Annotated in this window: 55 protein-coding genes (2 of these 55 running past the window's edge); 33 read left to right on the top strand and 22 right to left on the bottom strand. The window is 52.1% G+C overall.

The features are described from left to right. The 3 genes in view from addB to trxA are tightly spaced (at most 59 nt apart) and all read left to right on the top strand, a layout consistent with a single transcriptional unit that may run on beyond the window. Positions 1 to 2217: the 3' portion of a double-strand break repair protein AddB gene (gene addB, locus CYQ09_RS17445; RefSeq protein WP_106746665.1), read on the top strand. The gene continues 711 nt to the left of window position 1, outside the view; the window shows 2217 of its 2928 coding nt (coding positions 712–2928); the start codon falls outside the window, past its left edge; it ends in the stop codon at positions 2215 to 2217. After that, a complete protein-coding gene (gene addA, locus CYQ09_RS17440; protein ID WP_106746664.1) occupies positions 2214 to 5561 on the top strand; it encodes a double-strand break repair helicase AddA in 3348 nt (1115 codons plus the stop codon). Before addB ends, addA begins: the two co-directional genes overlap by 4 nt. Before the next feature lie 59 nt (positions 5562 to 5620). Then, positions 5621 to 5941, top strand: a complete 321-nt coding sequence (gene trxA / locus CYQ09_RS17435) for a thioredoxin (RefSeq protein ID WP_106358729.1) — start codon at positions 5621 to 5623, stop codon at positions 5939 to 5941. A gap of 51 nt (positions 5942 to 5992) precedes the next feature. Here trxA and CYQ09_RS17430 read toward each other — a convergent pair whose 3' ends face one another. Further along, entirely contained in the window at positions 5993 to 6901 is a 909-nt protein-coding gene (locus CYQ09_RS17430; protein WP_106746663.1) for a hypothetical protein, read from the bottom strand. A 99-nt stretch (positions 6902 to 7000) separates the two neighbouring features. Between CYQ09_RS17430 and hslV the strand changes: the two genes are divergently transcribed. Next, positions 7001 to 7555: an ATP-dependent protease subunit HslV gene (gene hslV / locus CYQ09_RS17425; RefSeq protein WP_106358728.1), complete on the top strand. Its 555-nt coding sequence runs from the start codon at positions 7001 to 7003 to the stop codon at positions 7553 to 7555. Here the strand turns inward: hslV and CYQ09_RS17420 are convergent. Then, positions 7552 to 7917: a DM13 domain-containing protein gene (locus CYQ09_RS17420; RefSeq protein WP_162617713.1), complete on the bottom strand. Its 366-nt coding sequence runs from the start codon at positions 7915 to 7917 to the stop codon at positions 7552 to 7554. The two genes, hslV and CYQ09_RS17420, sit on opposite strands and share 4 nt — an antisense overlap. Positions 7918 to 8080: 163 nt before the next feature. Here CYQ09_RS17420 and CYQ09_RS17415 point away from each other — a divergent pair, with 163 nt between their 5' ends. Genes CYQ09_RS17415 through CYQ09_RS17405 form a run of 3 tightly spaced genes read left to right on the top strand, consistent with a single transcriptional unit; the run spans position 8081 to position 11760 of the window. Further along, positions 8081 to 9148 (top strand): hypothetical protein, encoded by a 1068-nt coding sequence (locus CYQ09_RS17415; protein ID WP_106746706.1) that lies wholly within the window; start codon positions 8081 to 8083, stop codon positions 9146 to 9148. 8 nt (positions 9149 to 9156) lie between these two features. Next, the gene (gene hslU, locus CYQ09_RS17410; RefSeq protein ID WP_106746661.1) at positions 9157 to 10464 is read left to right on the top strand and encodes an ATP-dependent protease ATPase subunit HslU; all 1308 of its coding nucleotides are present in this window, start codon (positions 9157 to 9159) and stop codon (positions 10462 to 10464) included. Positions 10465 to 10524: 60 nt separating this feature from the next. Continuing rightward, positions 10525 to 11760, top strand: a complete 1236-nt coding sequence (locus CYQ09_RS17405; protein WP_106746660.1) for an MFS transporter — start codon at positions 10525 to 10527, stop codon at positions 11758 to 11760. Here CYQ09_RS17405 and CYQ09_RS17400 read toward each other — a convergent pair. From CYQ09_RS17400 to CYQ09_RS17390, 3 genes are read right to left on the bottom strand one after another with little or no spacing between them, the layout of a single operon-like run. Continuing rightward, positions 11743 to 12330: a Smr/MutS family protein gene (locus CYQ09_RS17400; RefSeq protein WP_106746659.1), complete on the bottom strand. Its 588-nt coding sequence runs from the start codon at positions 12328 to 12330 to the stop codon at positions 11743 to 11745. The two genes, CYQ09_RS17405 and CYQ09_RS17400, sit on opposite strands and share 18 nt — an antisense overlap. Then, a complete protein-coding gene (gene mltA / locus CYQ09_RS17395) occupies positions 12330 to 13274 on the bottom strand; it encodes a murein transglycosylase A (RefSeq protein ID WP_106746658.1) in 945 nt (314 codons plus the stop codon). Before mltA ends, CYQ09_RS17400 begins: the two co-directional genes overlap by 1 nt. A 15-nt stretch (positions 13275 to 13289) precedes the next feature. Further along, entirely contained in the window at positions 13290 to 13949 is a 660-nt protein-coding gene (locus CYQ09_RS17390; protein ID WP_106746657.1) for a Tim44/TimA family putative adaptor protein, read from the bottom strand. A 110-nt stretch (positions 13950 to 14059) separates the two neighbouring features. On the opposite strand from CYQ09_RS17390, the gene CYQ09_RS17385 reads away from it, so the two are divergent. Both CYQ09_RS17385 and secB read left to right on the top strand, forming a co-directional pair. Next, positions 14060 to 14539: an FxsA family protein gene (locus CYQ09_RS17385; RefSeq protein WP_106746656.1), complete on the top strand. Its 480-nt coding sequence runs from the start codon at positions 14060 to 14062 to the stop codon at positions 14537 to 14539. A gap of 58 nt (positions 14540 to 14597) precedes the next feature. Beyond that, positions 14598 to 15092, top strand: coding sequence for a protein-export chaperone SecB (gene secB / locus CYQ09_RS17380; protein ID WP_106746655.1), 495 nt, complete (start codon positions 14598 to 14600; stop codon positions 15090 to 15092). Here secB and dnaQ read toward each other — a convergent pair. From dnaQ to CYQ09_RS17360, 4 genes are read right to left on the bottom strand one after another with little or no spacing between them, the layout of a single operon-like run. Then, positions 15085 to 15816, bottom strand: coding sequence for a DNA polymerase III subunit epsilon (gene dnaQ, locus CYQ09_RS17375; RefSeq protein WP_106746654.1), 732 nt, complete (start codon positions 15814 to 15816; stop codon positions 15085 to 15087). The two genes, secB and dnaQ, sit on opposite strands and share 8 nt — an antisense overlap. Beyond that, positions 15797 to 16399 (bottom strand): dephospho-CoA kinase, encoded by a 603-nt coding sequence (gene coaE / locus CYQ09_RS17370; protein WP_106746653.1) that lies wholly within the window; start codon positions 16397 to 16399, stop codon positions 15797 to 15799. The genes dnaQ and coaE overlap by 20 nt, the downstream gene beginning before the upstream one ends. Then, positions 16396 to 17223 carry a shikimate dehydrogenase gene (locus tag CYQ09_RS17365; RefSeq protein WP_106746652.1) on the bottom strand — a complete coding sequence of 276 codons (828 nt, stop codon included), beginning with the start codon at positions 17221 to 17223 and terminating at the stop codon, positions 16396 to 16398. The genes coaE and CYQ09_RS17365 overlap by 4 nt, the downstream gene beginning before the upstream one ends. Further along, the gene (locus tag CYQ09_RS17360; protein ID WP_106746651.1) at positions 17220 to 17819 is read right to left on the bottom strand and encodes a Maf family protein; all 600 of its coding nucleotides are present in this window, start codon (positions 17817 to 17819) and stop codon (positions 17220 to 17222) included. Before CYQ09_RS17360 ends, CYQ09_RS17365 begins: the two co-directional genes overlap by 4 nt. 406 nt (positions 17820 to 18225) lie before the next feature. Between CYQ09_RS17360 and hemJ the strand changes: the two genes are divergently transcribed. From hemJ to CYQ09_RS17325, 7 genes are all read left to right on the top strand, one after another. Beyond that, a complete protein-coding gene (hemJ, locus tag CYQ09_RS17355; RefSeq protein WP_106746650.1) occupies positions 18226 to 18675 on the top strand; it encodes a protoporphyrinogen oxidase HemJ in 450 nt (149 codons plus the stop codon). A 119-nt stretch (positions 18676 to 18794) separates the two neighbouring features. After that, positions 18795 to 20066: a transcription termination factor Rho gene (gene rho / locus CYQ09_RS17350; RefSeq protein WP_162617712.1), complete on the top strand. Its 1272-nt coding sequence runs from the start codon at positions 18795 to 18797 to the stop codon at positions 20064 to 20066. A 29-nt stretch (positions 20067 to 20095) separates the two neighbouring features. Next, positions 20096 to 21376 carry a tRNA uridine-5-carboxymethylaminomethyl(34) synthesis GTPase MnmE gene (gene mnmE / locus CYQ09_RS17345; RefSeq protein WP_106746649.1) on the top strand — a complete coding sequence of 427 codons (1281 nt, stop codon included), beginning with the start codon at positions 20096 to 20098 and terminating at the stop codon, positions 21374 to 21376. 11 nt (positions 21377 to 21387) lie between these two features. Then, a complete protein-coding gene (mnmG, locus tag CYQ09_RS17340) occupies positions 21388 to 23259 on the top strand; it encodes a tRNA uridine-5-carboxymethylaminomethyl(34) synthesis enzyme MnmG (RefSeq protein WP_106746705.1) in 1872 nt (623 codons plus the stop codon). A gap of 3 nt (positions 23260 to 23262) precedes the next feature. Continuing rightward, positions 23263 to 23883 (top strand): 16S rRNA (guanine(527)-N(7))-methyltransferase RsmG, encoded by a 621-nt coding sequence (rsmG, locus tag CYQ09_RS17335; protein ID WP_106746648.1) that lies wholly within the window; start codon positions 23263 to 23265, stop codon positions 23881 to 23883. Further along, complete coding sequence (locus tag CYQ09_RS17330; protein WP_106746647.1) at positions 23870 to 24667, top strand: ParA family protein; 798 nt, start codon at positions 23870 to 23872, stop codon at positions 24665 to 24667. The genes rsmG and CYQ09_RS17330 overlap by 14 nt, the downstream gene beginning before the upstream one ends. 3 nt (positions 24668 to 24670) lie before the next feature. Beyond that, the gene (locus tag CYQ09_RS17325) at positions 24671 to 25558 is read left to right on the top strand and encodes a ParB/RepB/Spo0J family partition protein (RefSeq protein WP_106746646.1); all 888 of its coding nucleotides are present in this window, start codon (positions 24671 to 24673) and stop codon (positions 25556 to 25558) included. Here the strand turns inward: CYQ09_RS17325 and hemW are convergent. Genes hemW through rph form a run of 3 tightly spaced genes read right to left on the bottom strand, consistent with a single transcriptional unit; the run spans position 25555 to position 28020 of the window. After that, positions 25555 to 26742: a radical SAM family heme chaperone HemW gene (gene hemW, locus CYQ09_RS17320; RefSeq protein WP_204353985.1), complete on the bottom strand. Its 1188-nt coding sequence runs from the start codon at positions 26740 to 26742 to the stop codon at positions 25555 to 25557. The two genes, CYQ09_RS17325 and hemW, sit on opposite strands and share 4 nt — an antisense overlap. Then, entirely contained in the window at positions 26705 to 27313 is a 609-nt protein-coding gene (gene rdgB / locus CYQ09_RS17315; protein ID WP_106746645.1) for an RdgB/HAM1 family non-canonical purine NTP pyrophosphatase, read from the bottom strand. The genes hemW and rdgB overlap by 38 nt, the downstream gene beginning before the upstream one ends. Next, positions 27313 to 28020 (bottom strand): ribonuclease PH, encoded by a 708-nt coding sequence (rph, locus tag CYQ09_RS17310; protein ID WP_106746644.1) that lies wholly within the window; start codon positions 28018 to 28020, stop codon positions 27313 to 27315. Before rph ends, rdgB begins: the two co-directional genes overlap by 1 nt. 115 nt (positions 28021 to 28135) lie before the next feature. Here rph and hrcA point away from each other — a divergent pair, with 115 nt between their 5' ends. Both hrcA and CYQ09_RS17300 read left to right on the top strand, forming a co-directional pair. Next, on the top strand, positions 28136 to 29200 hold the full coding sequence (gene hrcA, locus CYQ09_RS17305; RefSeq protein ID WP_106358706.1) for a heat-inducible transcriptional repressor HrcA: 1065 nt from the start codon (positions 28136 to 28138) through the stop codon (positions 29198 to 29200). Positions 29201 to 29212: 12 nt separating this feature from the next. Next, entirely contained in the window at positions 29213 to 29764 is a 552-nt protein-coding gene (locus CYQ09_RS17300; protein ID WP_106746643.1) for a nucleotide exchange factor GrpE, read from the top strand. A gap of 169 nt (positions 29765 to 29933) precedes the next feature. Here CYQ09_RS17300 and CYQ09_RS17295 read toward each other — a convergent pair whose 3' ends face one another. Together CYQ09_RS17295 and mutS are read right to left on the bottom strand one after the other, a co-directional pair. Then, the gene (locus CYQ09_RS17295; RefSeq protein ID WP_106746642.1) at positions 29934 to 30818 is read right to left on the bottom strand and encodes a DMT family transporter; all 885 of its coding nucleotides are present in this window, start codon (positions 30816 to 30818) and stop codon (positions 29934 to 29936) included. After that, entirely contained in the window at positions 30815 to 33445 is a 2631-nt protein-coding gene (mutS, locus tag CYQ09_RS17290; RefSeq protein ID WP_106746641.1) for a DNA mismatch repair protein MutS, read from the bottom strand. The genes CYQ09_RS17295 and mutS overlap by 4 nt, the downstream gene beginning before the upstream one ends. Before the next feature lie 124 nt (positions 33446 to 33569). Here mutS and CYQ09_RS17285 point away from each other — a divergent pair, with 124 nt between their 5' ends. Beyond that, a complete protein-coding gene (locus CYQ09_RS17285; RefSeq protein WP_106746703.1) occupies positions 33570 to 35825 on the top strand; it encodes an NADP-dependent malic enzyme in 2256 nt (751 codons plus the stop codon). Beyond that, positions 35825 to 36691, top strand: a complete 867-nt coding sequence (locus tag CYQ09_RS17280) for a ribokinase (RefSeq protein WP_106746640.1) — start codon at positions 35825 to 35827, stop codon at positions 36689 to 36691. Before CYQ09_RS17285 ends, CYQ09_RS17280 begins: the two co-directional genes overlap by 1 nt. On the opposite strand, the gene msrA is transcribed toward CYQ09_RS17280, so the two are convergent. Next, entirely contained in the window at positions 36688 to 37314 is a 627-nt protein-coding gene (gene msrA, locus CYQ09_RS17275) for a peptide-methionine (S)-S-oxide reductase MsrA (protein ID WP_106746639.1), read from the bottom strand. The two genes, CYQ09_RS17280 and msrA, sit on opposite strands and share 4 nt — an antisense overlap. A gap of 132 nt (positions 37315 to 37446) precedes the next feature. Between msrA and CYQ09_RS17270 the strand changes: the two genes are divergently transcribed. Beyond that, positions 37447 to 38346 carry a D-amino acid aminotransferase gene (locus tag CYQ09_RS17270; protein WP_106746702.1) on the top strand — a complete coding sequence of 300 codons (900 nt, stop codon included), beginning with the start codon at positions 37447 to 37449 and terminating at the stop codon, positions 38344 to 38346. 8 nt (positions 38347 to 38354) lie between these two features. Then, positions 38355 to 39041: an HAD family hydrolase gene (locus CYQ09_RS17265; RefSeq protein ID WP_430383361.1), complete on the top strand. Its 687-nt coding sequence runs from the start codon at positions 38355 to 38357 to the stop codon at positions 39039 to 39041. On the opposite strand, the gene CYQ09_RS17260 is transcribed toward CYQ09_RS17265, so the two are convergent. Together CYQ09_RS17260 and CYQ09_RS17255 are read right to left on the bottom strand one after the other, a co-directional pair. Then, positions 39036 to 39323: an SCP2 sterol-binding domain-containing protein gene (locus CYQ09_RS17260; RefSeq protein WP_106746637.1), complete on the bottom strand. Its 288-nt coding sequence runs from the start codon at positions 39321 to 39323 to the stop codon at positions 39036 to 39038. The two genes, CYQ09_RS17265 and CYQ09_RS17260, sit on opposite strands and share 6 nt — an antisense overlap. Next, positions 39320 to 40537, bottom strand: a complete 1218-nt coding sequence (locus CYQ09_RS17255) for an argininosuccinate synthase (protein ID WP_106746636.1) — start codon at positions 40535 to 40537, stop codon at positions 39320 to 39322. The genes CYQ09_RS17260 and CYQ09_RS17255 overlap by 4 nt, the downstream gene beginning before the upstream one ends. Positions 40538 to 40673: 136 nt before the next feature. Here CYQ09_RS17255 and CYQ09_RS17250 point away from each other — a divergent pair, with 136 nt between their 5' ends. After that, positions 40674 to 41450, top strand: a complete 777-nt coding sequence (locus CYQ09_RS17250; RefSeq protein WP_162617711.1) for a hypothetical protein — start codon at positions 40674 to 40676, stop codon at positions 41448 to 41450. Here the strand turns inward: CYQ09_RS17250 and CYQ09_RS17245 are convergent. Then, entirely contained in the window at positions 41439 to 41876 is a 438-nt protein-coding gene (locus CYQ09_RS17245) for an NUDIX hydrolase (RefSeq protein WP_106746634.1), read from the bottom strand. The genes CYQ09_RS17250 and CYQ09_RS17245 overlap by 12 nt on opposite strands. 76 nt (positions 41877 to 41952) lie before the next feature. Between CYQ09_RS17245 and CYQ09_RS17240 the strand changes: the two genes are divergently transcribed. From CYQ09_RS17240 to CYQ09_RS17205, 8 genes are all read left to right on the top strand, one after another. Next, positions 41953 to 42945, top strand: a complete 993-nt coding sequence (locus CYQ09_RS17240; protein ID WP_106746633.1) for an Hsp33 family molecular chaperone HslO — start codon at positions 41953 to 41955, stop codon at positions 42943 to 42945. Then, positions 42938 to 43522, top strand: a complete 585-nt coding sequence (locus CYQ09_RS17235; protein ID WP_106746701.1) for a CoA pyrophosphatase — start codon at positions 42938 to 42940, stop codon at positions 43520 to 43522. The genes CYQ09_RS17240 and CYQ09_RS17235 overlap by 8 nt, the downstream gene beginning before the upstream one ends. Continuing rightward, on the top strand, positions 43519 to 44652 hold the full coding sequence (locus CYQ09_RS17230; RefSeq protein ID WP_106746632.1) for a CCA tRNA nucleotidyltransferase: 1134 nt from the start codon (positions 43519 to 43521) through the stop codon (positions 44650 to 44652). The genes CYQ09_RS17235 and CYQ09_RS17230 overlap by 4 nt, the downstream gene beginning before the upstream one ends. Then, positions 44645 to 45226 (top strand): LysE family translocator, encoded by a 582-nt coding sequence (locus CYQ09_RS17225; protein ID WP_106746631.1) that lies wholly within the window; start codon positions 44645 to 44647, stop codon positions 45224 to 45226. Before CYQ09_RS17230 ends, CYQ09_RS17225 begins: the two co-directional genes overlap by 8 nt. Positions 45227 to 45269: 43 nt before the next feature. Continuing rightward, entirely contained in the window at positions 45270 to 47096 is a 1827-nt protein-coding gene (locus CYQ09_RS17220; RefSeq protein WP_106746630.1) for an ABC transporter ATP-binding protein, read from the top strand. A gap of 17 nt (positions 47097 to 47113) precedes the next feature. Further along, entirely contained in the window at positions 47114 to 48946 is a 1833-nt protein-coding gene (locus CYQ09_RS17215; RefSeq protein WP_106746629.1) for an ABC transporter ATP-binding protein, read from the top strand. Further along, positions 48946 to 50148: a class I SAM-dependent RNA methyltransferase gene (locus CYQ09_RS17210; protein WP_106746628.1), complete on the top strand. Its 1203-nt coding sequence runs from the start codon at positions 48946 to 48948 to the stop codon at positions 50146 to 50148. Before CYQ09_RS17215 ends, CYQ09_RS17210 begins: the two co-directional genes overlap by 1 nt. 89 nt (positions 50149 to 50237) lie before the next feature. Beyond that, positions 50238 to 50726, top strand: coding sequence for a L,D-transpeptidase family protein (locus CYQ09_RS17205; protein WP_106746627.1), 489 nt, complete (start codon positions 50238 to 50240; stop codon positions 50724 to 50726). Here the strand turns inward: CYQ09_RS17205 and CYQ09_RS17200 are convergent. After that, a complete protein-coding gene (locus CYQ09_RS17200; RefSeq protein ID WP_106746626.1) occupies positions 50723 to 51268 on the bottom strand; it encodes a CAP domain-containing protein in 546 nt (181 codons plus the stop codon). The genes CYQ09_RS17205 and CYQ09_RS17200 overlap by 4 nt on opposite strands. A gap of 167 nt (positions 51269 to 51435) precedes the next feature. Here CYQ09_RS17200 and CYQ09_RS17195 point away from each other — a divergent pair, with 167 nt between their 5' ends. Beyond that, positions 51436 to 52017, top strand: a complete 582-nt coding sequence (locus CYQ09_RS17195) for a L,D-transpeptidase (protein ID WP_106746700.1) — start codon at positions 51436 to 51438, stop codon at positions 52015 to 52017. Here CYQ09_RS17195 and CYQ09_RS17190 read toward each other — a convergent pair. The 3 genes from CYQ09_RS17190 to CYQ09_RS17180 form a co-directional block, all read right to left on the bottom strand. Next, positions 52014 to 53276, bottom strand: coding sequence for a serine/threonine protein kinase (locus CYQ09_RS17190; protein WP_106746625.1), 1263 nt, complete (start codon positions 53274 to 53276; stop codon positions 52014 to 52016). The two genes, CYQ09_RS17195 and CYQ09_RS17190, sit on opposite strands and share 4 nt — an antisense overlap. Before the next feature lie 216 nt (positions 53277 to 53492). Beyond that, complete coding sequence (gene hemH, locus CYQ09_RS17185) at positions 53493 to 54557, bottom strand: ferrochelatase (protein WP_106746624.1); 1065 nt, start codon at positions 54555 to 54557, stop codon at positions 53493 to 53495. A gap of 57 nt (positions 54558 to 54614) precedes the next feature. Then, complete coding sequence (locus CYQ09_RS17180; RefSeq protein ID WP_106746623.1) at positions 54615 to 55442, bottom strand: methyltransferase domain-containing protein; 828 nt, start codon at positions 55440 to 55442, stop codon at positions 54615 to 54617. A gap of 22 nt (positions 55443 to 55464) precedes the next feature. Here CYQ09_RS17180 and CYQ09_RS17175 point away from each other — a divergent pair, with 22 nt between their 5' ends. Beyond that, positions 55465 to 56118, top strand: the 5' portion of a protein-coding gene (locus CYQ09_RS17175; RefSeq protein WP_106746622.1) for a double zinc ribbon domain-containing protein. It continues 69 nt past the right edge of the window; the window shows 654 of its 723 coding nt (coding positions 1–654); its start codon is at positions 55465 to 55467; its stop codon lies beyond the right edge, outside the window.

Here is a 56118-nt window from a genome sequence, read left to right as displayed (position 1 = left end):
CCCGATCCCGTTTGGCAGGCGATGGATGATGAAATGACCGCCGAGGATCATCCGCAATTTAGGTTCCGTCGTCTTATGGACCTCATGGAATTTGGCCCCAATGACGTAAAGTCTTGGTGTGATTTGCAGCCCATTCATCCAGCGCGAAACAAATTGGTATCACTGTCGTTGCGCCCTGCACCCGTCACCAGCCAATGGCTGGAAGAAGGGCCCAAGCTGGGCGACCTGTCCGCTGCAACGGAAGGGCTGACATTAGTCGAGGCCGCATCCCCACGCGCCGAGGCCGAAACCATCGCGTTACGCCTGCGCCAAGCTGTCCAAGACGGGATCACTGCCGCGCTTATCTCTCCGGATCGGATGCTAACGCGGCAGGTTACCGCCGCGCTGGACCGTTGGGATATTAAGCCAGACGACAGTGCCGGTGTTCCGTTGCAGTTATCACCTCCGGGCCGGATGCTGCGTCATGTTGCGGACATGCTGGGAAAACCGCTGACCGGGGAAATGTTGCTCGTGTTGCTAAAGCATCCTCTGTGCAATTCCACAGATTCTGAGCGCGGCCCGCATCTACGTCATTCCCGCGAACTTGAGATCTATTTGCGCCGCAACGGGCCGCCATTCCCAACGCCTGATACGTTACGTGACTGGGCGTCCCGTGCCGAAGGGCGCGATGAATGGGCGAATTGGCTTTCCGAAACGGTGTTTGGCTATGCCGATCCGCTTGCCATACCTTTGTCCGACCACTTGCAGACGCATCTCCGACTGGCCGAAAAGCTGTGCGCCGGGCCATCAGGAACAGATGCAGGCGAGCTATGGAAAGAAGCAGCAGGCCGCGAGGCACGCAAAACCTGCGACACGATTGCCGAGAACGCCGACTTTGCCGGCGAAATGGATACCAAGGATTACGCCGCGCTTTTCGGCGCGATCCTGTCCGAAGGCGTCGTGCGAGAACGTGACAAAGGCCACCCACAAATCCTGATCTGGGGTACGCTAGAGGCTCGTGTTCAAGGCGTTGACCTAACAATCCTTGGCGGGATGAACGATGGGGTTTGGCCCGAAGCACCAGCACCAGACCCTTGGCTAAACCGCGTCATGCGGGCCAAGGCCGGATTGCTTTTGCCCGAACGACGCATCGGTCTTTCCGCGCACGATTATCAACAAGCAATCGCCGGCAAAGAGGTCTGGATCACGCGCGCTAAACGGTCCTCTGACGCGGAAACCGTACCGTCGCGCTGGGTAAACCGCCTTACCAATCTACTGCGTGGATTGCCCGATCAAAACGGCGTTATCGCGCTGGACGCGATGCTAGAACGTGGGCGCAACTGGGCTGACATGGCCGCCCAGCTATCTAGCGCCGATCACCGGACTGACCCCACGCCACGTCCTTCACCTTGCCCACCAGTTGATGCGCGTCCCAAGCAATTGTCCGTCACGCAAATCAAGACGCTGATCCGCGATCCATTCGCGATTTACGCACGCAAGGTGCTGCGCCTTGACCCGCTTGATCCGTTGGCACCAACAGCTGATGCACCTTTGCGCGGGACCATCGTGCATGAAGTCTTAGAAAAATTTATCGCAGGCGGCTTTGCACCCGACGATCGCGAAGCACTGATGCAAATCGCCAACGAATGTTTCCTTGAACACTGCCCATGGCCCACCATCCGCGCCCAGTGGATCGCCCGGATGGAAAAATCAGCCGATCCATTCCTAGCAGATGAGGTCAAACGCCAAGCCCTGTCCGATCAGCGCATGATCGAAAAGAAGGGTGAAATCGTGGTTCCAAACGTAGGTGTAAAACTGACCTGCCTTGCCGACCGGATTGACATCACCCCTGACGGTCAGGCGCTGATCTACGATTATAAGACCGGCGTTGTCCCCAGCGAAAAGCAGCAAGAAAACTTTGACAAGCAACTGTTGCTCGAGGCCGCGATGGTCGAACGCGGTGCGTTCAATGACCTTGGACAAAAAACCGTTCAAGCCGCCACATTCATCGGCGTAAACACGACGATGAAAAACAGCAACGCACCACTTGAAAAGAACCCGCCAGATCAGGTTTGGGCCGAGTTAGAGACGCTTTTTGAAAATTGGCAACGTGTTGATCGGGGATATACCGCGCGGATCGCGCTATTCTCAAAGACCGATTATAGCCCCTATGATCACCTGTCGCGTTTCGGGGAATGGGACACGAGCGACGACCCAAAACCAGAGGTGCTGACATGATCCGCGACGCAGCATCCCAACGGCAGGTCGACGCCGCCGATCCACGCACATCCACTTGGCTTTCTGCCAACGCCGGATCTGGCAAAACCCGCGTGCTGACCGACCGCGTAGCGCGGCTATTGTTGGAAAAGGTGTCCCCGCAGAACATTCTTTGCCTGACCTACACCAAAGCCGCCGCAGCCGAGATGCAGAACCGGCTGTTCAAGCGGCTTGGTACTTGGGCGATGATGGCGGACGATGCCTTACGCGCCGATCTTCAGTCGCTTGGCGTGGATCGGGTAATTGATGACCAACAACTGCGCGAAGCGAGGACGCTTTTTGCACGCGCCATCGAAACGCCCGGCGGCTTGAAAATCCAGACCATCCACTCGTTTTGTGCAGGTGTTCTGCGGCGTTTTCCGCTCGAGGCACAAGTCAGCCCGCAGTTCCGCGAAATGGAAGACCGCGCCGCAGAGCTGCTTCGCGCAGAGGTCATGGATGAACTGATCGCTGGTCCAGATTCACCCGCTGTCGAACAGGTCTTGCGATACTTCACAGGCGCGGAGCTATCCAAACTGACGGCCGAGGTCGCGAACAAGCGCGATGCCTTTGCAAACGGCATCCCACGTGAAGCGCTATGTGAAACGCTTAGGATTGATCCGACGCTTTCGGCTGATGCGCTTGTTTCACAGGTCCTAAGCCAATCAAGCCTTGATACGATCCACGCACTGGCCAAGATTTGCGCCAAAGGCAGTTCAACCGAAGCCAAGGCTGCAGCGACACTCGATAAAGTCAGCACAACCGCACCCGGGACGCTGCAAGACCTAGAATTATTGGAAAGCGTGTTTCTTTTCGGGGCATCGGCCAAATCCCCGTTTGGTGCGAAGGTCGGCAGTTTCCCAACCAAAGGCACCCGCGAAGCCCATGCCGAACTGATGGACGACCTCGAACCCATCATGCTGGGCGTTCAAGATGGTCGCGAAAACCGGCTGGCGCTAAATGCGTTGCACCGCACGCTTGCGATCTATCGGTTCGGCGCCGTTTTTGTGCCGGCCTATGAACAACGCAAATTGATGATGGGCGCGTTGGATTTTGACGATCTGATCCGCAAGGCAAAAGCCCTGCTAACTGATCGGGACGTTGCGCAATGGGTGTTGTTCCGTTTGGACGGCGGCATTGACCACGTTCTGGTTGACGAGGCCCAAGACACAAGCCCCACCCAATGGGCTGTGATCGAACAATTGACCCAAGAATTCGCAAGCGGCGAGGGCGCGCATCCCGACCGCGAACGCACTGTGTTTGTTGTGGGCGACAAAAAGCAGTCGATCTATTCATTCCAAGGCGCTGATCCTGCCGCCTTTGACGAAATGAAGGTCCATTTCCGTGATGCCCACCACGCCGTTGAAAAACCGTTCGAGGTCACTTCGCTTGACCATTCGTTCCGGTCTTCGCAAGCGATCCTATCCGTTGTGGATGCCACATTTACGGGTGACCGCGCTGCCGGGATGGACGACACGCTGACCCACATCGCGTTCAAAGAGAACATGCCGGGGCGCGTTGATTTATGGCCTGTCGTCGAAAAATCGGTGATTGATGAACCCCGCAACTGGTTCGACCCCATCGATCTTCCCAGCGAAACGGACCACACCGTCCTGATGGCAAACCGTGTCGCGGAACAGATCAAACGTATGATCACGCACGAAACCCTGCCAGAGGAGATTGGGCATTCCGGTGAATACCATCGCCGTCCGATCACCGAAGGCGACTTTTTGATCCTTGTGCAGCGGCGTTCGGAACTGTTTTCCGAAGTGATCCGCGCATGTAAGGCCGCCGGGCTAAAGATCGCGGGTGCTGACCGTCTGCGCGTTGGGGCGGAATTAGCAGTCAAAGACCTTGCGGCGCTTTTGAACTTTCTTGCCTTGCCAGAGGATGATCTTTCGTTGGCTTGCGCCTTGCGGTCCCCATTGTTTGGCTGGTCAGAACAAGATCTCTTCACGCTAGCGCATCACCGCCCAGAAAAAGGATATCTATGGCCCGCCTTGCGCGATTCCGACCATTCCCAGACTTTGGCTATCTTGCGTGATTTACGCAAAGAAGCTGACTTTCTACGCCCCTATGACCTGATTGAACGCGTTCTGACGCGTCACGATGGGCGCCGCAAACTATTGGCGCGGTTGGGGCCAGAGGCAGAAGATGGCATTGATGCGCTACTATCGCAGGCGCTCGCCTACGAAAGCACAGGGGTCCCTAGTCTGACCGGCTTCCTGACGTGGATGGAAACTGATGATCTAGAGGTTAAACGCCAGATGGATGCCCAAGGCGACCGGATCAGGGTGATGACTGTGCACGGGTCCAAGGGGCTTGAAGCGCCGATTGTTATTTTGCCCGACACTGCCAAACGCCGTGTTGACGTAAAAGACGAATTGCTACCGGTCGGTGATCACGTGATCTGGAAAACTGCGGCGCAGGCTTCGGGTTCTGCAATGCAGGAAATCCGAGATGATTTCGTCGCAAAGCAAACCCGCGAACGGATGCGTCTTCTTTATGTTGCGATGACGCGTGCAGAAAAGTGGTTGATCGTGGGGGCCGCTGGTGATGTGGGGGACGGGGACGATAGTTGGTATAACATCGTTGCTGATGGTATGGCGGCCCGCGGCGATACCGAAATAAAAATCGAAGATATGGAAGCACGGCGCGTGGCGCATCTTGATTGGGACGCAGGCGAACTGGTGCAGCCCGAACCAATCGTCGAAACGAAAGTTGAGGCACCAACCTTTGGCCCAGTGCCAGAGCTAACAATTCGCAAAACGTTGTCACCATCGGAATTCGACGGCGCGAAAATCATGCCCGGCGATCCGGCACGCGCGGACATCGAAGACGCAATGGAACGCGGCACAGCGATCCACAGTCTGTTAGAATACTTGCCGCAAGCAGCCCCGCAAGAACGCAAAGCGCTTGGCCTACGCGTATTGGAACACAACGACCCCGAACTTGTGGATGAAGTTATCAGCCTGTTGGATCAACCTGATTTAGCGCATCTATGGGATCCGACTGCCTTGACCGAAATTGATGTTACCGCCGACATCGATGGTATCGGGCGTATTCATGGCACGATTGACCGGTTGATCATCCGCGAAGACAGCGTTTTGGCGATTGATTATAAATCAAACCAGATCGTCCCCGATCATGCCACCCAAACTCCATTGGGAATTTTGCGGCAGATGGCGGCCTATGACGCTGCCTTGCGCCAGATTTACCCAGACCGCGATGTTTATGTGGGCATTTTGTGGACCGCGAGCCGGACATTGATGCAGCTACCCAAAGAACTGCTTCACGAAACCCTGAACAGCCTTTCGATCCCTTGACCAATCCACGATGGGTACATAGGTTCAGCATCCAATGACATTCGCCAAGGAGTGACCCAATGGCAACCGTAGCAGTAACAGACGCAACCTTTGACGCCGAAGTACGCCAGTCAGATATTCCTGTTGTCGTAGACTTCTGGGCTGAATGGTGTGGCCCATGTAAACAAATCGGCCCAGCTCTTGAGGAGCTATCTGCCGAGTATGATGGCAAGGTTAAAATCGTCAAAGTAAACGTTGATGAAAACCCGAATTCACCTTCACAGCTTGGCGTTCGCGGCATCCCAGCGCTGTTCATGTTCAAAGGCGGCGAAGTCGTTTCGAACAAAACAGGCGCAGCACCAAAAGCAGCTTTGCAGGGCTGGATCGACGAGTCGATCTAAGCGATCTGACATTACGAATTTTGGGCGCCCATTGTGGCGCCCTTTTTGGTTTTAGACAGACCAACCGTGACCTTGCAAAACTTTACGTATGGTTTCTTGAGTTTCTGGCCGCCCTGCGTTGATCGCCTGCTGTTGTAGAAACCAAAATAGATAGGCAGCGTAGTCTGGGTTATGATCTGCCTGTGCTGCAAATGCGTCAACAACACCCATTTCATGCACATTCAGTCCGATATGATGAAAGTCAGTTTTTCCAAATAGGATCACAGGTTTCTCTAAGAAATACCCGTGAAAACCAAGACTGGAATTCTGCGTCACGATGTAATCGCAATGATGAAGGTATTTATCGGCACTACGGTGCTGAATGGATAGCCGACCGTTCGCGTCAACCAGTGATTTCAACGCCGTCAAATCATCATCACTATAGTTTTCTGACGGGTGAAGCGTTGCGATAATTTTTCGGTCAGGGTCATATTGCAGCGTTGCTTTAATCATCTCAATCGGACTGCAAAACTGAAACGAACGACGCACTGTTAAACGCCCCTGCAACGGCATGTATACAAACCCATCTTTTCGGGTTTCACCTGCAAACAGTTTTTCGCGCCACCGGTGATGGAACGTCTTTGCTTTTGTGTGATCAACTGCGCTGGTATCAAATGTTTTTTGCGCGACCGGCCATTCCCAACGCTTGCTTTGCTTTTCGATGTGCCAAAACGGATAGATGTATGTCTTACGAAAGCTAAGACCGCGTTCATCAACAGGGTCATCCATCAAAAACAAACCACGCCCCTGCCGTGCCATCGCGTTTAAGCGACCAAGTTCATCATTCCCATCATAAGCAACCTTTAATCCCGTTCTTTCCAGCACGGCACATACTTGGCTGATGAAGTTGTGGTTACCACGTTCGGCTTGGCGACGTAGTTTCGGGCTTAAATAGAAGGTGACGGTATTTTCATCGATCATACCACGACGCTAGCCCGGTGTCTGACGGGCGGCAAGCCATCGGGGTTGTTTGCCCGCGCGCGCACCGCCATATAGTGTCCAACCCGCAAGGAGCAGATGATGAGTAAAGAAGAATTCCCAGGCTGGCACGGCACAACGATCATCGGTGTGCGCAAGGACGGTAAAGTTGTAATCGCTGGCGATGGGCAGGTTAGCCTTGGCCAAACTGTAATCAAAGGCACCGCACGCAAAGTGCGTCGTCTGTCACCCGGCGGACAAGATGTGATTGCTGGTTTTGCGGGTTCGACCGCCGACGCGTTTACCCTGCTTGAGCGGCTTGAGAAAAAGCTGGAAGCAACCCCCGGTCAGCTGGCGCGCGCAAGTGTTGATCTTGCCAAGGACTGGCGCACAGACAAATACCTGCAAAAGCTAGAAGCGATGCTGATCGTCACCGATGGCAAAGACCTGTTTGTGATTACAGGGGCAGGCGATGTTCTGGAACCTGAACACGATATCGCAGCAATCGGATCCGGCGGAAACTTTGCGCTGGCTGCTGGTCGCGCCATGATGGACAGCGACATGGATGCCGAAGCCGTTGCCCGCAAAGCTATGGCAATTGCCGCTGATATTTGTGTTTATACCAACGGCAAATTGACAGTGGAAAGCATCGGTTAAGTGATTGGTGCGACGGCGAGACCGACGTTGAATTCCTCGCACCAAATCCAGACCTCGTTATAGGCTGACGTATCGATACCCTCTGGGGCCATATATTGGGACGCACCAGTATCACTGGCAAGCGGTCCCATGATGGTGGCGGGGTCATAGACCCCGTCTTTGCCCAGCGCGACTTTGGGGTCCGGCGCGCCATCAAACACAAAGTCATCAAGCAGGTTGATCTCGCTTCCCGCGATTTCGGCGGTGCCTGTCACAGTGTGGCCATTAATGCCACCCCAAGTCCCTAAACGGCCATGGCCACCTGCAAATGCTGGTAATGCCGCTGTACTTAGCAACACCGCGATAAAAGAACGTCTATCCATCGGAAACCTCCTGTTTCTGTTGCTACCAATCGTACAGCGCATCGGTTTTCAAACAATCATCCCCACGCGTTTGTGATGCGCTGCAATTTACGGCAAAAAGGTTGTGCCGCTCTTGGAGTTGCATGCCACAACACTTAGGTGTGACGAACGCAAAGGAATGCCGATGATTGACAAAGATGACCTACGTGCTGCGATCAACAGCGGCCTTTTGTCCGAACGACAAGCCGCTGATCTGGCGCAGCTTGCACAACAGCGGAAAACATCTGGGTCTGATCTGTCGCCCGGCGATGAACCGTTCGAACTGTTTCGTGGTTTCAACGAAGTCTTCATAATCATCGGGTTATTTATTCTTGGTATCGGTTGGTATTCGGTTGCTATGCTCGCCCTGGGCGATGAAATTGTTGACCTTAAACGCTATGCCATCGGCATTACATTGGCTGGCGCTGTCGCGATCTGGCTATTGTCAGAATATTTTATTCGGCGCCGACGCATGATCGGCCCGGCATCAACGCTTGCGATTATGTTCATCGCCAACGCGACCTTTGGCTTTCTAAGCTATTTCGCCGAACCGTTTATGGTTGGTCAGGGCAATTTTGAAAGCATCCCACTTCCGCTTTTTCTGGGTTTGATTTCACTGCTTATCTATTGGTGGCGCTTTCGCGTACCGTTCGCTATGGCAATCCTGGCTATCGGGTTTTTCGTTGTCGCGATGGTGTTCACCGCCAGTAAGGGTGGCGAAATCAACGAATTCAAAGACTTGTTCCTGCTATCAGCTGGCGGACCATTTGCATGGATCACACTTGTTCTTGGGCTTATCGTTTTCGCCGTCGCCATGCTGTTTGATATGAGCGACCCACATCGCGTCACCCGGCGGTCAACGAATGGGTTTTGGCTGCATGTCGTTGCAGCGCCTGCTTTGATTAACACAATCGGCCTGACGCTCTTGAACCAAGGGACATCGGCCACAAACTTTGGACTATTTGTTGTGCTTGGTATCTTCGCTGTTATTGCGATCATCATCGACCGACGGTCATTTTTGATTACGGCAATCGGCTATATCGTGACCGTTGCGATCACAGTTCTGGATGGCGATGGCGTTGCACTGACAGTTCTGCTACTTGGCGCAATCATGCTGTTTTTAGGTGCTTTCTGGGAAAAAATTCGTGCGCGGACCTTGCGTCTGCTGCCGACAGGTTTTCCATTGCACCGCTTGCCTCCATCCCATGTGTAAGGATTGACATGACTGACCTCACCCCACGTGAAATCGTATCGGAACTTGATCGATTTATCATTGGACAGAACGACGCAAAACGCGCCGTGGCTGTTGCCCTGCGTAACCGCTGGCGCCGCAAGCAATTGGGCGATGATCTACGCGACGAAGTCTACCCAAAGAACATTTTGATGATCGGGCCCACTGGTGTTGGTAAAACCGAGATCAGCCGCCGCTTGGCGAAACTTGCCCGTGCGCCATTCATCAAGGTGGAAGCAACGAAATTCACCGAAGTTGGCTACGTCGGCCGTGACGTTGAACAGATCATCCGTGATCTGGTTGATACTGCGATCTTGGACACCCGCGAACATATGCGCGAAGACGTCAAAGCCAAAGCACAACAAGCCGCCGAAGACCGCGTGATTACCGCCGTGGCTGGTACTGATGCACGCGACGGAACCCGCGACATGTTCCGCCGCAAGCTAAAGGCTGGCGAACTGGACAATACCGTAATCGAACTGGAACTAGCGGATTCATCGAACCCGCTGGGTGGTTTTGAAATCCCGGGCCAGCCCGGTGGCATGGGCGGCATGATGAACATTGGCGAATTATTCGGCAAAATGGGCGGCGGGCGCACGGTTAAGAAAAAGATGACCGTCGCAGAAAGCTATGACGCGCTGATCGCCGACGAAGCCGACAAACTGCTTGATGATGAGACAGTGACCAAAGCCGCGCTAGAAGCAGTCGAACAAAATGGCATCGTGTTCTTGGACGAAATCGACAAAGTCTGTGCACGCTCTGACGCACGCGGCGCAGATGTTTCCCGCGAAGGTGTTCAGCGCGATCTACTGCCATTGATTGAAGGTACAACTGTTTCAACCAAACACGGCCCAATCAAGACAGACCACATCCTGTTTATCGCGTCTGGCGCATTCCATGTCGCGAAACCATCAGACTTGCTGCCTGAATTGCAGGGCCGTTTGCCGATCCGTGTTGAACTGCAAGCCCTGACCGAAGACGACTTTGTCCGCATCCTGACCGAAACCGACAACGCATTGACGCTGCAATACACAGCCTTGATGAAAACAGAAGAAGTCGCTGTGACCTTTGACCAAGAAGGGATCAAAGCACTGGCGAAAATCGCGGCAGAGGTCAATGAATCCGTGGAAAACATCGGGGCACGCCGGCTGTACACCGTGATGGAACGCGTATTCGAAGACCTGTCTTTCAACGCACCTGATCGTGGTGGCGAAGCAATCACAATCGACGCCGCATTCGTTGAAAAGCACCTTGGCGAATTGTCCCGTTCCTTGGACGTCAGCCGCTACGTGTTGTGATTTAGCTGCACCGCTACTTTAGGGCTTTCCTTTTGGGCGGTGCAGGATCACCAAAGGCGTATGAATTCATTCGCATCTTATTTCCGCTTTATCCGTGAAAACACGCCATTCCTTGCAGTTGGCGCGCTTCTTTCTGCTTTATCCAGTTTTGGGCAGACCTTTCTGATCGCTGTCTTTGCGGGCGAAATCCGCGAAGAATACGGGCTTTCTAACGGCGATTGGGGGCTGATCTACATGGTCGCCACAATGGCATCTGCTGGAGTCATGATCTACGCGGGCGGACTAACTGATCGGTTCCGCGTGCGTAGCTTGGGCGTCGTCGTTCTAACGTTGTTGGCGCTGTCCTGCCTTGGCATGGCGTTCAATACACATGTGCTTGGGCTGGTGTTTGTTATCTTTTGCCTACGCCTGTTTGGCCAAGGCATGAGCAGTACAATTTCGATCGTCGCGATTTCACGCTGGTTCATCGCGACACGCGGTCGTGCGCTCGCGGTCTCAACACTTGGGTTTATAATCGCCGAAGCAGCGCTACCGTTATCAAGCGTTTGGCTAAAGTCCCATGCGGAATGGCGGACAATTTGGGTCGGCTTCGCGATGTTCATTCTAATGATGATCCCACTTTTATGGTACTTGCTCAAACTCGAACGCACTCCACAATCCTCGGCAAAGTCCGACACCGCCGTCGGGATGGACGGCAGACACTGGACCCGCGCCGAAGCATTACGCCATCCGCTATTCTGGACACTCGCCCCCGCAATGGCATTGTTTCCGATGCTCGCCACTGCGTTCTGGTTTCACCAGGTGCACTTTGCTGAAATCAAAGGGTGGGAGCACCTAAAATTCGTGGCCGTGTTTCCACTGGGGACATTCACGTTCATGGGATCCACGTTCCTGTTTGGCTGGGCCGTGGATAAATTCGGGGTAGGGCGGCTATTGCCGATCTACTTGCTGCCATATTCAGTCGCATTCATTGTTCACGCCTTTGCCCCGACAATCGCGTGGTCTGCTTTGGGTGTGATCCTGATGGGGCTAGCGGGCGGCGGTCAATCAACGTTACCCGGTTCGGTGTGGAGCACATATTTCGGAACCGCACACATAGGATCCATCAAATCAGCAGCTGTTGCGTTGATGGTGCTTGGGTCCGCGATTGGCCCGGGACTATCTGGTTGGTTGATTGATCTCGGCTTTGAATTCGATACGCAGCTTTTGTTTTACTCAGCAACTTTCGTGATCGCATCACTTGCCATGGTTCCTGCGATCAAAAAGGCGCAAACCCGTCTATCGGCTTCGACGTAAGTAAACGTAATATGCACCGTGGCCACCATGTTTTAGGTGCGCTGGCGTTACCTGCAGGATCGCGTGATTTAGCGGTGGTAGCGCGAGCCATTGTGGGACCTGATGTCGTAAAACGCCCTGCCGAGTTGGGATCGGTCCACCGTCGTCGCGATCTTTGCCTTTGCCAGTGATCACCAAAACCAAGCGGCGCCCAATTGCATGCGACCCAAGGATAAACGCGACAAGCTCTGGATGCGCCTCGTTCATGGTCATTCCGTGCAAGTCGATCCGCGCCTCTGGCACCAGTTTACCGCGCTTCATTTTGCCGAACGACTTGTGGTCCATATGCACAGGTGCACGGCTTAGCCGTTCTGTGATGCTGGGCAAAATATCATGGGGGCGGTGCGCATTTGCTTTTTGCCCAACCTGAAAGTTTGGCATCGGTGTACCGCCAACATCACGGGGTTTTGGTTTAGGCTCGATCGGTGCCTTTTCAGCAGCGTGCGATTTCGGATCAAGCGGCTTCGCCCGTTCGGCAACTTTGTCCCACAACGCACGTTCTTCTTCAGAAAGGTTTCTTGGCCGCCGCATCAGGTTGTCTTTCCGCAAATTCGCTGCACCATATCATTTGGCAGCAAAACAACCATACGTCCGCCATCATTCACCTGACCAGCCAGACGCCCAGCCTTGCTCCCAGTGCCAAAGAATATGTCGGCACGTTGAGCACCCTTGATCGCCGATCCCGTATCTTGGGCAGTCATAAGACGGTATGTGCCAGATTTTTCAATCCAGACTGGCGCGCCAAGCGGCGTGATTTCTGGATCAACGGCGATTGATCTACCGGCAATGATCGACGCACCTAGCGCGCCCAGAGGGCCGTGATCTGCTGGAACCTCGGTTATTTCTTTGAAGAAGACATAGCTTTCGTTTTCCCACAAAAGCGCCTGACCCTTCGTCCCGTTTTTAGCAACCCATTCACGGATGGATTCAGGTTTCACATCACTGGCAACCAGATCGCTGCGCGCGATTAGAACCTTTCCGATGGATGTATATTCCCGACCATTCTTACCTGCGAAGCCAACGCGCATCATCTTACCATCGGGTAGCTGAATGCGACCTGATCCTTGGACCTGCAAAAAGAACAAATCTACAGGATCAGAAAGCCACGCAATTTCCAAACCGCGCCCTGCAAGAGGTTGGTCTTCGTCAATCTCCCGACGTGTGTATTTGGTCGGTTCGTCGGGCAACGCATAGATGGGAATGGAAAATGCTTCCGACTTTGTGCGCGATCCAGCAAGCTGCGGCTCGAAATAGCCAGTGAACACCATCTGTGCACCGTCTTCGATCAAAACAGGTTGAAAGTGGGTTTCAAAAAACTGACGGGGTGATTGCGCGGCATTCGCCATATCGCCCCAGTTATCATTGGTTAGATGCGCGCTGGTGTTCAGAAAAACATCAAGGGCGGCCTGATGATCATCAGCCGCCCAATCGTTCAAATCGTCAAAGGACAATTGCCTATATGTCAGTCCGGCCATTGCCTTGCCTGCACCTTATTCGCCGGTCGCAACCAGTTTCCAGTTTGGATCACCGGCATCCATCTGACGCGAGAATGTCCAAGTATCTTTCTGGCGCTTAACTTCTTTGTCACTGCCTTCGACGACGTCACCACCATTATCGCGAACGACCGAAGTCATCTCGGACTTAAAGCGGACAGAAATATCTGCCTCGTTGTTTGATGCGTCGAATTCAGCCGCAGCCAATGTCATGTCGCTAACGCCTATGAATGTTGCATCCACGGTCAGACCTTTGCGTTTGCGATCTTCGACAACGAAAGCAAAGGCTTCGTAAACATCATCAGAGATAAATGGCTTAATCTCGTCCAGATCACCGTTTTCAAACGCCATCAGGATCATCTCGTAAGCGCCGCGGGCACCGCCCAGAAATTCTGATACATTGAACGATGGATCAACACGTTTCATTGCGGCCAATGCGGTTGCTGCAGCGCTGCCTTCAGCAACATGATCCGTAATATCTAGATCAGGTCCGTCTTTAACAAGTTCAAGATCAGGTTTACCGCCACGCGCGCTGCTTTGCGTTTGACGTACGACAGGTTTTTCAAAACCTTCACGCGTACCTAGAACGCCCCGTAAGCGCAGGATTAAAAAAACAGCGATGCCAGCCAGCACCAATAGTTCAACAAGAGAGTTCATCAGGACCTCAATCAGGGTTGGGCATGGAAAACTGCCCGTTCTCACCCTATGTAAGTGCTGTATAGGGCCAAGTCCACCTTGCCCGGAACAAGTTAAGAAAGGCGTCCACTATGTGGCTATTGATCGCGTTCATCGCAGTCCCAATGATCGAAATCTCGTTATTCATCCAAGTTGGCGGCGCCATTGGCGTTTGGTGGACCCTTTTAATTGTTCTGACAACGGCAATCGCCGGGTCATATTTGGTGAAACAACAGGGCCTGCGTGAACTTGGAAAACTTCAACAATCCTTTTCTGAACTCCAAGATCCGTCCGAACCATTGGCAAATGGGGCGATGATCTTGTTCGCAGGGGCGCTTTTACTAACACCGGGTTTTTTCACAGATATTGTAGGGCTTTCCCTATTGATACCAAAGGTACGTCAAGCAGCTTTTATCTGGGGCCGTTCAAAAATCAAAGTCGCTAGCTTTACAGCAAGCGCCAACCAGCAACGCACACAACAACCCAATGATCAGGTCATTGATGGTGAATTTCAAGACATTACCGGAGACAAAAAACCAACACATCCGCCATCAGGGTGGACCCAGCATTGAGCCTTAGGACATTGGCTGTTAGGAAAACGCCAACATAATTTAACCGGAGCAGTTTATAATGTCTGATACCCCCGAAAACGGTGCCGCTGCGGCACAACCCGCACAGGTCAAAAGCCGTGTGATGGCACAATACATCCGCGACATGTCTTTCGAAAATATCCTTGCGCAAAAAGGTGTTTCTGGCGAAGCCCAACCAGAAATTCAGGTTCAGGTGAACCTAGATGCGCGTAAACGTGCCGCCGACAACCAGTACGAAGTTATCACAAAACTAAATATCACCAGCAAAACCAAAGACAAAGGCGAGCCACTGTTCGTTCTGGAAATCGAATATGCTGGTGTTTTCCATGTCGAAGGCGTTCCAGAAGAACAGATGCACCCATATCTGCTGATCGAATGCCCACGCATCACGTTCCCATTCCTGCGCCGTATCGTCAGCGACATCACACGCGACGGCGGCTTCCCAGCGCTAAACCTAGAAACAATTGATTTCGTTGCGCTTTACCGTTCTGAACTGGCACGCCGTGCGGAAGCAGAGAAAGCAAAAGTTAACTAAGCTTTTTCCACAAAGCATCGTCGCCCAGTTTGTCGATAAAGGCATTATGGGCGGCGGTTTCTTCAGCCGTTAGCTTTGATGGCAACGGCTGGGGACGCGCCGTTGGGCGCCAGTCTTCTGAAACATTGCTATTCGATTTTGAACGCGTGTCTGATGCAAGCGCGAAATCCGGCTGCCGTCCACCTATCAGTTCTAGATAAACTTCGGCAAGAATTTCACTATCCAACAACGCGCCGTGCAACGTCCGCGAAGAGTTGTCGATGCCAAACCGACGGCAAAGCGCATCCAATGACGCGGGAGAACCGGGAAATTTGCGGCGCGCAATTGCCAAAGTATCAAGTGACTGATCCATAGGCAGTAACGGACGGCCCAGCCAACCCAGTTCCGCATTCAAAAACTTCATATCAAATGCGGCGTTATGGATGACCATTTTTGAGTCGCCAACAAAATCAACGAATGCCTGCGCGATGTCTTTGAACAACGGCTTATCACGGAGCGTTTCTTGACCCGGCTTTGGATCTTGGGGCGGTTGCAACAAATCCGGACCAATACCGTGAACGCCGAATGCCTCGGCTGGCATTGAACGTTCTGGGTTGATGTACTGATGATATGTACGGCCTGTCGGCATATGGCCGATCAGCTCGATCGCACCAATTTCTACAATCCGGTCGCCTTCGTTGGGTTCAAACCCGGTGGTTTCCGTATCAAGTACGATTTCGCGCATCAGATTGCCCCTTAAGTTCCGCAATCAGGTTTCGCACAGCAGTGCGGGTATCGTCCAGCGTCAGCGTCTCAATAATATGGTCAGCACGTTCACGTTTTTCTGCATCCGGCGTTTGCCGTGAAAGAATGGTTTGAAATTGTTGTTCGGTCATGCCCGGACGGTCCATCACCCGTGATCTTTGTACATCGGCGGGAGCGGTCACAACCAAGACAGCATCTAACCATTCGTCTGCACCAGTTTCGAACAGCAAAGGTATGTCAAAAACCACCAGTGGATCATTATGATTGGCTAAGAATTTAAGACGACTGTCAGCAACAAGCGGATGCACGACTTTTTCTAACTGTCCGATGACGGCAGGATCAGCGGCGATCAACGTTTTCAATGCATCGCGCGATACAATGTTTTCAATCACTGCGGTTGGAAATACGGCCGCAATAGCCTGAACCGCGTCGCCGTCCTTTGAATACAAGTCATGAACCGTGGCGTCAGCATCCCAAACTGGAACACCTTCGTCGCGGAACATCTGCGCCGTCGTGGATTTCCCCATCCCAATTGATCCGGTCAATCCCAGCCGCAGCGTCATGCGAGTACGGCCTGCCGTGTATCTTCATCGACTTCTGGGCGTTTCCCAAACCAGCGCTCGAACCCAGGCACACCCTGATGAAGCAGCATTCCCAATCCATCAACTGTGGTACAACCCAGTTTTTCAGCAGTCGTCAAAAGGGGGGTACGTAATGGGTTATACACAATATCTGTAACCACGGTTTCTGGACGCAGTTCATCAAGAGATACCTTGAAATCTGCAGCGCCTTTCATCCCAAGGGAGGTTGTATTCACCAAAACGCCTGCATCTTTGAGCGCAGTTCCAGCTTGAACCCAATCGACCACACGAATGCGTGCACCAAAATCTGCACGCAATGCCTCTGCTTTGGCGCGGGTTCGGTTCGTCAAAATAATTTCCGGCGCACCGGCATCTGCCAAAGCAACAATAACTGCACGCGCTGCGCCACCAGCACCAAATACCATCGCGGGACCAGATTTAGGATTCCAGTCTGGTGCGCCTTGGCGCAAGTTTGAAATAAACCCATAACCATCTGTATTATCTGCAAAAATACGACCATCTTCCTTAAAAGTCAGCGTATTTGCAGCGCCGATCAAAGTCGCGCGATCTGTGATTTGATCAGCGTATTGTAAAACATCAACCTTGTGCGGAATTGTTACATTCACCCCAACAAAACCCTGTTCAGGCAAAGTTCTAAGCACATTTTCAAGATCGGCCTCAGCGACTTGCAGTGATGTATATTCACCGGGCAAATCATAGCGTTTGAGCCAATAACCATGCAACTTTGGCGATAAAGAATGCGAAATTGGATTGCCGATAACGCAGGCCCGCGGCGATTTTGTCATGACGGCAGTGTCCCGCGAAGTGTCAGATATGATAAGAGTTCAAGTAGCGGTAGTCCCAGCACGTTAAAGTAATCCCCCTCGATACGCGAAAAAAGTCGCACACCTTCTTCCTCAAGCTTATAGGCTCCGACGGCGTGGCGGATACTTTCCCAATTGCGATCTACATAATCGGTTAAATATGTGTCGCTCGCGTCACGCATTTGCAAGCGAACAACACCAACATGACGCCATAGTGGTTTGCCTTCGCCGTATATCACAGCTGCTGACAACAGCTGATGCTTTTGACCGCGCAAAGACTGTAACTGCGAAAGCGCCTGATCTGGGGTTTCGGGCTTAGTATATATCGTGCGCCCAAGCGCCAAAACCTGATCACAACCAATCACCAACGCTTCGGGATGTTTTGCTGCAACTCTTTGTGCTTTGAGTTCGGCCAAAGTGTCGGCAATATCTCGAGGTGAGGCTTCTTCTGCCTCAAGAGATTGGCGGATCGTATCTTCGTCGATCCGCGCCTTAACGACAGAAAAATCTATCCCAGCATTACGCAGTAAAGTGGCGCGAATTTCAGAGCCAGAGGCCAGAATGATCGTATCGGTCATGTGGATAACCTTTTGGAAAAACCGTGTGTCAGCCTGCGGGCGACCTGTGGGAGGAGTCAGTGGATTTCTGAACCTGTGCGAAAGTCGAAACTTATGCCAGCTGTTATGCCGATTTTTCCACGGTGGGAAAGGATAAGTCGGCCCTGTGGAGGAATCGCGCGAAAGTGCAGAGTCAATGTCACAATAGGTACCGGTCGCGAAAATATTCCAACATTCAACGTATTGTTTTTATGTCATAAAATATAGAAACAGGCAAGTGTTTGAGAAATATTTTTCCAAGTTTAGCCTTGGGATAAGTCTGCGGATGAAAAAACAAACCACAGAAATCGGGCTTACTATCATCATCATCATCTTTTCTTTCTATATATATTTATTAAGAGGTAACTGACGGAAGAAAGTGAAACACATGCTGGAATTTCTGAGCGGTTATTACGACTGGATCAAAGCAATCCATATTATGGCTGTCATCTCGTGGATGGCCGGAATGTTCTATTTACCGCGTCTGTTTGTGTATCATGCCGAACGGGCAGTGGTTGGGTCAGAGCTTGATCAGACATTCCAGGTAATGGAAGAAAAACTGCTTCGTGTGATCATTAATCCCGCGATGACTGTAACTTGGATTGCGGGATTGATCATGCTCGCCATGGGCGCGTTTGATTGGGGATCGGTCTGGGCATGGGCAAAGATCATATCTGTGATCTTAATGAGCGGTTTTCACGGCTGGCTAAGTAAACGCCGGAAAGAGTTCGCTGCGGGGGCTAACACGCGCTCTGGGCGGGTCTACAGGCTCGCTAATGAGGTTCCGACAGTTCTGATGGTGATAATCGTCGTAGCGGTCGTTGTACGGCCGTTTTAGGGCGTCGTTGACTCGCGGTGCATGTTTACATATGACTGCCACAGCTTCCCATCCGGGAAAGTGGTTTTCCATTTCTATATGCAAAGACACCGGCCATTGGGCTGGTGATGGATTTTATGATGTCCCAACACCGTCTGAACCTTGCTGATCTTAAGGCACAAAGCCCAAAAGATTTGTTGTCGCTGGCTGAAGAGCTCGAAATCGAAAACGCTTCGACAATGCGGAAAGGCGACATGATGTTCGCCATTCTGAAAGAGCGGGCAGACGAAGAATGGATCATCGGTGGTGATGGCGTTTTGGAAGTCCTGCAAGACGGCTTTGGTTTCTTGCGTTCACCCGAAGCGAACTACCTTCCGGGTCCAGATGATATTTACGTTTCACCAGACATGATCCGTCAGCATTCTTTGCGGACAGGCGATACCGTCGAAGGTGTGATGAAAGAGCCGAATGACACAGAGCGTTACTTTGCGCTGACTTCGGTTGAGCAAATCAACTTTGAAGAACCTGAAAAGGCCAAGCACAAAGTCGCGTTCGACAACCTTACACCGCTTTACCCAGATGAGCGGCTGAACATGGAAGTCGAAGATCCAACAATCAAAGACCGTTCAGCGCGGATTATTGATCTTGTTGCACCAATCGGTAAGGGGCAGCGTTCATTGATCGTCGCGCCGCCACGGACTGGTAAAACGGTTCTGTTGCAAAACATCGCCAACTCGATCGAAAAGAACCACCCAGAATGCTATCTGATCGTTCTGCTGATTGACGAACGACCAGAAGAAGTCACGGACATGCAGCGTTCAGTAAAAGGCGAGGTTGTTTCTTCGACATTCGACGAACCCGCAACACGTCACGTTGCCGTATCTGAGATGGTTATCGAGAAAGCAAAACGTCTTGTCGAACATAAGCGGGACGTTGTGATCTTGTTGGATTCGATCACACGTCTGGGCCGCGCGTTTAACACAACTGTGCCATCTTCTGGTAAAGTTCTAACCGGTGGTGTGGATGCGAATGCGTTGCAGCGTCCAAAACGCTTCTTTGGTGCGGCACGGAACATCGAAGAAGGCGGTTCACTGACAATCATCGCGACCGCGTTGATTGATACAGGTTCGCGTATGGACGAAGTTATCTTTGAAGAATTCAAAGGTACTGGTAACTCTGAGATCGTTCTGGATCGCAAAGTTGCTGATAAGCGCGTGTTCCCTGCGATGGATATTCTGAAATCCGGCACACGGAAAGAAGAGCTGTTGGTGGATAAGGTCGATCTAGCGAAAACATACGTTCTTCGTCGGATTCTGAACCCAATGGGTACGACTGATGCGATTGAATTCTTGATTGGTAAGCTAAAGCAGACCAAAACAAACTCGGACTTCTTCGATTCAATGAACACGTAACTTATTGTTATAATACAATGGGTTGATTTATGGATACGATTTTTGCCTTAGCAACTGCGAAGGGCCGGGCCGGTGTGGCCGTGGTCCGTTTGTCAGGATCAGACGCGGTGAAAGCTGCCGAAAGGCTGATGGGGAAAGTACCTGTCAGCCGCGGTGTTCGCGTGCTTTCTGATCTTGATGGGCAATTATTGGACGAGGCTTTGGTCCTTCGGTTCTCTGAGGGGAAAAGTTTTACTGGCGAAGAGGTTGTTGAGCTTCATTTGCACGGCAGCCCTGCTGTCGTTAGTGCCGTATTGACTGTTCTGGGGAATGATCCAGAACTTCGGCAGGCCGAACCAGGTGAATTTACGCGCCGCGCGCTTGATAACGGGCGTTTGGATTTGGCGCAGGTTGAAGGCCTCGCCGATCTGATTGATGCCGAAACTGAAAGTCAGCGCAAGCAGGCTGTTCGGGTTTTTTCGGGGGCGTTAGGTGATCTGGCGGAAGGGTGGCGTAAAAAATTGATTCGTGCTGCTGCGTTATTGGAAGCGACGATCGACTTTGCAGACGAAGAAGTGCCAGTCGATGTTGCGCCCGAAGTCTTGGAATTGATCGGCGAAGTCAAATCTCAGATGCGGCGCGAAGCAGAAGGCGTGCGGATCGCCGAACGTTTGCGAGACGGTTTCGAAGTAGCAATTATTGGTGCACCTAACGTTGGTAAATCGACGCTGCTTAATCGGCTAGCTGGCCGAGAAGTTGCCATTACATCTGAAATTGCGGGTACGACGCGGGACGTCATCGAAGTTAGACTTGATTTGGATGGGCTTGCGGTGACACTTTTGGATACAGCGGGCCTTCGCGATACAGATGACGTTGTAGAAGGTATTGGCGTTCAACGGGCCAAAGAGCGAGCAGAACAGGCAGATATTCGTGTCCATATGTTGTTGCCAGGTGATCTAGAGCCTCAATATATCGATGTTAGCGACATCATAGTGCGCTCAAAAGCGGATATTGAACGAGGCGAAGGGTTGGCGGTCTCTGGTAAAACCGGAGACGGCGTTGATATACTAGTTTCTAAAATATCTGATATTTTGAAAGATCGTGTTGGTTCCGTTGGTATAGCAATGCGTGAACGGCATCGCGTCGCGATGGTGAATGCAATTCGTTATCTAGACGCCGCCGAAGCAGATTTGGATGTGCAGCATGGAATGACCGATTTGACTGCTGAAGAACTTCGTTCTGCTATTCGCGCAGTGGATAGCCTTGTAGGTCGTGTTGATGTAGAACAACTTCTTGATGAGATCTTTTCCAGTTTTTGCATAGGCAAATAGGAGTGTTTCACGTGAAACATCATGACTTCGACGTAATAGTTATTGGTGGCGGTCATGCGGGCGCCGAAGCCGCGCATGCATCTGCGAGGATGGGCGCACGTACTGCGCTTATTACGCTGACAAAACAGTCAATTGGGGTGATGTCCTGTAACCCAGCGATCGGTGGGCTTGGAAAAGGGCATCTTGTCCGTGAAATTGATGCGCTGGACGGCGTTATGGCACGTGTTGCTGATCGGGCTGGTATCCAATTCCGTCTACTAAACCGCAAAAAGGGACCAGCTGTGCAGGGCCCCCGCGCGCAAGCCGACCGCGAAATATACCGCACAACAATGCAAGCTGAGCTAGATCTAGTAAAAAACCTAAAAATCATTGAAGGTGAAGCAACTGATTTGATTATGGACGGCGATCGTGTTGGCGGTGTTGTCATGTCAGATGACGCACGTTTGACCGCCAGCAGTGTGATTCTTACAACGGGTACTTTTTTAAGGGGTGTCATTCACATTGGTGACGTGTCACGTCCGGGTGGCCGGATGGGGGATAAACCGTCGGTGAAAATGGCAGAGCGCTTGGATAGTTTTAATCTCCCGTTAGGTCGTTTAAAAACGGGGACGCCGCCCCGGTTAGATGGCCGAACAATTCGGTGGGACTTACTAGAGGCCCAGCCAACCGATGCTGAACCAACCCTGTTTTCTTTCATGTCTACCGGCGTATTTGCTCCCCAAATTGATTGCGGAATTACGCATACAAATGAAAAAACACACGACATCATCCGGGCGAACTTAGGCAGATCTGCAATGTACGGTGGTCATATCGATGGGGTGGGCCCTCGGTATTGTCCTTCTATTGAGGATAAGGTTGTAAGGTTTGCAGATAAGACTTCGCATCAGATATTTCTGGAACCCGAAGGAGTTAATGACCACACCGTTTATCCTAACGGTATTTCAACGTCATTGCCGGAAGATGTGCAAGAAGACTATGTTCATTCGATCTATGGTCTTGAAAACACAACAATTTTGCAACCTGGCTACGCGATTGAATACGACTACGTTGACCCGCGATCATTAAGACCAACATTAGAATTGCGGGATGTCCCCGGGCTCTATTTGGCAGGCCAAATTAATGGTACTACAGGCTATGAAGAAGCAGCAGCTCAGGGACTTGTAGCAGGATTAAATGCCGCAGCGTACGCCAAGGGTCGCGAGCCAGTTACATTTAGTCGTCGGCAATCTTATATAGGTGTGATGGTTGATGACTTAATTACACGTGGAGTTTCGGAGCCGTACCGCATGTTTACTTCTCGGGCGGAGTTTAGGCTGTCTTTACGTGCAGACAATGCTGACCAGAGGCTTACGGCCTTCGGATATGAATTAGGATGCGTGGATGACCTCCGTTGGGCAGCATTTTCGAAAAAGATGGAGAAAATCCAATCAGCACAGTCTTTGTTAACTAAAATTTCCCTTTCTTCACGACAGATTTCGGGGGAGGGAGCAAAGTTGAATCCTGATGGACCGCGGCGGTCAGCCTTGGATGCATTAGCACTTACTGATTTCGATTTTTCACAACTTGAAAAGATCTCACCAGAAGTTTCGGTAATTGAACCTGATGTGAGAGATCAAATTAAGAAAGATGCGTTGTATGCACACTACGTTGCGCGACAAGAGCGCGATATCGCTGCTTTGGAACGTGACGAAATGCAGATTATTCCAGATAATCTTAAGTATTCGGGTGTGCGGGGGCTATCAAATGAGCTGGCTAGTAAACTTGAAACGGCACGACCAGCCACAATTGCACAGGCTGGACGTATTGAAGGGATGACACCGGCAGCACTGATGTTGATTGTCAGCATGATTAAGCGAAATCAACAAGCCAATACAGGAAGTTAATTTATGACTATCGATGTTGGTGGCGTTAATGTTTCACGTGAAACATATGAAGACTTGCAACGGTTTTCTGACCTAGTTCGAAAATGGACTCCAAAAATAAACCTTATATCGCCGACTACGATCCCTGATTTGTGGGATCGCCATATTGTTGATTCTGCACAGATATATAAATTTGCACCACAAACCTATAAAAAATGGGTGGATATCGGCAGCGGAGGGGGATTCCCCGGCATCGTGATGGCCATCATTGGTAAATCACAGCAGCCAGATGCAAATTTTACCCTTATTGAAAGTGACCAACGCAAGGCTACTTTTCTTCGTACGGCTGCGCGTGAACTGGATCTGAATGTTAAAGTTCTTGCTGAGAGAATTGAAAATGCAGAACAACAAGGGGCAGATATAGTATCTGCCCGTGCTCTCAGTACCCTATCTACACTATTTCCTCTAGTTTCGCGTCATTTAAAAGACGACGGTAAAGCCATCCTTCACAAAGGAAAAAAGGCCGGGGAAGAAATTGCCGATGCACATAAGAACTGGTGCTTTGAGCTTGAAGAAGCCACAAGTTTAACCGATCTTGGTGGTCAAATTCTTATCGTAAAAGGGATATCCCGTGTCAGCGAATGACTGCAAAATTATCGCTATTGCGAACCAGAAGGGCGGCGTCGGAAAGACGACCACGACAATTAATCTAGGTGCTGCTTTGGCCGAGCAGCGAAAAAAAGTACTTTTGATCGATCTTGATCCGCAAGGTAACGCGTCAACGGGACTAGGTATAGAACAAGACCAGCGTGATATCACAACATATGACCTTCTATCTGGCGACGCGAGCTTAGACGAAGCGGCATTGAACACGTCTGTTAAAAACCTGTTCATCATTCCGGCTACAACAGACCTAAGTTCGGCGGATTTAGAGCTGATTGATAACGAAAAGCGCAGTTTTTTGCTTCGGTATGTGTTAGAAGAGGCGAGCGAAGCCGTAGGAAAATACGACTATATATTGATTGATTGCCCTCCTTCTCTCAATATATTGACGGTAAATGCGATGGTGGCTGCACATTCCATTCTAGTGCCGCTTCAAAGTGAATTTTTTGCATTAGAAGGACTGTCACAACTAATTTTGACTGTCCGGGATGTGCGTCAAACTGCAAACCCCGATCTCCGCATCGAAGGAATCGTCCTAACGATGTATGATCGTCGTAACAACCTATCAATTCAGGTCGAAGATGACGCCCGTGAAAATATGGGTGATATGGTATTTAAAACGGTTATTCCGCGTAATGTGCGTCTAAGTGAGGCACCATCGTTTGCGCTTCCCGTGATTGAATATGATAGCGCGTCAAAAGGTGCCGTCGCATACCGTGCGCTGGCCAAGGAAGTCATTAATAAAGCTAAGAAAAAAAGGGCTTAGAGCATGGCAAGTAACGCAAAGAAATCTCGTGGTTTGGGTCGTGGTTTGTCGGCTTTGATGTCGGACGTTGCGCCAGAAGATGCTGCAGTCGATACGCCCCGTCGTCCTGATTTACTGGTTCCAGTTGAGCATATCGTTCCTAACCCTGATCAACCGCGTCGTACTTTTGGTGAAGATGCGCTTAATGATTTGGCTTCTTCGATCGCTGAAAAGGGCATTATTCAGCCTTTGATCGTTCGTAAGTCTCCTAAAAATGCTGATACCTACGAAATCGTCGCTGGCGAGCGTCGCTGGCGAGCAGCCCAGATCGCCAAATTGCATGAAATTCCCGTTCTTCTGCGTGAATATACCGACACAGAAGTCCTCGAAGTTGCGATTATTGAGAATATTCAACGTGCGGACCTGAACGCAGTGGATGAAGCGGCAGGTTATCGTCAGCTGATGGACCGTTTTGGTCATACTCAGGAACAGCTTGCGACGGCGCTTGGCAAAAGCCGCAGCCATATCGCGAACTTTTTGCGTTTGCTTAACCTTCCTGACGAGGTTTTGGATTACCTTGTTCAAGGTCAAATTTCTGCTGGTCATGCGCGAGCATTAGTTGGTCATGAACGCGCGGTTGAAATTGCCCGCGAAGTTATTCACCGTAATCTTTCTGTTCGAGAAACTGAGAAGCTTGCCAAGCAGGGGCCGACATTAAAGACGAAGCCCAAGTCGTCAGGCAAGTCGCAGAAAGACGCTGATACAGTCCAAATTGAAAAAGAACTCACAGCGACCCTTCGGATGAAAGTCACGATTGATCATAAAGAAGGTGACGACGGTGGTAAGATGACGATTGGTTATAAATCTCTTGATGAGTTGGATGATCTTTTACGTGCATTATCGGGCGGTTAAGCGCCCAATAGCTCGCGTAATACAGCGTTAAGGACGGGGCGGCCTTCTGGAGTGAGCAGAAGTCTGCCCTCAGCCACATCGACCATTCCTAGTTCACGTAAATATTTTATTTTACGATGAAATATATCAGTACTTGCGGCAGAAATTCGTTTTAGATCAACGCCTTCGCGTAAGCGCATACCCATCAATAGCATTTCTGATTGCTGATCTTCAGCCGATAGGGCGGTACGTTCGGAATCCCCATTCCCCGTTCGATTGACCTGCGATAGCCAATTCATCGGTGCTGATGGTGCTTCGGTCGCAAAACGATTTCCGTTTAAGGTTAGTCGACCGTGCGCACCGGGACCAATTCCTGCGTAGTCGCCATAGCTCCAATAGATCTTATTGTGGATACTTTCGCAGCCGGGACGTGCGTGGTTGGAGACTTCGTAGCCCGCGAAATTTGCAGCACCGCAAACATCTTGGGTTAGGGCGTACATGTCGGCAGCGACATCATCGTCCGGCAATCCGCGAAGTTTTCCAGCGGCATAACGGTCGCCAAATGCAGTGCCGTCTTCAATTGTAAGTTGATATAGCGATAGGTGATCAATCGCTAAACCCAATGCCTGGTTCAATTCGTCACGCCAATCTGACAAAGTTTGCCCCTGACGAGCATAAATGAGGTCAAAACTGACCCGATCGAACGTCTCTCTGGCCGTGCTGAAGGCCGTCAGAGCCTCCTGAGCGGTGTGAAGGCGACCTAGGGCACGCAAATCTTTGTCATTTAGGGCCTGAATTCCCATCGAAACACGGTTAACGCCGGCCTGACGGTATCCGACAAAGCGTCCAGCCTCGACTGAAGTTGGGTTCGCCTCGAGCGTAATTTCAATATCGTTGGCCATTGACCAGGTCGCGCGGACCTTTGTCAGGATCGCGTCGACCAAATCAGGGTCCATCATGCTGGGCGTGCCGCCACCAAAAAACACGGAACGCAAGATGCGGCCTTGGGTTTCCGCACCGATGCGTTCGATTTCGCTTAGGTACGCCGATTGCCAAGATTTTTGATCAATCTTGGAAACGACGTGGCTGTTGAAATCGCAATAGGGGCATTTGGCTTGGCAGAACGGCCAGTGGATATATAGCCCAAAACCCCCGTGTTCCCAATCCTCAGGCAAAGCAACCTGCGACGAGTTTTTGGAAAGCATCAGCTCGGTGGCTGATCTTATTCTTTTCGCTGCTATCCATTTCGCCAAAGGTGATATCGTACCCGTCCGGTTGGAAAATTGGGTCGTACCCGTGGCCTTGTTCGCCGCGCATGGGCCAAACAACTTGGCCCGGCATTACACCGGGGAACACCTCATCGTGGCCGTCTGGCCACGCCAAAACAAGTGTACAACAGAACCGCGCAGTACGTGGATATGGGGCAGAAACAGACTCTAACTCGGCCCAACTGCGCTCCATTGCCATTTTAAAATCGCGGCCGTTGGGGGTTTCCGCCCAATCAGCGGTATATACACCAGGCGCGCCATTCAGCCCGTCAATTTCAATGCCGCTGTCATCGGCTAGCGCTGGAAGGCCTGTTGCCTTAGCCGCGGCATGCGCTTTGATCCGCGCGTTGCCAACAAAGGTAGTTTCTGTTTCTTCTGGCTCTGGCAGACCGTGGTCATCGTTTGACGTCAAAGTCACGCCAAACGGCGAGAGAAGCGCCATCATTTCAGCGAGCTTCCCTTTGTTGTGGGTCGCGATGACCAGTTCTTTGCCATCAAATTTGCGCATTAGTTTACCGCCGCCAATTGAATTGCTGTCAGCTCTGATACACCTTTTTCCGCAAGATCCAAAAGAGCGTTCATTTGCGCGCGCGAGTATGTCGATCCTTCGGCCGACATCTGTACTTCGACCAGTTTACCAGCAGTCATGACAAAGTTGCCATCGACGCCTGCTTCGCTATCTTCGGGGTAGTCCAGATCAAGAACCTCTTGGCCTGCGTAAATTCCGCAAGAAATCGCTGCGACCGGATCGACAAGCGGGTCAGAAATGACATCGCCAGCTTTCATTAGCTTTTGAACGGCCAATTTCAGCGCAACCCAACCACCGGTGATTGACGCACAACGTGTACCGCCGTCGGCTTGGATAACATCGCAGTCGATGACGATCTGACGTTCGCCCAATGCAACGCGATCGACACCCGCACGCAGGGACCTACCGATTAGACGCTGAATTTCCTGAGTACGACCAGATTGTCCGTTCTTTGCTTCGCGGCGCATGCGTGTGTTTGTTGCGCGCGGTAGCATGCCGTATTCAGCAGTGACCCAGCCAAGGCCAGAATTCTTTAAAAACGGCGGAACGCGTGCGTCAACGGTTGCTGTGCACAATACGTGGGTGTTCCCACACTTAATAAGGCAGGACCCTTCGGCATGCATGGTCACATTGGTTTCAATGGATACTTCACGCATTTCGTTTGTTTGACGTCCGGATGGGCGCATGGGGTCACTCCTTTTATTTGTACTGTTGGGATACGCTGCCAACATATGAAATCCAACCCCGATTGACGCCCGGGCATACTTCGTTTTAATTGCCCAGCCTTTATCCGAGAGTGAAATGACTGATCAGACGCCCAATATTTCAGATATGAATGATCGTTCGCGCGAAGTGTTCCGTCGTGTCGTCGAAGGATACCTAGAAAGTGGTTCGCCAGTTGGGTCCAGAACACTGACGCGCGACTTTTCGGAACAGGTGAGCGCCGCAACGATCCGCAACGTGATGCAGGATCTCGAATACCTTGGATTACTCGATAGCCCCCATGTCAGTGCAGGGCGCATTCCAACGCAACTGGGGCTGCGCATGTTTGTCGACGGTCTGCTAGAGGTCGGTGATCTAGATGGCAAAGATCGCCAAACCATTGATCGTACCCTTGGTGATAATGACAGGGATGTTGCGTCTGTGTTGGATCAGGTGGGGCAGGCTCTGTCCGGCGTGACCCAAGGCGCGAGCCTTGTTCTGACGCCAAAACATGAAGCACCGATTAAACACATTGATTTCGTTAGCCTTTCACGGGAACGGGCGCTTGTTGTTTTGGTGTTCGCTGATGGTCATGTCGAAAACCGTATCTTTACGCCGCCCGCCGGACAAACACCGTCTTCAATGCGCGAGGCTGCGAATTTCCTGAACGCAATTGCTGAAGGGCACACGCTGTCGGAGCTTGGAAAAGTCATATCGCGTGAAATTGCAGCCCGCCGGCAAGAAATCGACAGCCTTGCCGCTGATCTTGTCGAGAATGGCTATGCGCTCTGGGAAAACGAAGGTGAATCTACTGAACGGTTGATCGTACGTGGCCGCGGAAATTTGCTGACTGATGGCGAAAATGAAATTGATCTTGCGCGTATCCGCACGCTGTTTGATGACCTTGAACGCAAGCGTGATATCGCACAATTTCTTGATCTTGCCGAAGATGGCGATGGTGTACGCATTTTTATTGGGTCTGAGAACAAATTGTTCTCACTTTCGGGTTCCTCTCTGGTCGTTTCTCCTTATATGAACGCCGACCGTAAGATAATTGGCGCCGTGGGCGTCATCGGGCCGACACGTCTAAACTATGGGCGGATCGTTCCAATCGTGAACTACACTGCACAGCTGGTGGGCAAACTTATTGCCGACCGCTCCTAAAGGAAGAAACTGATGGCTGACAACGAAGAGCAACTGCAAAGCCTTGATGAACTCGCTGCTGAAGGCGATGAAATGGATTTCGCTGCAGAAGCTGGTTTTGAAGAAATAGAAGCATTGCGTGCAGAGCGGGATGAACTGAAAGACAAGTTCATGCGCGCCTTGGCTGATGCGGAGAATATGCGCAAACGGTCCGACCGTGACCGTCGCGAGGCCGAAAATTACGGTGGATCGAAACTCGCCCGCGATATGCTGCCAGTTTACGACAACATGCGCCGCGCACTTCAGTCAGTAGAGGAATCTGATAAAGAAACGAATGCTGCGTTGCTTGAAGGTGTTGAACTGACGATGCGCGAATTGATCAGCGTATTTAAGAAACACGGCATCGACCCGATCGTTCCCGAAGTTGGTGACAAGTTCGATCCGAAAGTTCACCAAGCGATGTTTGAAGCCCCAGTGCCCGGCACCAAAGCAGGCGAAATCATTCAAGTCGCTGCAGAGGGTTTCATGCTTCATGATCGTCTACTGCGCGCTGCCCAAGTCGGCGTTTCTTCTACGCCAGCATGATATAAATATGAAAAAGCAGGGCTGGTGGCCCTGCTTTTTTCTTCTGTGCAGGCATACCCGACTGATCTATATTTCAACGATTACGCCAACCCGCTTAGCCCAGAGAAGGATTATCTAGAACGCTAAGCGATCTGCAAGCTATTATGGGTATCGAGCAGTAGTTGGTGATCTATGTTTCACGTGAAGCAACGGGAATGCAGGTCACGATGATCAATCCCAAAAGCACTAAAACCGCGCCGATTACGCTTTGCATTGTTGCTGTTTCCCCAACGAAAAATGTTGCAAGCAGCCATGCTGTCACTGGCTCGGCCAGCGCGAGGGTAACAGCGGTAGATGCCGCGATATGCATTAAGCCCCAAGTGTAAAACGCATATGCTAGCCCGGTCGCGACAAATCCTAAAAATACCACGCCAACCCAGGCACTTGGATCAGCTAGCCAGCCCAAAGGGACGAACAATAGAGCGGGTAACGTAATAACAGCGGCGATGCTAAAGGTCGCAGCCGCAATAGTGGTTGTCGGTGCGCGTTGCGTCATGCGGCTCGTGGCGAGCGAATAGCAGGCATAGCAAGCGCCAGCACCCAGTGCGAGGATGATTCCAAAGACAGAACCTTCAGCAGTTGTGCCAACGAGGCCCAACATACCGACACCGATGATTGAAACGCATTGTCCTGCGGTGCGCATTTTTCCGGGTAGCTTTCGCCCGACAAAAATTTCCCAAAGGGTGGCCCACAGTGGCGCGCTGCCAATGGTAAGCGCTGTCCCAATTCCAACGCCGGACAGAGAAACCGCATAGAAAAATAAAAGATTGTAACCGCCAATCGCAATTCCGGCGATGACCACCTCTGCGGGAGGCAGTAAGTGGAACGCTTTGCGGCTTTCGCGATTTGCAACTGCCAAGCCCAACAGGAATAATGCACCAAAGGCCAATCGCAACGCACCCACTGCAACTGGTTCGCGGTCGCCCGGCAATAGGGTTTGAACTGTCCCGGTGGTTCCCCAAAGGCAGGCTGCAAGCAAAACTGCGCCCACGCTTACAAACCGGGTGCTGATCATTGGATCAGATCACGTAGTTCGTAAATCAGCGCAAGCGCCTCTTTCGGGGTAAGCTCATCCGGCAGGATGTCTTTTAACCGCGTCTCGACCTCGGAGCTTTTTGGTTTTTGCGGGCTAGGTGCAGGCGTCGCAGAAAATAGTGGTAAATCGTCGATAATGGCCTTTTGTGCGTTCCCGCCCTCGCGTTCGCCTTTTTCCAGCGCATCCAGTACGACTTTGGCACGTTCGACCACGACCGGCGGCAGGCCGGCAAGCCGTGCGACCTGCACCCCATAGCTGCGGTCGGCAGTTCCGCGTTTGACCTCATGAAGGAAAATCACGTCGCCTTCCCATTCTTTGACGGTCACCGTGGCGTTTTCCACACCATCAAGCTTGTTCGATAGCGCCGACATTTCATGGTAGTGCGTGGCGAATAGGGCACGACAACGGTTTACGTCGTGCAGGTGCTCTAGGGTTGCCCAAGCGATGGAAAGGCCATCGTAGGTCGCCGTTCCGCGTCCGATTTCATCTAAAATCACCAGCGCACGGTCATCTGCTTGGTTCAGGATCGCGGCGGTTTCAACCATTTCGACCATAAACGTCGATCGGCCACGGGCCAGATCGTCAGATGCACCGACACGGCTGAATATCTGGCTGACGATGCCGATATGCGCCTTTGCAGCCGGAACATAACCGCCCATCTGTGCTAAAATTGCCAGCAACGCGTTTTGGCGCAGGAAGGTCGATTTACCCGCCATGTTCGGACCCGTCAGCAGCCAAATCGGGGCTTTGGTCAGGCCACAGTCGTTCGCGATGAAAGGTTCACCAGATTTTTGCAGTGCGGCCTCGACCACCGGGTGACGGCCACCAGCTATTTCAAACGCGCGACTGTCGTCCACCAACGGGCGGGTCCAGTTTTCAGCCACAGATAAATGTGCAAGAGAAGCCGATAAATCGAATTCTGCAAGCGCTCGTGCCAATGCACCTAGTTGTCCAGAGAGCGCAACAATTGACTGAGTTAAGCTGGAATAGAGCCTCTTTTCGATCTCCAGCGCTCGACCGCCAGCGTTTAGAATACGTGTTTCGATTTCGGACAGTTCAACGGTCGTAAAGCGTACCTGATTTGCGGTCGTCTGGCGGTGAATGAAGGTTTCATTCAATGGTGCGGCCATCATCTTGTCTGCGTGGGTGGCCGTTGTTTCGATGAAATAGCCCAGTACGTTGTTGTGCTTAATCTTAAGCGAAGGAATACCTGACAGTTCGATGAACTCGGCTTGCATTGCTGCGATAACTGAACGGCCCTCGTCGCGCAGTTTGCGTACTTCATCCAGTTCTTCGTCATAGCCCGGTGCGATAAATCCGCCATCGCGGGATAACAGTGGGGGTTCCGCGACCAGCGCATCATCGAGAAGCGAAAGCAGTTCATCATGACCGGTTAGGTCTTGTGCTGCATTAGCCAAAAGGGATGGCAGATCACCAGTGACACATTCCGCAAGCGCTTGGGCTTGACCAAGAGTGTTTCGAATGGCCGCCATATCGCGTGGACCGCCGCGGTCCAGCGCCAGACGTGAAAGCGCGCGATCAAGGTCATGAACGCCACGCAGTTGATCACGGATATCTTCGGTCAGTCGGGTGTTGTTTACCAAGTGCTCAACGCAATCCTGACGCGCATGGATAACGGGCAGGGTGCATGATGGTGACGATAGCCGCCGTTCCAGCATGCGCGCACCACCAGCGGTGATAGTGCGGTCAATGCAATGCAGAAGTGATCCTTGCTTGCCGCCATTCATTGCGTGGGTCAGTTCAAGCGAACGGCGGGTCGCCGCGTCGATTTGCATCGCAGCTGACTGGCCTTCCTGAACGGGGGGGCGTAGCAGGGGCAAGTTACCTTTTTGCGTGATGTCGAGGTATTCGGCCACGGCAGACATTGCCGAAACCTCGACCCGTGAAAAGCCGCCAAAGGCATCGAGGGATCCGACTTTGTATAGTGCACACAGACGCTTTTCACCTGCAGTGCTGTCAAAGGCAGCAGCACCCAAAGTTGTCAATGTTGCGCCATTATCAGACACTATTCCAGCCCAATCTGCCTCTGATCCGTCTGCGACGATCACCTCGCGTGGGGTCAGGCGGGCAAGTTCGGGACCCAGATTTACACCACTGCATGGCATCACGTGAAACGCGCCAGTGGAAATATCGACCCAGGCAAGGGCGGCCTCATCACGGATCACGGCATATGCAGCAAGAAAGTTGTGGCGACGGGCGTCAAGCAGTGAATCTTCGGTCAGCGTACCGGGTGTCACAAGGCGCACGACCTCGCGTTTGACCACGGATTTGTATCCACGCTTTTTTGCCTCGGCAGGGCTTTCCATTTGTTCGCAAACTGCGACACGAAACCCTTTGCGAATGAGCGTCAGGAAATAGCCCTCGGCTGCGTGGTGGGGTACGCCGCACATGGGAATATCAACATCATCATGTTTACCACGCTTGGTCAGCGCGATGTCTAACGCTTCGGCGGCTGCGACCGCGTCATCAAAAAACATTTCATAGAAATCACCCATACGGTAAAACAGCAGGGCATCGGGATGCTCTGCTTTGATTTCTAGATATTGCGCCATCATAGGCGTGACAGTGGATTTCTTGGTGCTCATTTATGCCCCCGCATCATCTGGCAGACATTATCGGGGCAATGTTAGCGACGAAACCCCGAAATGAACCCGTTGCAGCTACAATCGGTAAACCGTTATGACTGTCGAACCAACGAAGGGGACGACAATGGCCAAAACGAAAATGACCCGCGAAGACGCGCTGCAATTCCACATGCAGCCAAACCCGGGCAAATGGGAAATTCAGGCGACTGTGCCGATGACGACGCAGCGCGATTTATCGCTGGCATATTCCCCCGGTGTCGCCATCCCATGCGAGGAAATCGCCGCTGACCCTTCGACTGCGTATGACTATACAAACAAGGGCAACTTGGTTGCCGTGATTTCAAACGGTACTGCTGTTTTGGGCCTTGGTAACCTTGGCGCACTGGGCAGTAAGCCAGTGATGGAAGGCAAATCTGTTCTGTTTAAACGGTTTGCAGATGTGAATTCGATCGACATTGAACTTGATACCGAAGATCCTGACGCATTTTGTGATGCGGTGCGCCTGATGGGGCCAACGTTTGGCGGCATTAACCTCGAAGATATCAAAGCACCCGAGTGCTTTATCATCGAACAGCGCCTCAAAGAGGAAATGGATATCCCCGTTTTCCATGACGATCAGCACGGGACTGCGGTTATTTGCGCGGCTGGCCTTTTGAACGCGCTGCATTTGTCGGGCAAGAAAATAGAAGATGTAAAAATCGTGCTGAACGGGGCTGGTGCTGCTGGGATCGCATGCCTTGAATTGCTAAAGGCGATGGGCGCGACCCACGATAACTGTATCATGTGCGATACCAAGGGAGTGATCTATCAGGGCCGGACTGAAGGGATGAACCAGTGGAAATCAGCCCATGCTGCGAATACTGATGCCCGCACGCTTGATGACGCCATGAAAGGCTGTGACGTTTTCCTTGGCGTGAGCGCTAAGGGCGCCGTTACCCAAGAAATGGTTGCCAGCATGGCACCAAACCCGGTCATCTTTGCGATGGCGAACCCTGATCCCGAAATCACACCAGAAGAAGCCCACGCCGTACGCGAAGACGCGATCGTTGCGACGGGTCGTTCGGATTACCCGAACCAGGTGAACAACGTCCTTGGATTTCCTTACCTATTCCGTGGTGCGCTGGATATTCATGCCCGCGCGATCAATGACGATATGAAAATCGCATGTGCCGAAGCGCTTGCCGCGCTTGCCCGGGAAGACGTTCCTGATGAAGTCGCCATGGCTTATGGCAAAAAGCTGACTTTTGGTCGGGATTATATCATTCCTACGCCTTTCGACCCACGTTTGATCCACCGTATTCCAACCGCCGTAGCGCGAGCAGGTATGCGCACGGGCGTCGCGCGTCGTCCGATCGTCGATATGGATGCTTACGAGGCCACGTTGATGGGGCGGATGGATCCGACAGCTTCGATCTTGCGCAGCCTGAACGCACGTGCGCGGTCAAACCAGTCAACTGTGGTATTCGCCGAAGGTGATGATCCACGCGTTTTGCGGGCCGCTGTGCTGTATCAGCGTTCCGGGCTTGGCAAAGCACTGGTTGTTGGACGTGCAAGCGACGTCGCAGAAAAGCTGACCGCCGAAGGGTTGGGCGACGCAGTGGCTGAACTGACCGTGGTGAACGCAGCGAACACCGAACATCTTGAAACTTACAAAGAATTCTTGAACCATCGCCTTCAGCGCAAAGGGTTTGATAGGCAAGATATCCACCGTTTGGCGGCGCGTGACCGTCATGTGTTCGCATCGTTGATGGTTGCCCATGGGCACGCCGACGGGATGATCACAGGTGCGACCCGGAAATCAGCCCATGTGCTAGAGCTGATCAACCACGTGTTTGATGCACAGCCGCATGATGGCGCGGTTGGTGTAACAGCAGTTCTGCATAAAGGACGGATCGTTCTGATCACCGATACGTTGGTGCACGAATGGCCAGACGAACAAGACTTGGGTGATATCGCAGAGCGCGGTGCATCCGTTGCCCGCGATCTTGGCCTTGATCCACGCGTGGCCTTTGTTTCGTTTTCGACCTTTGGCTATCCTGTGTCCGAACGGGCCGAAAAAATGCACGTTGCGGCAAGCGTTCTTGACGGTCGCAATGTTGACTTCGAATATGAAGGCGAAATGACGGTAGAGGTCGCGTTGAACGCGCAGGCGCAAGAGAATTATCCGTTCTCGCGTCTAACAGGCCCAGCAAATGTTTTGGTGGTCCCAGCACGGCACTCTGCGTCGATTTCGGTTAAACTTATGCAAGAAATGGCTGGCGCAACTGTTATTGGACCAATTCTGTCAGGGGTGGGAAAACCCGTTCAGATTTGTTCAACTGTTTCGACGGTAAACGACATCTTGAATATGGCAGTCATCGCGGCATGTAGGATCGATTAATGGCAATCTGGAATCTTGGCTCAATCAACGTAGATATCGTGTATTCGGTGCCTCATATCTTGGCACCGGGTGAAACACTGTCGTCGACGGGCCGGGAAACCTTTTTGGGTGGTAAGGGGGCGAATATGTCTGTCGCTGCCGCCCGCGCTGCCGCGCGTGTGAACCATATCGGCGCCGTCGGAAAAGACGGTGAATGGGCGGCAGATCGATTGCTTGAATATGGTGTGGATACGCGAAATATCGCTGTGTTAGACACTGATACCGCGCAAGCAATCATTATGGTTGATCCGCATGGCGAAAACGCGATCGTTCTTCATCCGGGCGCGAATGTAGAAATCCCGCAGACGGTTTTGCAGACCGCAATGGCCGAGGCACAAACCGGCGATTGGTTGGTTCTGCAGAACGAAACAAACCTACAACGCACGGCAGCAAGCATGGGTAAGCAGATGGGCCTGAACGTGGCCTATGCTGCTGCACCTTTCGATGCAGATCGCGTGATGGCGGTTTTGCCCTATCTGGATTTTCTGATCCTGAACGCTGTCGAGGCCGAGCAACTGCGCGAGGCAACCGGGCAGTCGCCCAACGATCTGCCAGTGCGTGATGCCATCGTGACATTGGGTGCAGATGGCGCAGATTGGTACGGAACAAGCGGCAAACAGCATTTTGACGCGATAAAGGTTGAACCCGTGGATACGACCGGGGCAGGCGACACGTTCACCGGTTATGTGCTTGCTGGGCTTGATCGTGGAATGACGATGGAACAATCAATTGAGCAGGCGACCAAAGCAAGCGCGCTCATGGTCACCCGTCACGGTACTGCTGACGTAATCCCCGATCTTTCCGAGGTTCTGGCGTTCCAGTCTTAGTGTACGAACGGCGCAGCATCGCCCCATAGTTCTGACACACGTTGATCACGCCCGCAGGCATCGCGGTAAAACGCATATGCTTCGCTTTGGCGTTTTGGGCCACGTCGCGTCAAAACAATTGAGCGACCTTTGTAATAATCTTGGTGGACGTCTTCGGCCTCGTAGAACCGGGCAGCTTGCAGAATTGGGGTAACAATTTGTTGTCCCAAATCGCGTTGGGCAGCAGCCTTGGCAGCCTCAGCTGATGTATTTTGAGCTGTGTTAGACACGAAAATTGCCGTGCGATAGCTTTCGCCCCGATCGCAGAATTGACCGCCCGCATCAGTTGGGTCGACTGATCGGAAAAACAAATGCAGCAATTGATCATAGCTGACAACGTCCGCGTCATACGTGATTTGGACCGCCTCGTAATGCCCTGATCCTTTGATGGTTTCATAGGTCGGGTTTGCGGTCGTCCCTCCGGTATAGCCGGACACCGCACCGATCACGCCGTTGACCTTTTCAAAGTCGCTTTCGACGCACCAGAAACAGCCCCCCGCTACAGTTGCGGTTTGAATATCTTCGGCGGCAACCACTTGCGCGGTTGGTGCAATTAAAACGGCGGCAATCATTGCTCTGAACATGGGCGTCTCCTCTTTGTTCTATCCTCTTTTGTTGGCGGTTTTGGCGCAATGCACGGCGACGTGATCTCACGCGGTGTTTATCGCTTGGAACATTTGGCCGCCTGTCCTAGCGTCCAAACAAAGGAGCCCGCTATGACCGAAGTGACCACCCACCAAGCCGAAGAAGATGCCCGGAACGAAGACATTCTAATCTATCTGAATGGGCAAATCGTGCCCAAGGCGCAAGCCACGGTTAGCGTATACGATAGTGGTTTCATGTTGGGTGACGGTGTGTGGGAAGGGCTACGTCTGTATGATGGAAAATGGGCGTTTTTAGACGAGCATATGGACCGCTTGTTTGAAGCCGCAAAAGCCGTTGATCTGGATATCGGTCTGGACAGAAAAGGCGTCATTTCTGCCTTGTTAGAGACACAAAATGCGAATGGTATGACCACCGACGCCCACGCACGTCTGATGGTCACACGCGGCACAAAGGTACGGCCATTTCAGCACCCAAGCCTGTCGCAAACGGGCCCTACGTTCGTGATAATCATGGAGCATTCAAAGCCAAAGATCCCGCGTCCGATCACGCTTTCTACTGTTCCACATTTGCGCGGTCTTCCGATGACGCAAGACCCCAAGCTGAACAGCCATTCGAAACTGAATTGCATCCTTGCTTGCATCGCAGCCCAAAAGGCCGGCGCGGATGAGGCGCTGATGCTCGACTTGCATGGTTTTGTGAATACGACGAACGCCTGTAACTTTTTCATTGTGAAAAAAGGCGCTGTTTGGACGAGTACGGGCGATTATTGCATGAACGGGATCACCCGGCAAAAGGTGATCGACCTATGTCGCGCGAACGATATCCCCGTATTTGAACGCAATTTTAGCCTGGTCGATACCTATTCCGCTGACGAGGCGTTTTTGACAGGGACGTTCGGTGCACAAACCCCAGTCAGCAGCATTGATGGCCGCACCATTGGTACGGGTGAGCTTGGCCCAATGACGATGCGCTTGCGCGAGCTTTACAAGGAATTGGTTGATCGATCATGAGAATAGCAATGTGGTCCGGCCCTCGAAATCTTTCGACGGCGATGATGTACAGCTTTGGAAACCGCGCGGACTTTGCCGTTTGGGATGAACCATTCTATGCGCCCTATCTGGCAGCGACAGGTTTGGATCATCCGATGCGCGACAAAATCTTGGCGGCGCATGAGGCTGATCCGGCAAAGATAGCGGCGCGTTGTTTAGACTCTATTACAGATCAAAAGGCACATTTTTATATGAAACACATGCCGCATCACATGATTGATGGCATGCCATTGGATTGGGCCAATGATTGCGTGAACGTACATCTGATCCGGGATCCCGCGCGGGTAATTGCGTCGTATGGCGTGAAGCGCAGTGAAATGACGTTCGATGATATTGGTTACGCGCAGCAGGCAGCCTTGTTCGACAAAATTGGCGGACATGTCATCGATAGCGCCGACATCCGTACCAACCCGGAAAAGATGTTGGGCAAGCTGTGCGAAGCAATTGACCTGCCATTTGATCCCGCAATGCTGAACTGGAAAGCGGGGCCGCGCGCCGAAGATGGCGTATGGGCGGCGCATTGGTACAACGCAGTGCATCAAAGTACGGGGTTTGCTGGGGCCGAAGGGCCGCTACCAGAACTAGAGGGTGAGGCGGCTGAATTATGCGCGCAAGCCTTGCCGTATTACGAAAGGCTTGCGGCGCGAAAGCTATGACTTCAGCAGCTCGCCTAGCTTCATTGCGATACGCGCATCGCCTGAGACCTTGAGCTTGCCGGTCATCACGCCAGTCATTGGGTTCAGCTTGCCTTTGACAAGTTTCGCCATGTTGGGCAGCGTGATTTTGATCGTGCAATCAGCCGCGCGATCAATGTTGTTAGCTGTCTTGTCTTCGAGAACAACAACACCGTCGTCCCCGCAGTCAAATTTTAGGCTGCCCTTCAAAGGCGCATGATCGACCCCGCGTTGCAGCAGGGCCGTTATTTCATCAAGCGTCATTTTGTGCGGCGATCCCGTGCTGCAAGCAGTTTTAAGCGCAACGCGTTCAGTTGGATAAAGCCTTGGGCGTCTGTTTGATCATATGCGCCTGCATCTTCTTCAAAGGTCACGTGGGCCTCTGAATACAGGGAATGATCGGACCAGCGCGCAACGGTAGTCGCAGAACCTTTGTACAGTTTCACGCGAACGGTACCGCTGACGTGTTCTTGGGATTTGTCGATCAGGGCTTGCAGCATTTCACGCTCTGGTGAGAACCAGAAGCCGTTGTAGATCAGTTCTGCATAACGCGGCATGATGCTGTCCTTGAGGTGACCAGCACCAGAATCCAATGTGATCTGTTCGATCCCACGGTGAGCTTCTAGCAGGACAGTGCCGCCTGGCGTTTCATAGATGCCGCGTGACTTCATACCGACGAAACGGTTTTCAACCAGATCAAGACGACCAACGCCGTGCTTGCCGCCAAGTTCGTTCAACTTGCACAGGACAGTTGCAGGCGACATCGCTTCGCCGTTGATCGCAACCGCGTCACCTTTTTCAAAAGTGATTTCGATCATTTCTGGTGTATCGGGCGCGTCTTCTGGGTTCACCGTGCGCTGGTAGACGTATTCTGGTGCTTCTTGCGCTGGATCTTCTAGCACTTTGCCTTCGGAAGACGTGTGCAGCAGGTTTGCGTCAACGCTGAACGGGGCTTCGCCGCGTTTGTCTTTGGCGACTGGGATTTGGTTCTTTTCAGCGAACTCTAGCAGTTTGGTCCGGCTGGATAGATCCCATTCGCGCCAAGGTGCGATCACTTGGATATCTGGGTTCAGCGCGTAAGCGGCCAGTTCGAAACGAACCTGATCGTTGCCCTTACCTGTCGCGCCGTGAGAAACCGCATCGGCACCTTCGGCAGCAGCGATTTCAACCAGACGCTTGGAAATCAGTGGGCGGGCAATGGACGTACCCAGCAGGTAAACGCCTTCGTAAACGGCGTTTGCGCGGAACATTGGGAACACAAAGTCACGGACGAATTCTTCGCGCAGATCTTCGATGTAGATGGCGCTTGCGCCCATCATTTCGGCCTTAGCGCGGGCTGGTTCCAGCTCTTCGCCTTGGCCAAGATCAGCAGTAAAGGTAACAACCTCGCATCCGTATTCGGTCTGAAGCCACTTCAGAATGATCGATGTATCGAGGCCACCGGAGTAGGCGAGAACAACTTTTTTCGGAGCGGTCATGCGGGGGGCCCTTGTGTCATATGGATTTAACTTTGGGCGATAAAGGTTTTCCGTCGGTAGAGCAAGGATAGCACCGTTGACGCATGCAATGTCGCGTGGCACGACAGGCCAATTCGCCAAAAAAGGAAAATTGGTCATGTCACTTCAGATTATACGGCACGCGTTTGCTATGATTTTTGGCAACTTGGGCCAGGCTTTGCGTGTGTCGGTTGGGCCTTATCTGCTGTTAATTGTCTTCTTTTATGGTGCGTTTAAAACGTTGGGAATTTCGGCGGGTCTTGATCTGCTTGCGTCAGGGGGACGAGTGCCAGCCGATCAGGTCGGATTTTCGGGAGGAGCAGTTATTTTTTCGGTTCTGGCGCTTTTGATTGCAACGCTTTTCGTCGCGTCCTGGGTTGCCGTTTCATGGCACAGGTTTATTTTACTTGAAGAATATAGCGGTTTGCTTCCGGCAACGGCGGGTCGCCCGATTTGGCCATATATCGGGCGCACGCTGTTATGCGCACTTATCATATTTATGGCCGCGATCGGCGGTTTACTGATTATATTAGGAGCGAGTGCCGTATCGCCGATCGTGGGCCTGATTGCAGAGTACGTCGTGACTGTTGTTCTGTCTGTGATTTGGTTCCGTATCGGTGTTTCGCTGCCATCTATTGCTGTTGGTCAGCCGGTAGCTGTTCGTGACGCGTGGAGCGCGACATCACCGTTTAGCGGAGTCATCGTTGGGATCGTGATGATCATTTTGGTTATCAGTTTTGTTGTAAATATAGCGACGCAAGGTTTGTATGATTTAAGTCCAATGCTGGGCTTGGTCGTCAATATTTTTATTCAATGGGTAACACTTATGGTCGGCGTTAGTGTTCTAACAACGCTATATGGTCACCTGATCGAAGGCCGTCCGCTAATTGATTAACCCAGCGATAAACGCGGCGTCGCCATCGTTCGCGATTTTTTGAACGGCGTCGCGTGGGTTCATCCAAACGGCTTCATGGCCTGCCTCTGATGGGGGGCCATGCGGCCGTACGGGGCGGGCCAGATAGATATGGCAGATCTTTTCGGCGTTGATCCCATATTCCGGCATATAAACGAACCGCCGGAAAACCCCTAACCGCATGGGTTTCGCAATGCGCCAGCCGGTTTCTTCGAATACTTCGCGATGTAGCGCTTGAATGGCGCTTTCTCCGGGGTCGATACCACCGCCGGGAAGCTGGAATTCATGGTGTGTGTCGCCTTGGTAAGTTAGCAACAATTGCCCTTCGCGGGGCAAAATTGCATAGGCTCCGGGGCGCAAAACATAGTTTTGACCCGGTTTTGGGCTATTTCCATAGCGTTTGATCATCACTTACCCCTTGGACCGTGGCTTGTCCTGACTATATAGGCGCGGTATGCCAATTCCTGACATGTAAGGAAACCCTATGAGCCTCAGCGCTAAAATCGCTTGGGACGATACCGTCCTGCCTTTTCAACTTGATGCATCCGACATCCGTGGACGGGTGGCGCGGCTTGATGGCGTGCTGGAACAAGTGCTGTCGCAGCACGACTATCCACCGATGATCGAAGGCATGGTCGCCGAAATGGCTTTGCTGACCGCGATGATCGGCCAATCGATGAAAACACGTTGGAAGCTGTCGTTGCAAGTGCGTGGCGATGGCCCTGTTCGATTGATCGCGACAGACTATTATAGCCCAAGCGAAGACGGTGCGCCTGCAAGCGTCCGCGCCTATGCGTCTTACGATAAAGAAAACATAGATTTGAATGCTGACGCGTTTAGCCAAATTGGCAAAGGGTATTTCGCTATTTTGATCGACCAAGGTCAGGATATGACTCCCTATCAGGGTGTTACGCCAATTGCGGGAGCTTCTTTGTCTGCATGCGCTGAAACATATTTTGCGCAGTCCGAGCAGCTGCCAACACGGTTTTCACTGACATTCGGTCAATCGCAAATACCGGGTGAAGGTACGCATTGGCGTGCGGGCGGCGTTATGTTGCAACACATGCCAAAGGCATCTCCGTTTGCAAAAGGCGAAGGTGGATCGGGCGAAGACGGTCTATTGGAAGCCACTGATATTTTGAACGAAGACGAAACCGAAAATTGGACACGTGCCAACGCGCTGCTTGATACAGTTGAAGAAATTGAATTGATTGGTCCGTCAGTAACGCCGACTGATTTGTTGTTGCGTCTATTCCACGAAGAGCAACCGCGCGTTTTTGATGCGCAACCGGTTCAGTTTGGATGTACATGTTCCGATGATCGGGTTCGCCAAAGTCTTTCGATCTATTCTGCAAAAGACATTGGAACGATGACGACAGAAGAAGGCACAGTGACCGCTGATTGTCAGTTCTGTGGTGCGCACTATGTCTTTGATCCAGCGACACTGGGTTTTGAGGCCAAGGATGACGGTGCCTGATCTACGCACCCGTATTCGCGATGCGCTGTCCAACACGGGCGGCGCATCGTCTGATTTTGATCTGAATAAATCGATCCGGCCTGCGAACCTAACCCAAACTCCTGCTGCCGTACTTGTGGCTATTCGCCCTAAGTTAGAGACTGTTATTCTCACGAAACGGTCGGCACGATTAAAGCATCATCCGGGGCAAATTGCATTTCCTGGTGGCAAGAAAGACCCAACAGATCCTTCGCTGACGGATGCGGCACTGCGTGAGGCGAATGAAGAAATTGGGTTGCCGTATGGCGTCGTGGATATTTTGGGTGCGCTACCGACGCATCAAACTGTGACGGGCTATGAAATGACACCGATTGTTGGCATACTGACAGCAGAATACGATCCTGTTCCGGAAGCAGGCGAAGTCAGCGAAGTGTTTGAAGTTCCACTATCACATCTAGTCAATCCCGAAAACTATCGGATTGAAGGCCGTTATTGGCGTGGTCAAAGGCGAGAATACTATGCCGTTCCATATGGTCCATATTACATTTGGGGTGCAACGGCTCGCGTTTTGCGTGGATTAGCAGAGCGTCTGTCATGACCGTGATTGATGCACCTTGGCTAAACGACAAAGCAGCACAGCAGGTTTGTAGCGTTTTGACCGATGCGGGTTATCAGGCGTGGTTTGTCGGCGGTTGCGTTCGTAATGCGATTTTGGATGCTCCCGTTGCCGACCTTGATCTATCAACGGACGCGCATCCTGATATCGTGACAAAGCTTGCAAAGGCGGCAGGTTTAAGCGTTATCCCAACTGGGATTGAACACGGAACAGTCACTATTATTGCGGAAAACGTCCCTTTTGAGGTGACAACTTTTCGCCGAGATGTGGCAACGGATGGGCGTCGAGCAACCGTAGCATTTGCTGATAATATGGTTGATGACGCCCGTCGTCGTGATTTTACGATGAATGCCCTTTATGTCGGACCTGACGGTGTAGTCGTTGATCCACTGGGTGGATTGCCTGATCTGTTTGCCCGCAGGGTTCGGTTTATCGAAGACGCCGATCAGCGGATCAAAGAGGATTACCTACGCATCTTGCGGTATTTCCGGTTCCACGCGTGGTATGGTGCGATGGATGAAGGGCCAGACCCTGATGCGCTGGCGGCCTGCGCCGAAAATATTGAAGGTTTACAAACGCTTTCAGCTGAACGGGTCACAAGTGAGCTGTTGAAATTATTATTCGCACCTAATCCTGCGCCATCAGTTGCTTCTATGGCTTCGACAGGCGGGTTAGCACAGGTGCTTCCCGGTGCGAATGCAGGTATGTTGGCTGTGTTGGTTCACGTCGAAGGGCAGGCGGCAATGCATCCCGATCCAATCCGCCGTTTGGCCGTTTTGGGTGGCGACGTATCTGCGTTGCGATTGTCAAAAGACGAAGGCAAGCGGCTAAAGAACATGCACAGCGATCTGAGCTTGAACGAACAGGGGTATCGATTTGGTCACCAAGCCGCGCTAGATTACTTGGCTGTACAAGCCGCAAGTCTGGGTCAAGAAATCGATCCTAATAATGTTAAATTAGCAAATTTTTCTTCTGAACAAGTGTTCCCGCTTAAGGCTGCTGATCTCATGCCAAACCTACAAGGGCCGGCGTTAGGTCAGGCTTTAAAAAACGCAGAGGCACGATGGATTGCATCGGGGTTTACACTGACTAAGGCTGACCTGCTTGAGTGAACTAATCCCTTTATTTGGGTTTGTGTTCTTTGGGCTGTTTTCACCGGGCCCGAATGTCATATTGCTGACGGCATCTGGTGCGCGCTTTGGGTTTAGGCGCACGGTTCCACACATTTTGGGTGTGGCGCTGGGCGTTGGAGTTACCGCGGGTGTCACCGGATTTGGTATTGGCGCCCTGTTAAAGGCCCACCCAACGCTTGAGATTGTCCTTAAGATTGTCGCCAGCGTGTGGATACTATGGATGGCTTTCAATCTGTGGCGTGCTGATCCGGCGAAAAGCCAAGGTGGGGATCGACCGTTTACGTTCCTTGAGGCTGTATTGTTTCAGTGGGTAAATCCTAAAGTCTGGGCAGTGGCACTTAGCGCGACCGCATATGTCGCTGGCGCTTCGCCGACAGATCAGGCCGTCACACTTGGCTTAATGTTTTCGGGTTTGAACCTTGGGGTTTGTTTGTTTTGGGCGACTGCGGGCAGTTTGCTTGCCTATCTTCTGACCAACCAGGCCGCTTGGCGCATATTTATGCGGATTATGGCTGTGGCATTGGTCGGTTTTTCGGTGCTGGTTTTCCTCTGATTGAAACCTTGCTATGTCTTTCGCGTATCCGAAAGGCAGGTCTATGTTTCGTTATTTCGAAGGTCTGGTCGATCCTTATACCACCTATCAAGAAACCGATGTGCCGCCCACGCGGCTCTATCCATTTTTGCGGCAATACGCAGAGCCATTCATGGGTGTGTTTGCCACTACGGCAGTCGCGTCTGTAGTTATCGCCGCGGTCGAGATTTGGTTGCTTGGCTATCTTGGCCGGCTTGTCGACATTTTGTCGGGTGGTACCCCTGAACAGGTTTGGATACAAAGCGGGCTAGAGCTTATCCTCGTTGCCGTGTTTATCCTGACATTGCGGCCGGCCATCTATATTTTCCAAGTTTTACTGCTCAATAACACGATTTTACCAAATTTTGCGACGCTGGTGCGGTGGCGTGCACATAAACATGTCCTGCGGCAATCCGTCGGATGGTTCGAGGATGACTTTGCAGGCCGTATTGCCAACCGGATAATGCAAACACCCCCAGCCGCGGGCGAGGTCGTGTTTCAGCTATTCGACGCGATAACATTTGCGATTGCCTATGTGATAGGTGCGGCGATTTTGTTGGGGCAGGCTGACGCGTGGCTTATCGTGCCGCTTGCACTTTGGTTCATACCCTACGCGTTTCTTTTGCGTTGGGTTGTGAAACGTATTGGCCCCGCGTCAGAGGCTTCATCAAACGCGCGCAGTGCGATTACCGGACGCGTTGTCGATAGCTATACCAACATTCACTCGGTCAAGATGTTCGCGCATCACGACCGTGAAGTTGCCTATGCAAAAGACGCAATCGAAAAGGCGCGCAGTACGTTCCAAGCAGAGATGCGTCTTTACACGATCATGGACGTGGCATTGATGATCTTGAACGGTCTACTCATCGTTGGGGTCGTTGGCTGGGCGATCTATTTGTGGATGCAGGGTGTTGCCTCTGTTGGGGTTGTAGCTGTCGCGACGTCGTTGGCGCTGCGTCTGAATGCGATGTCCGGCTGGATCATGTGGGCAATCAGCAACTTTTTCCGTGAACTGGGTGTCGTCGCTGAAGGGATGAAAACCATCGCGCAGCCTATTCGGTTGTTGGATGACGATAGCGCTGGTGCCTTAAAAATGGGTGCAGGCGAGGTAGAGATTTCCGGCCTGTCCCATCACTATGGTAAGGAAAGCGGCGGTTTAGATAACATCAACCTGACGATCGCGCCGGGCGAAAAGGTCGGCCTTGTTGGGCAATCTGGTGCAGGCAAGTCGACGCTGGTTAAGCTGTTGCTACGCTTTTACGACGCGGAAGAAGGGCGCATTGTCATTGACGGACAGGATATTGCGTCTGTGAGCCAAGAAAGCCTGCGGCGCGTTATCGGGATGGTACAACAGGATTCATCGCTGTTGCATCGGTCTGTACGTGAAAACATCCTGTATGGACGCCCAAATGCCACCAAAGAGCAGATGATCGCCGCAGCCCAAAAAGCCGAAGCCCACGAATTCATTCAGGGACTTGAGGACGCTGAAGGCAATAAGGGTTATGATGCACGCGTTGGTGAACGCGGTGTTAAACTTTCGGGTGGTCAACGGCAGCGTATCGCGCTCGCGCGGGTTATTCTGAAAGACGCGCCGATCTTGTTACTGGACGAAGCGACAAGCGCGCTAGATAGTGAGGTCGAAGCCGCGATCCAGCAGACCCTTTATGGGATGATGCAAGGTAAAACGGTTATTGCCATCGCTCACCGGCTTTCGACCATCGCGCAGATGGATCGCATTATCGTTATGGATCACGGCCGTATCATCGAAGACGGCAGCCACGACGATTTGTTAGCAGCGAATGGGCAATACGCGCGGTTCTGGGCCCGTCAATCTGGTGGGTTCTTAGGATAATTTGAGCAGGACATAGAATGAAACCAGAGAACTGGATCGATCCGTTCGAACCCGCCGATGGGCCGCCCCCACAGACCTTGTTGGCGTTCCTAAAATGGTGTGTACAAGGCAGCATAAAAGTAGTGCTTTTGGCTGGAATAGTGTCTGCTTTAGCGGGAACATTAGAAGTCGCCACTGCTTTGATGTTGGGGTGGGTTATCGACGCGGCCCTTGCGTCTGATGCTGAATCGTATTTTTCGCAAAACATGATGCTGTTGCTTGGTGTCACCTTATTCTTTGTGGTCGTACGCCCGGTTTTCCTAGGTGTGTCCGGGTTTCTTCAAAACGTGGTCATCGCGCCATCCCTCAGCAACCTCATTTTGTCGCGATTGCATCGGCATTCGATTGGTCAGTCTGTCACATTCTTTGACGATGATTTTGCCGGCCGTATTGCGCAAAAGCAGATGCAAGCGGCCAGAGCGGCAACGGATTTGGTGGTCGATATGATCCACACTGTTGCCTTTGCGCTAGCGTCGCTTGTTGGGTCGATCATTTTGTTGCTGACAATGGATATGCGGTCCGCCGCGGTTCTGACGCTATGGGTGGTCGCCTATATCGGTATGATCAAATATTTCATGCCTCGCATTCGTAAACGCGCCACGGCACGTGCTGCAACGCGCGCGATGGTCACAGGGCAGGTGGTTGATACCATCACGAACATCAAAACCGTAAAGCTGTTCGCCCACGATGATTTCGAAGACCGCGCCGCGATCGAGTCCATGGAAAACTACCGTGATCGGGCAATAAATTATGGCTGGCTGTCGGCGACCTTTCGGTTTTGGCTTATGGCGCTGGGCGGGTTGCTTCCAATCATTTTGGTCGGCGCGACGCTGTATTTCTGGAGTTTGGGTTCAGCAACGGCGGGTGACATTGCCGCAGCTGGTGCGATTTCTTTGCGTTTGTCACAGATGACCGGATGGGTCAGCTTTACGTTGATGGGCATGTACGCCAACGTGGGCGAGCTTGAAGATGCGATGCATACTCTTAGCCCTGCGCATTCATTGACCGATGCTTCTGACGCTGCGGAGCTGAACGCGGATCAAGGCGCGATTGCCCTACAAGACGTCAGTTTTCGGTATGGTGGCGGGCCCGGTGGGCTCGATGGTGTGAACCTCTCCGTTGAACCGGGCGAAAAGTTGGGTTTGGTTGGTGCGTCTGGGGCTGGGAAATCGACATTGGTGGCTTTGCTACTGCGTCTTTACGACACCGAAGAAGGCGTTGTTTCGATTGACGGACAAGACATCCGGGGTGTCACCCAAGAAAGCTTGCGCCGTCAGATCGCGATGGTCACCCAAGAAACCGCGATGTTTAACAGGTCTGCGATTGATAACATTCGCTATGGCAAACCAGACGCGACCCAAGACGAAATCGAAGCAGCTGCCAAACAAGCTGAGGCGCATGAATTTATTCTGCAGTTGGTCGATCACAAAGGGCGCAAAGGCTATGATGCGCATCTTGGTGAACGTGGCGTAAAGCTGTCTGGCGGCCAACGGCAACGGATCGCGATAGCCCGTGCCATTCTAAAAGATGCCCCGATTTTGGTGCTGGATGAGGCGACAAGTGCTCTCGATTCCGAAGTAGAAGCATCGATTCAAGGCGCATTAGAGTCTATTATGGACAGTAAGACAGTGATCGCGATTGCCCACCGCTTGTCTACGTTGGCGCAAATGGACCGCATCATCGTGCTTGACGCGGGCCGCGTTGTTGAACAAGGAACGCACGACGACTTGCTGGCCAAAGGTGGGCTTTATGCCCGTTACTGGAATAGGCAGTCTGGTGGTTTCATAGATGCGAAAGATGCGGCGGAATAATGTTAACGATTGATAGCCTGACTCACCTTGGCATGGGGCGCGCATCTGATGGGCGGTCTTTGCTACCCCGTGTTCTTCCCGGTGAAGAAGTCGAAGTTGCCCAAGACGGTACAGTGCGGATTGTGACACCGTCGACCGACCGCGTTGCGGCATCGTGCCGACATTACAAATCTTGCGGTGGATGCGCGATGCAACACGCGACCGATGAATTCGTCGCCGACTGGAAGCTGGGCATCGTACAAAAGGCTGTTCATGCACATGGGCTTGCGCCTGATTTCCGCGCAGTGGCGACTTCACCAGCGCGGTCTCGTCGTCGTGCAAAGCTTTCTGGGCGCCGTACCAAAAAGGGCGCGATGGTCGGGTTTCACGGTCGCGCATCGCATACTTTGGTCGCTGTGCCTGATTGCCAGCTGGTCACACCTGCGCTGTTGGCCATTCAGCCCGCGCTAGAGGCGTTGACCGTCTTGGCGTGTTCGCGCAAAGGCGAGATTGACCTGACAGTGACCGATGCTGCGCTTGGTCCGGATGTATTTGTTGCGACGGACAAAGAGCTAACACCGCAGTTACGTGTTGAATTGGCGGCATTCGCAAACCAGCATGGTTTGTCGCGTCTGGTCTGGAACGACGAACCTGTCGTGACCATAAATGCGCCGAACCAAGATTTTGGCGGAACAAAGGTGACGCCTCCTCCGGGCGCTTTTTTGCAGGCAACAAAGCACGGCGAAACTACGCTGCTGCAAGCCGTCGAAGAAATTACGGCCAAGGCGAACCGTGTCGTTGATCTGTTTGCGGGATGCGGCACGTTCACACTGCCCATCGCTAAACGGGCCGAAGTTCACGCCGTTGAGGGCGAGGCTGAAATGCTGAATGCGCTTGATCGTGGTTGGCGCGAAGGTCATCAGCTGCGCAAAGTGACAACTGAAACGCGCGATCTATTCCGCCGTCCGCTAGAACCAGACGAGCTGCGCCACTTTGATGCTGCGGTGATTGATCCGCCGCGTGCTGGTGCCGAAGCCCAGATCGAGGCATTGGCCCGTTCCGAGATTAAAACAATCGCGATGGTATCGTGTAACCCTATCACATTTGCCCGCGATGCAAAAATGCTGACAGACGTTGGGTTTAGCATGCCTTGGGTGCAAACAGTGGATCAGTTCCGCTGGTCCCCCCACGTAGAGATCGTCGCCCCATTCACACGAAAATGAGGGTAAACTGCTAGAATTTCCTACCTTTTGCCACAATGTAGGGTTAAATTGCTTAAAAACGGCGAAGACCGGTACAAGTAGGCAGTGATATGATTTCAAGACGATCAGTAATGGTTGGCGCGGCAGCAGGTTTGGCCGGCTGTAGCGCAGGACCAGAAGTTTATAGCGGGCCGCAGGTGACCCGCATTCAGGTCCTTAAAGGACAGCGTACGATGCAGTTATTGCATCAAAACCAGCTTTTACGTGAATTTCGATTCCAGTTGGGTTTCTCACCCGAAGGGCACAAGGTGCACGAAGGCGATGGACGCACGCCCGAAGGGTCGTACTTGATCGACCGCCGCAACCCGAACAGTAGATATCACTTATCATTGGGCATTTCTTACCCGAATGCCAATGATGTTGCTTATGCACGCAGTCAAGGGTTGGACCCAGGCGGTGATATTTTTATCCATGGCACACCTGATCCGTGGGTCGGGAAGGCAGATTGGACCTGGGGGTGCATCGCCATTTCAAACAAAGAAATGGATGACGTTTATGCGATGGTCCAGACAGGTACCTTAGTAACGATCTACGCTTAGAATGTGATCGGGGCGATCGGTTGTGATACCGTTGGGTCGCTGCCCATGTTCATACACCACCAAAGTTTACCCGCGGGTTCTTGATACCAAGAGAAACCCATTGAACGCGCTGCCGGGTCCAAGATCACGGCACGCGTATCAGGTTGTCCCATCCATGCGGCAAGGGTCTGCAATTCGGTTTCATAAGATTCCGAAATGTTTTCGCCCAGCAACCTACCGGGGAACCCAGCGCGACGTGCACGGTCAAGCGGGCTGGATCCATCTGATCCGAATAACCATGGTCGGTTCTGTGCAGACATATCACGCGCATGTGTCGCTGCGGCTGCGTTTAACTGTGCATTCAATTCAACAGGTGCCGCGCCAGATGTGCCACGAAGCGAGTTTACGCTGTCTAGCATTCTGAATTGAACGGCCGCTTCGTCTTTGCTGGTGATCCGGTAGACAGTCTGCACAGGTAATCCATCAGGACCCAAAGCACGTTGCGGGTCACAGGCGGCCAAGGTGGTGGCCGCAAGCCCTAGGATCATCTCACGTCTGTACATTAGTTACCTAACTCGATTGCATTTTCCATCATTAGCGACATCAGCGGAACACTTCAAACCCACATTGCGTCACTTACATCCATCTGACATTTGTTTGAATTGCAGTGACTGACCAGACACATTAGATTGCAGGATTGAAAGAAGTTCATTCCGAACCGGAGACCGAAATGAGAAATGATCTGTCACGTCGTGCGTTTTTGGCCGCAGGTGCAGCTATGATCGGCACCGGTGCTGCGGCACAAACGGCCAATTCAACCGAAATTGAAAGCGATCTATCGCAGCAAGTTCAACGCAACATTTCTAGTTTTCGTTCGCTTGATTGGCAGCCATATTTCAGCAACCTGAATAACGGCGCTATCTTAGTCGATATTCAATCGCGTGCGCTGCACTATTGGTCTGAAGATCAAGCGATATACAAGCTCTACCCTACGAGCGTTCCGCTGACAGATGACCTGACCCGCACTGGCCGTACTGAAGTAACGCGCAAGGTCGAAGGCCCTAGCTGGGCGCCGACGCCGGCAATGCGTATCCGTAACCCTGAGTGGCCTGAATTTATTGGTCCGGGTCCAGATAACCCATTGGGATCGCATGCTCTTTACCTATCTTGGCAATATTACCGCATCCACGGTACGCACGACACACGCAAGATTGGTCGGCGGTCGTCTAACGGGTGCATTGGCCTGTACAATGAACAGATCGCAGAGCTGTTTGGCTATGCAAAAGTTGGCACACAGGTCTTACTAATTTAAGAGCTGAAACGCCGCGTGAACCATGCGCCAATACGAGACTTATTATGCCCATATGCTGTTGGTGTCGGTGGGGTATAAATAGGAATTTCGCTGGTCTTGGTGCGCGCGCGCGCTTTTGAACGCTCAATCGACCTAGACGTTTCTTCGTTGAATTCGTGCACCCAATCTGGAATTTTCTTTTTCGGCGTAGAAACAGGTTGCGGTTTACGGGTGTTTTCCCGAGGTTCTGAATTCAACACATATTCGTTTGTTTCAGACACAAGCCGTGTCAAAACCTGACCTAGGTTATCGCTTGGCTTAAGCAACAAAGGCTTAATGCGGCTTCGTTGGTCACCATCAATAAGATCAGACCATTCTCGTGCTGATTGGATCCGGTCTTTTGGTAATATCGACATGGCTTTGTCGATTGCTTCCAAAAATGTCCGATCGTATTCGTCAAATCGCCCGGCGAGCGGTTCGCATGGGTCTGGGTTTTGGCTGGCAAATTCAGCCATGCGTGTTTGGCTATTGGGCGGGGCTTTGCCAGAGATGAGATGATAGAACGAAGCACCAAGCGCGTAGAGATCACTGCTGGGGCTTTGTTTTCCACCCGCGAAATAGAATTCCTGCGGTGAGTATCCGTCTTTGACGACTAGAACAGCAGAAAGTTCGCGGGTTTCGCGGCTTGCTTCTTCTCTGGCTGCGCCAAAGTCGATCAGAACGGGATTACCCCATTTATCTAGCAAGATGTTATCTGGCGAAATATCGCGATGAAGTAGATCTTGGCGGTGAACAAGATCAACAGCATCAAGCAGCTTGATCAGTATGTCTTTGACTTGCTTTGGTTTTAGATTTTGTTCTTTGTCTTTGATGATGTCCAAAAGATCGCGGCCATCAATAAGATCTAGGATCATATAGGCGGTTTCATTGTCTTCAAAAATCCGGTGAACACCGACAACATTCGGGTGCCGCATTTTTGCGATTGTTCGTGCTTCTCGCATGAACATTTCAACGATTGACCGGTATTTTTCGTAATGCCTGTCGGACCGCACATAGACGTTTTTGCCGTCACGGCGACAAAATACTTCGGGGTAGCATTCCTTTACGACAACGCTGCGATCCAGATAATTATCTTGGGCAAGATAGGTAATACCAAATCCACCATTCCCAAGACGCCGTTTAATGGTGAATTGGTCGCCAAGCAGAACAGTCCCATTAGGAAGAGCCTCGCCACGGGTGGGCGAATTGGTAAGGTTCTTTTCTGGCGTCGCCGTTGTCATATCTTCTAAATGCGCACGCCAAAACGAGCGCCTTCCCCAAAACTCAAGTCAATGTTTGCCGGATAAATGTGGTGGGAATGCGGCCAGCAAGCAAAAAATCGCCTACAAACAATAACCTATGTTTACAATAATGTATAATTAATAATCATTGTATCCATCAACGCTCTAAATGAGGGCGTTGATGATCCGGATTGGCCTTAATTGGGCTGGGTGATTCTATTCAAGCCAACCTTGTAAATTCCGTTCGATCACGCCAGATAGCGCGTCGATGTGATCAGGATTATCATTCAGGCAAGGCACATATGTGAACCCTTCGCCGCCTGCGTGCTCAAAGCTTTCTCTGATCTCTTCGTTAATTTCTTCCAGCGTTTCGATGCAATCAGCCGAGAAAGCGGGTGCGCAAACAGCGATATCTTTGACGCCTTCTTCGCTTGCTAGTCTGGCGACTTCTTTTACCGTGTATGGCTTTAGCCATTCTTCGCGACCGAAAATTGACTGAAATGTCGTCATGATCTGGGTGTCTTCCCAGCCAAGACGTTCCTTTAGTAGGCGTGTCGTTTTCTGGCAGTGGCAGTGATATGGATCACCCTCATGCAAATAGCGTTCTGGCACGCCATGGTACGAGCAGATCAGCTTTTCAGGTTTTTTGTCAGCGTTTGCGTAGGCCTTTTCCACGGATTTCGCGAGCGCATCAATATACGCGGGGTCTGCGAAATATGGTTCTACGACACGGGCGACAGGTTGCCATTTTTCTTCCATTAGAGCGCGGAAAAATTGATCGTTCGCGGTTGCCGATGTTGCCCCAGCATAGTGTGGGTAAAGTGGGAAGAATAGAATTTTGGTACAACCTGCCTCGGTCATTTCACGGACTTTGGATTTGGTCGAAGGGTTGCCGTACCGCATGCAAAAATCGACCATGACATTATCGCCATAGCGTTCTTCCATTTTTGCTTTGATCGCTGCGGTCTGCTGTTTGGTGATCGTCAGCAGTGGGCTTTCGTCTGCTTCGTTGTTCCAAATGGTTTTATATGCAGCGCCGGATTTCGAAGGCCTGATCGTCAGAATGATCAGTTGTAGGATTGGTTGCCATTTCCATGCGGGGTAATCGACAACCCGTTTGTCGGACAGAAATTCATTCAGATAGTGCCGCATCGACCAATAATCGGTGCCGTCCGGTGTTCCAAGGTTTGCCAATAGAATACCCACCTTCTCAGGTTTGATCTTTGGATGGTTAGTTGGGGCGTGGGCAGGGCAGGTTGCAGGCTGCGATTTATCTGACATGTGCGTGGCCTTTTGGAACAGATGTTTAGAGCGGAGTTAAATAGTTTACGTGCGAGGTCAATCTTTGGATTGATCTAAGGGCGTTTCTGTCGCGCCTAGCGCATCGGCAAGCCGGGTCGTCGCGCTGCCGGGACGTAGTGGTTGTTGCTGCCCTTCGCCCGGTGACCAGCCGGTTAGGGTGATCAATTCAAATGTTGCATCAACCCTACCATCATCGTTGCCAAAGTGTTCGGCGTAAATGCTTGCGGTTTCGGTCATCACGTTGCGACGTGTCATGTGTTTAACCCGCGCGTCTAGCGCGTTGGCTTCGCCCATTTTGCGCAAATCGTGCATAAGATGAAATGCGTTAGCATAGCTTGCAGTCAGCGGTGTGGCGTCTGCAACAGGCAGTGCAAAACCCGCGCGCTGTAGCAACGCGCCTAGATCACGAATTTCGCCCATCGGTGCGATACGTGGCGATATCCCTCCGGCGACGATGGCTTCGGCTTCTGCCAATGATGCGCGCAGTTCATGCAGCGTTTGGCCGCCCAAGAACCCGCAAAGTAATAATCCATCGGGTTTCAGCGCATGCCGACACTGGACAAGTTGCCCGACAGGATCGTTTGACCAATGCAGCGCCATAACGTGTAAAATCAGATCATGGGTTTCGGGTTGCGCCGATAGAGTATCGTCGTCCGCCAAAATGGTCGCGTTTGGAAAGGCCTGCGCCCAAAAATCAGGAAATCCAGTAACGATCGCGACGGACGTAAAGGTTCTGTTAACCTCGTTCAGTCTTTCTTGCAGCTCAGCGGCCAATGTTTCGTGCAAGAACAGCGCATCCGCGTCCGCGCGGGCGCGATTACGTTGTAGGGCGAGGCGGTCAACAAGTACGGGCATATTTTCCATGCCCTCCATCTAGGGTGCAAACATGCGAATGCAAAGCGTGATCAGAGCAATCTACCCTGCGCAATGCGTCGCATGTGACGCACAAACGGAATCTGAATTTGGACTTTGTGGTGATTGTTGGCGTGAAACGCAGTTTATTGGCGGACTTATTTGCGACACGTGTGGCGCGCCGCTTCCGGGCGAAGATACAGGCGCAATCGAACAATGTGATGATTGCATGACGATTGCGCGACCGTGGGATCGTGGACGGGCAGGATTAATATACACTGGTATTGGTCGCCAGCTGGTGCTTGGTTTTAAGCACGGGGATCGCACTGATCTCGCGCGACCTGCAGCAATATGGCTGTCGCGTATGGTTCGCCCGCTTATACATGACGACACAGTTTTGGTGCCAGTACCGTTGCATTGGGTACGCCGTGTGAAACGGCGCTATAATCAGGCTGCGTTGCTCGCGACTGCACTGGGGCGGGAACTGGGTGTTCCTGTTTGTGCTGATGCTTTGGTGCGGTCGAAAAAGACCAAACCACTTGAGGGGCATAGCCGCGACGAACGTTTTGCTGCGCTTTCCGGTGCGATTGTCCCAAACCCAAAGCGGACCAATTTAATCGCGGGAAAGTCAGTATTAGTTGTGGACGATGTAATGACGTCCGGTGCAACCTTGGCCGCCAGCGCAGAG

The organism is Yoonia maritima, from assembly GCF_002933395.1.
Taxonomy (GTDB): Bacteria; Pseudomonadota; Alphaproteobacteria; order Rhodobacterales; family Rhodobacteraceae; genus Yoonia; species Yoonia maritima_A.
Note: the sequence above shows the minus strand (reverse complement) of the source record. Positions and strands in the feature narration are given on the sequence as shown.

What these genes read in the sequence shown, in the direction of transcription:
- addA (WP_106746664.1), top strand. Translation starts at nt 2,214, where the DNA reads ATGATCCGCGACGCAGCATCCCAACGGCAGGTCGACGCCGCCGATCCA.
- trxA (WP_106358729.1), top strand. Translation starts at nt 5,621, where the DNA reads ATGGCAACCGTAGCAGTAACAGACGCAACCTTTGACGCCGAAGTACGC.
- CYQ09_RS17430 (WP_106746663.1), bottom strand. Translation starts at nt 6,901, where the DNA reads ATGATCGATGAAAATACCGTCACCTTCTATTTAAGCCCGAAACTACGT.
- hslV (WP_106358728.1), top strand. Translation starts at nt 7,001, where the DNA reads ATGAGTAAAGAAGAATTCCCAGGCTGGCACGGCACAACGATCATCGGT.
- CYQ09_RS17420 (WP_162617713.1), bottom strand. Translation starts at nt 7,917, where the DNA reads ATGGATAGACGTTCTTTTATCGCGGTGTTGCTAAGTACAGCGGCATTA.
- CYQ09_RS17415 (WP_106746706.1), top strand. Translation starts at nt 8,081, where the DNA reads ATGATTGACAAAGATGACCTACGTGCTGCGATCAACAGCGGCCTTTTG.
- hslU (WP_106746661.1), top strand. Translation starts at nt 9,157, where the DNA reads ATGACTGACCTCACCCCACGTGAAATCGTATCGGAACTTGATCGATTT.
- CYQ09_RS17405 (WP_106746660.1), top strand. Translation starts at nt 10,525, where the DNA reads ATGAATTCATTCGCATCTTATTTCCGCTTTATCCGTGAAAACACGCCA.
- CYQ09_RS17400 (WP_106746659.1), bottom strand. Translation starts at nt 12,330, where the DNA reads ATGCGGCGGCCAAGAAACCTTTCTGAAGAAGAACGTGCGTTGTGGGAC.
- mltA (WP_106746658.1), bottom strand. Translation starts at nt 13,274, where the DNA reads ATGGCCGGACTGACATATAGGCAATTGTCCTTTGACGATTTGAACGAT.
- CYQ09_RS17390 (WP_106746657.1), bottom strand. Translation starts at nt 13,949, where the DNA reads ATGAACTCTCTTGTTGAACTATTGGTGCTGGCTGGCATCGCTGTTTTT.
- CYQ09_RS17385 (WP_106746656.1), top strand. Translation starts at nt 14,060, where the DNA reads ATGTGGCTATTGATCGCGTTCATCGCAGTCCCAATGATCGAAATCTCG.
- secB (WP_106746655.1), top strand. Translation starts at nt 14,598, where the DNA reads ATGTCTGATACCCCCGAAAACGGTGCCGCTGCGGCACAACCCGCACAG.
- dnaQ (WP_106746654.1), bottom strand. Translation starts at nt 15,816, where the DNA reads ATGCGCGAAATCGTACTTGATACGGAAACCACCGGGTTTGAACCCAAC.
- coaE (WP_106746653.1), bottom strand. Translation starts at nt 16,399, where the DNA reads ATGACGCTGCGGCTGGGATTGACCGGATCAATTGGGATGGGGAAATCC.
- CYQ09_RS17365 (WP_106746652.1), bottom strand. Translation starts at nt 17,223, where the DNA reads ATGACAAAATCGCCGCGGGCCTGCGTTATCGGCAATCCAATTTCGCAT.
- CYQ09_RS17360 (WP_106746651.1), bottom strand. Translation starts at nt 17,819, where the DNA reads ATGACCGATACGATCATTCTGGCCTCTGGCTCTGAAATTCGCGCCACT.
- hemJ (WP_106746650.1), top strand. Translation starts at nt 18,226, where the DNA reads ATGCTGGAATTTCTGAGCGGTTATTACGACTGGATCAAAGCAATCCAT.
- rho (WP_162617712.1), top strand. Translation starts at nt 18,795, where the DNA reads ATGTCCCAACACCGTCTGAACCTTGCTGATCTTAAGGCACAAAGCCCA.
- mnmE (WP_106746649.1), top strand. Translation starts at nt 20,096, where the DNA reads ATGGATACGATTTTTGCCTTAGCAACTGCGAAGGGCCGGGCCGGTGTG.
- rsmG (WP_106746648.1), top strand. Translation starts at nt 23,263, where the DNA reads ATGACTATCGATGTTGGTGGCGTTAATGTTTCACGTGAAACATATGAA.
- CYQ09_RS17325 (WP_106746646.1), top strand. Translation starts at nt 24,671, where the DNA reads ATGGCAAGTAACGCAAAGAAATCTCGTGGTTTGGGTCGTGGTTTGTCG.
- hemW (WP_204353985.1), bottom strand. Translation starts at nt 26,742, where the DNA reads ATGCTTTCCAAAAACTCGTCGCAGGTTGCTTTGCCTGAGGATTGGGAA.
- rdgB (WP_106746645.1), bottom strand. Translation starts at nt 27,313, where the DNA reads ATGCGCAAATTTGATGGCAAAGAACTGGTCATCGCGACCCACAACAAA.
- rph (WP_106746644.1), bottom strand. Translation starts at nt 28,020, where the DNA reads ATGCGCCCATCCGGACGTCAAACAAACGAAATGCGTGAAGTATCCATT.
- hrcA (WP_106358706.1), top strand. Translation starts at nt 28,136, where the DNA reads ATGACTGATCAGACGCCCAATATTTCAGATATGAATGATCGTTCGCGC.
- CYQ09_RS17300 (WP_106746643.1), top strand. Translation starts at nt 29,213, where the DNA reads ATGGCTGACAACGAAGAGCAACTGCAAAGCCTTGATGAACTCGCTGCT.
- CYQ09_RS17295 (WP_106746642.1), bottom strand. Translation starts at nt 30,818, where the DNA reads ATGATCAGCACCCGGTTTGTAAGCGTGGGCGCAGTTTTGCTTGCAGCC.
- mutS (WP_106746641.1), bottom strand. Translation starts at nt 33,445, where the DNA reads ATGAGCACCAAGAAATCCACTGTCACGCCTATGATGGCGCAATATCTA.
- CYQ09_RS17285 (WP_106746703.1), top strand. Translation starts at nt 33,570, where the DNA reads ATGGCCAAAACGAAAATGACCCGCGAAGACGCGCTGCAATTCCACATG.
- CYQ09_RS17280 (WP_106746640.1), top strand. Translation starts at nt 35,825, where the DNA reads ATGGCAATCTGGAATCTTGGCTCAATCAACGTAGATATCGTGTATTCG.
- msrA (WP_106746639.1), bottom strand. Translation starts at nt 37,314, where the DNA reads ATGTTCAGAGCAATGATTGCCGCCGTTTTAATTGCACCAACCGCGCAA.
- CYQ09_RS17270 (WP_106746702.1), top strand. Translation starts at nt 37,447, where the DNA reads ATGACCGAAGTGACCACCCACCAAGCCGAAGAAGATGCCCGGAACGAA.
- CYQ09_RS17265 (WP_430383361.1), top strand. Translation starts at nt 38,355, where the DNA reads ATGTGGTCCGGCCCTCGAAATCTTTCGACGGCGATGATGTACAGCTTT.
- CYQ09_RS17260 (WP_106746637.1), bottom strand. Translation starts at nt 39,323, where the DNA reads ATGACGCTTGATGAAATAACGGCCCTGCTGCAACGCGGGGTCGATCAT.
- CYQ09_RS17255 (WP_106746636.1), bottom strand. Translation starts at nt 40,537, where the DNA reads ATGACCGCTCCGAAAAAAGTTGTTCTCGCCTACTCCGGTGGCCTCGAT.
- CYQ09_RS17250 (WP_162617711.1), top strand. Translation starts at nt 40,674, where the DNA reads ATGTCACTTCAGATTATACGGCACGCGTTTGCTATGATTTTTGGCAAC.
- CYQ09_RS17245 (WP_106746634.1), bottom strand. Translation starts at nt 41,876, where the DNA reads ATGATCAAACGCTATGGAAATAGCCCAAAACCGGGTCAAAACTATGTT.
- CYQ09_RS17240 (WP_106746633.1), top strand. Translation starts at nt 41,953, where the DNA reads ATGAGCCTCAGCGCTAAAATCGCTTGGGACGATACCGTCCTGCCTTTT.
- CYQ09_RS17230 (WP_106746632.1), top strand. Translation starts at nt 43,519, where the DNA reads ATGACCGTGATTGATGCACCTTGGCTAAACGACAAAGCAGCACAGCAG.
- CYQ09_RS17220 (WP_106746630.1), top strand. Translation starts at nt 45,270, where the DNA reads ATGTTTCGTTATTTCGAAGGTCTGGTCGATCCTTATACCACCTATCAA.
- CYQ09_RS17215 (WP_106746629.1), top strand. Translation starts at nt 47,114, where the DNA reads ATGAAACCAGAGAACTGGATCGATCCGTTCGAACCCGCCGATGGGCCG.
- CYQ09_RS17210 (WP_106746628.1), top strand. Translation starts at nt 48,946, where the DNA reads ATGTTAACGATTGATAGCCTGACTCACCTTGGCATGGGGCGCGCATCT.
- CYQ09_RS17205 (WP_106746627.1), top strand. Translation starts at nt 50,238, where the DNA reads ATGATTTCAAGACGATCAGTAATGGTTGGCGCGGCAGCAGGTTTGGCC.
- CYQ09_RS17200 (WP_106746626.1), bottom strand. Translation starts at nt 51,268, where the DNA reads ATGTACAGACGTGAGATGATCCTAGGGCTTGCGGCCACCACCTTGGCC.
- CYQ09_RS17195 (WP_106746700.1), top strand. Translation starts at nt 51,436, where the DNA reads ATGAGAAATGATCTGTCACGTCGTGCGTTTTTGGCCGCAGGTGCAGCT.
- CYQ09_RS17190 (WP_106746625.1), bottom strand. Translation starts at nt 53,276, where the DNA reads ATGACAACGGCGACGCCAGAAAAGAACCTTACCAATTCGCCCACCCGT.
- hemH (WP_106746624.1), bottom strand. Translation starts at nt 54,557, where the DNA reads ATGTCAGATAAATCGCAGCCTGCAACCTGCCCTGCCCACGCCCCAACT.
- CYQ09_RS17180 (WP_106746623.1), bottom strand. Translation starts at nt 55,442, where the DNA reads ATGGAAAATATGCCCGTACTTGTTGACCGCCTCGCCCTACAACGTAAT.